This window comes from Bacillus sp. FSL R9-9410, assembly GCF_038050385.1.
GTDB lineage: Bacteria > Bacillota > Bacilli > Bacillales > Bacillaceae_G > Bacillus_A > Bacillus_A cereus_U.
Genome location: NZ_JBBOTV010000003.1, coordinates 1 through 57,671, shown reverse-complemented (window position 1 = coordinate 57,671; position 57,671 = coordinate 1). Strand labels below are relative to the sequence as shown.

Genomic DNA, 57,671 nt, shown 5'->3' with positions numbered 1-57,671 from the left:
GATTTCAAATCTTTTAAATGATACTTGTAATTATTGATTTTTTTCCACATATGTATCAGCTCCTTTTAGTATAGGTCACTTATAATATTACATTTAAATTAATGGATTCACAATAAAATACAAAGTAATTAGCGTGAGGCGGTGTAAGTGGAAGAAGAAAGTGTAAATGTTCCTACATGCTCTGTTTGTAATGAACCTTGCATGTGGACATTAAAAATGCCATTAACAATTACTCATTTTGATAAAACATATATTCGTGAAGCAAATACGGATAATGCTCATATATGCATTGAGTGTTTAGAGAAGGAAGTGCAAACAATTGGATAAGGGGGCAGGTGTTATGTAATTATGGCCAGACAACGAAGTCCAGACCGTAACAAAGCGTATGAAATATTTAAAGAACATAGCGGTGATATTACTAATCGTAAAATTGCTGAATTGCTGTCTACATCCGAGAAAGCTGTAAATGAAAAAACGGTTGGAGGATGGAAATCCAAAGATGAATGGATAGACAAATTTAATGGAGTACTCCATAAAACTGAACGGAGTACTCCAAAGAAAGATGCGGAGTACTCCAAAAAGAAACTAGGAGCACCCAAAGGAAATAAGAATGCTGTAAACAACCGTGGTGGAGCTAAAAAGGGCAATAAAAATGCTGCTGGTAATTCTGGTGGTTTTGCTCCGCTGCGTAATGGTAATGCTGCTACTCATGGTTTGTATAGAAAGTACTTACCACAAGAATTATATGATCTGAAAGAAGAATTAAAAGAAGCAGTTAACAATGATTCATTATCAATCATTTGGGATAGTATTATGTTGCAGTACACTCAAATCATTCATGCTCAACGTATCATGTTTGTTAGGGATAAAGAGGACATGACAAAGGAACTGCGAAAGAAAAAGCTGACCGAAAGCGGATTTGAGGAAGAATGGGAAATTCAATTCGCCTGGGATAAGCAAGCTAGTTTCTTAAATGCTCAATCGAAAGCAATGTCAACATTAGTAAATCTTATTGAAAAATACGATAGGTTAGCTAATACAGAAGAACAAAAACTACGAATTGAGAAACTCAAGAAAGAAATCGCTGCTATTAAAGTTGATGGTGAAACTAACCAGAATACAGAAGACTGGAAAGAGTCACTTATGAAGATAGCGGAGCGCAGACGTAAACAAAAGGAAGCTGAAGCTAATGACTAGTACTGCTTTTAGTGAATTCATGGAGATAATCGATGTTTATTGGGATGATCCAGTTGCGTTTGCTGAAGGTATGCTTGGTTTTTATCATTTTAGCCAAGAAGACTCCTTCCTCAAGGAACGCGAAGTGAGTAGGTGGGAGATGAATTGGCTTCGGACAAGGGATGGTAGGAAGCCATCTTACTTGTTGGACATACATAAACTGTTACTTCACTACCTATCGAATGTACGTTTGTTATATAATAGACACATATCGAAATGGGGGTGAAACGAATGATGATCAATAAAGCATATAAATTTCGTATCTATCCAAATAAAACACAAGCAACCCTAATTAATAAAATGATTGGCTGTTCTCGTTTTGTATTCAATCATTTCCTATCTCTATGGGATAACGCATACAAAGAGACAGGGAAAGGATTGACATATGGTACATGCTCTGCCAAACTTCCTGCCATGAAGAAAGAGTTTGTTTGGCTCAAAGAAGTGGATAGTATTGCGATTCAGTCGTCTGTTCGCAACCTTGCGGATGCTTATACACGCTTTTTCAAAAAACAAACTAGTGCCCCGCGTTTCAAATCTAAGAAAAACAACGTACAATCTTACACCACAAAACAAACAAATGAAAACATTGCCATTGTAGGAAAAAAGATAAAGTTGCCGAAACTAGGTCTTGTTCGATTTGCCAAGAGTCGCGAAGTAAAGGGACGTATTGTAAATGCTACAGTTAGACGGAACCCTTCTGGCAGATACTTTGTGTCATTGTTAGTTGAAACAGAAGTGCAAGAACTTCCAAAAACACAATCTTACATCGGAATGGATGTAGGATTAAAAGATTTCGCCATTTTGTCAGATGGAACAACCTATAAAAATCCGAAGTTTTTTCGGTCATTAGAAGAGAAGTTGGCGAAAGCGCAGCGTGTTCTTTCTAGAAGAATAAAAGGATCTTCTCGCTGGAATAAACAGCGAGTAAAAGTAGCTAGAATTCATGAATACATGACGAATGCTAGAAAAGATTACTTGGACAAAGTCTCAACTGAAATCATCAAAAACCACGATGTTATCGGTATAGAGGATTTGCAAGTATCGAATATGTTAAAGAATCATAAGTTAGCAAAAGCCATTAGTGAAGTATCATGGTCGCAATTTCGATCCATGTTAGAATACAAAGCAAAATGGTATGGCAAACAAGTCATTGTCGTATCGAAAACATTTGCTTCCAGCCAATTATGTTCTTGTTGTGGATATCAAAACAAAGACGTTAAAAATCTAAACCTACGTAAATGGGACTGCCCTTCTTGTCGTACACACCATGATAGGGATATTAACGCAAGTATTAATCTAAAGAATGAAGCGATAAGGCTTCTAACCACAAGGACTGTGGAGCTAGCCTAATCAATTAGAGTTCGTTAGAACTCTTTACTTAGGAATCCCTCACTTCTAAACGAAGTGAAAGTGGGGGTAGTTCAATCGATAGGATGATGTTATCTGCATTACTAATATTGATAGATGGTGACCCCTACTAGCAAGCTAAGGTTTTGAAGTACCCCCTAAATGAAAACTTTCTTTCTCTACAGGTAGATATTTTGAGAAAACAGCTCATTTTTTTGTTTTGGGGTATTTACTTGTCTTAAGTTGATGGGCATGGGGATAGTCCTTCTTGGCACAATCTCGTTTGTTAGTCTTTTTGGTACTCTTCAGCTAAGTGAGATGGATATGATGAAATAGGAGGACCAATTTTAAAATAGGATAAGCTGGTTTTTGAAATTGGTATACAGTTCTTTAACAGATACAGTTTTTGTAACATGTTTTTATCTATTGGGTGAAGCATGTGATCTGTCATAATGAAATAATTATGATGATAGATAAATACTTTCCCTTCAGGTAGAATCGTGTAATTAGATAAATTCGGATGAATAGGTGGTCCATCTGAAAATTCATCTAAACTACGTTGCGAAACTTTAATAATTTCTTGAACTGAGAATTTAAATTTGCGAAATGCTGTAGTGTTAATAAATGGACGTTTCTGATTATTCTCTATATAAAATAGTTCTCCTTTTTCATTTTTTACAACACGTAAATTTGGAATTAGTTCTGTAAGAGTTATAGGGGGACCTTCTGTGTATTTGTAAATAAATGGTTCGGGAATTAGAACGATTTGATTTTCATTATACTTGAAGTAAGAAAGCATTTCTTTTGATAGGGGCCTACGTTTATAATTATCAACTAAAAATACGTCACCTAGTGAACTTCTAAGCAATATACCATTTAAATCTTTAGATGGTATATTGGCATATAGATTTTGGAAGGAAAAAGGTGTTTTGAAAGTAATATCGAGCACTTTGTTAATAGGATAGAAAGGTTGGAATGTATTTAGACGTTTCCAAAACATAGCATCTCCGTTAAACCAATATAGTGGATCGGTCTCCCAATAATTACTGTATTTTTGATAAACCTTTAATAAGATTCTTCTTGTATGCATAACTGAACAGTGATCCACAACATTTGCAGCTGTATATAAAATTTCCGAGGCTTTCCTTACATATTCATGAGTAGGTTGTAGATTATAATCAACACATTTTACGTGCTGAGAAGAATACACCACATCTATTTCAGGACTTTTTTGTAAGAAAGATAACATTTCAGCTAATCTATTTGGAACGTACATAGTATCATCGGTTAAATAGCAAATATAATCTCCGCATGTTAATGGAAGCGCCTCATTAATGAGCGTTGCATATCTTGTGGTTTTATACCTTTCATTACTTTGTATAAAACTATTCTTATAATAAATTCGAGGGTCATCTAAATACTTTTTTATGATATTTATAGTATCTGGATAAGAGTTATCATCCATAATAAAAAGTTCCCATTCTTTAAAAGTTTGCATCTGAACACTTTCAATAACTTGATTAATTAAAGAAGGTTTATTATAGCTAGTGAGGATAATTGAAATCAGGGGTTTCAAAGTGGTCACCTCTTGTAAGAATTTTGAATAGCTTAATATTTTCAGGTGGATATTAATTGAATCTTTGGAGTTAGTTGTTTCTATCTATTGATATTTTATTTTTTGTACTTAAATAGTTTATTACTTGTTCATAGATAAGGTATAGACTATAGCGGATTATAAAAAAGATGTATGGACAAATAAAATAGCTACTTTATCATTTTATTACATATATAAATCTTTTTTTAAATTATCGGAACGGTTCGTCCTTTCTCTTTATATAATAACGTAACTGTTTTCTATTTAATGATAAGGAGGAGAGTAAAATTTGCCTAAAATTACAGTTATTATGACGAGTTATAATAAGCCCACATTTGTAGGGAAATCGATATTAAGTGTATTAAACCAAACTTTCCAAGATTTTGAACTTTTTATTATGGATGATGATTCTAACGAAATGACTCAGAAAGTGATTCAACCATTCATAAACAAGAAAAATGTACACTTTTATAAAAGTAATGTAGCCCATATTTCTGAACGAACAAAAAAAGTCAGATATGCTGCTTTAATTAACGAGGCACTTAAACATGCAAAAGGGGAGTATATTACTTATATTACAGATGATAATCAATACGAAAAAGAGCGACTTAAAATGATGTCTAGTTATCTTGATGAGAATAAAGATGTTCAAATTATTTATTCTGCATCAAAAACGATTCATCTAGATGAGTCAGATTTACCTATCAAAACTGTTGAAAGGCCTGCAAAAAAAGTTACTAATAATGCACCATGCGCAATTGATCATTGTTCTATAATGCATAGAGCATCTGTTTTGCCGATTCTTGAAAAAAGGTGGAGTTCTTACTGGGATGAAGATCCTCAGTTTTATCGTATTGGAGATGCACGCTTTTTTTGGAGATTAAATCATTATTGGGATTTTCATCCTTTAGATGAGGTTTTAGATATCAATTATATAACTTCACATTCAATCCATGCGCAGTTATTTGCGGAAGAAAAAAATGAATTTGTACAATTATTACCACCACAAAGAACATGTAAAGAATTAAGAGAAGACTTAAGAAAAAAAAGAGGGTGAAATGTTGAGTGACATCTATTTGAAAAATTATTGGTTATTAAATCTAGAATATATAAACATTTTTTCAGAATTAAAGCATTATAATGTTGCTTTACCATTACTGAGTAATTTCTATCAATATTTGGACGAAGATGTAAAAAATAAAATGAAAGAAAAAGATTTTTATAAACAACTGTCAATTGAACCTATAGAGGAAACACAGTTGCAGTTAGAGTTTGAAAAAAGAATGTCTTCATTTCAATCAAAGATAAAAAGAATAAATCAAAATGGAGTGATTCTCCTGAATTCAGATTATCTCCGTTTTTCAGTAAGTAATTTTACTCACTTTAATCCAAATCATACAAAGATATTAACTAGATCAAAAAAGACAGAACTTTATGGTCTTCCTACAATTTGTGCACCAGATTATATAAATAAAGCCCCTAATACTGCACATGTTTTCATCGAAAAGGCTAAAAAAATCTATTCAAAGTTTAATAAACATCCACTATTTTCAAACATGTTTTTTCAAAAAAAATTACTCAGCGACCTACCTATTATGATTGAGAAACTTAATATGGCATATTTCATTTTTAAAGAACAAGTTATTTCTGGTGTGATTGTTGGCACAACGGAGGATATAGCAAGCAGAGCTCTTACTTTTCTATCTAAAAGTGAAGGGATACCGAGTTATTGTCTTCAGCATGGTGCGATAATGGGTGAAGAAGCATACTTTCCAGTTTTCGCTACAAAACAGGTTGTATATGGAAGATATGAACGAGATTGGTACCTTCAAAAAGGGGTCAGTGAATCTCAAATTGAGATTATAGGGCATCCCAGATATGATGATATCTTCGATAGGTTATATATGGATAAAAAGAATCTTTTTAAACAATTAAAAATAGACCCCTCTACAAAAGTGGTTTTTATTGCAACCCAGCCATTTAAAACTTCATTTTATATCGAATTGACAGAAAAATTAGTGAAAGACAAAAATATCACAGTTATTATAAAGCCTCATCCTTGGGAAAAAGGGCGTAACCTAGTGGGAGAATATGTTCGGTTAAGTAACGTATATCCTAATGTTAAATATATAACAAATGAAGTGAACATGTACGATGTAATTTTGCATGCGAATCTAGTGGTTATTTCCAATTCAACAGTAGGGTTAGAGGCAATGTTATTAGATATACCTGTAGTTGTTTATAAATCGTTATTAGAGGATAGAGATTATAAATATTATGATAAATTAGATTGGCTTGTAAATCACTCTATTGAAGATATGATGAGCACAATTGAAAAAGTCCTAAACGATTCTTTGCAGTCTAGTCTAGCAAAAGAATTAAGACAACAATTTATTAGTGAAAATTATCCACAAGAAGTAAGCACCAAAAGGTTGCAAGGCTTAATTCAAAGCGCACAAGGATAAACAGTATTTTAAAAAGAGGAGGTATTCATATCTATGTTTTTTAAAAATAAAAACGTTTTAATTATTGGTGGAACAGGAACAATTGGAAAAAGCATTCTTTCTAATGTTTTAGAGGGAAAGCCAAAAGTTATAAGAATTTTTAGTAGAAGTGAATATAATCAATTTTTATTACAAGAAGAGTTTAGGGGTAAAAATCAAAATATTCGCTATTTAATTGGGGATATTCGAAATTATGATCGCCTATATAGCGCAATGGAAAATATTGATTATGTGTTCCATGTTGCGGCGATGAAGCATGTTTCATTTTGTGAATATAATCCGTTTGAAGCGGTATTGACCAACATTTTTGGAACACAAAATGTAATAAAAGCAGCAATTGCCCAGAAAGTAAAAAAGGTGATTTTCACAAGCTCTGATAAAGCAATTTCACCAACAAATAATTACGGTGCAACAAAACTAACAGCTGAAAGATTGATAACATCAGCGGAATATTCAAAAGGATCTAGTGAAACAATATTTGCAAGTGTACGTTTCGGAAATGTTATGGGATCGAGAGGTTCTGTTATTCCCTTATTTGAAAATCAAATTAAAGAAAATCACAAAATAACTGTAACTGATCTTAGTATGAGCAGATTTATGATGACACTGAAACAAGCAACGATGTTAACCATTGAAGCAATGAAAATAGCAAAGGGCGGTGAAACCTTCATATTGAAAATGCCAGTTATTTCATTAAAAGATTTAAGTGAAGTGATGATAGAAGAAGTTACAAAGTTGTATAGTTTGTCCAAGGATAGTATTAAGATTGAAGAAATTGGATTAAAACCTGGTGAAAAAATGTATGAAGAACTTATGACACATGATGAATCTTTACAGGCTTTTGAATTACCGGATATGTTTATCATACCAAGTCCACTAAAAAAGGGTGCTCAATATGAAAATGCCAATAGAGCGAAGCCAGGATTTTATCGCTCTGATCATCAAGATGCGATTTCAAAAGAAGAGCTTAGAAATTTGATTATAAACCAGCAACTACTAGCAGGAGGGGAGAAATTATGAAAATATTAGTAACTGGTGGTGCAGGATTTATTGGTAGGTGGGTTGTAAAGCGATTATTGCAAGATAAGCATGAAGTATGGATATTAGACAATTTAACGAATTCAACTACAGCAAATATTATCGAGTTCGTTCATGATTTAAACTTGAAGCAATGTATACAAGGAGATATTAAAGATAAAAAATTGGTGGACCAATTATTTAAAGATCATTCATTTGACCTTTGTTATCACTTAGCAGCAAGTATTAATGTTCAAGATAGTATAGATGATGCCAGAACGACTTTTGAAAACGATACAATAGGTACTTTTAATTTATTAGAACAATGTCATAAGCATAATGTCAAAATGGTCTTTATGAGTACTTGTATGGTATATGATAAAGCTACTAAAATACAAGGAATATCAGAATTGGACCCAATTAAACCAGCTTCTCCATATGCTGGATCAAAAATTTCTGCTGAAAACATGGTTTTATCTTACTATTATGCTTATAAACTACCAGTTGTGGTTATTCGTCCGTTTAATACGTACGGACCATTCCAGAAAACCGGAGGTGAAGGTGGGGTTGTTGCCATTTTTATAAATAATAAATTAGATAATGTACCACTAAATATTTATGGAGATGGGAAACAAACGAGAGACCTTTTATACGTTGAAGATTGTGCAGATTTCGTTGTGACAGCAGGATATTCTTCAAAAGCAAATGGTCATATTATTAACGCAGGAACAGGACAAGATATATCAATTAATAAATTAGCAGAATTGATTTCGAGAAATAAATTAAGTATTAAACATGTAACTCATATCCATCCACAAAGTGAAATTCAAAAGTTATTATGTAACTATGAAAAAGCAAAAACAATATTAAATTGGGAACCGAAAGTTTCTTTAGAAGAAGGAATTATTAAAACGGAAGAGTGGATTAAATCTTTAAAAATTAACCCTGAGGGGAAAGAATAATGATCAGGGGAATTCTAGGTATACATGGGGGAAAGCCTGTTAGAGAAATATATTTGCCATATGGTCAACAACAAATTGATGAACATGATATTCAGGCAGTTGTAGATATATTAAAAGGAGATTTTTTAACGACAGGACCAACGATTCAACGGTTTGAGGAGGCTATAGCAAAATATGTTGGGGCAAAATACGCTGTTTCTTTTTCAAATGGTACAGCTGCTTTGCATGCTGCCTGCTATGCAGCTGGCATAATTGAGGGAGATGAAGTAATTACAACTCCAATGACATTTGTAGCAAGTGCAAATTGTATTTTATACCAGGGTGGAAAGCCAATATTCGCTGATATAGACTATGAAACATATAACATCAGTACTAAATCTATAGAAGAAAAGATTACAAACAAAACAAAAGCCATCATTCCCGTACACTTTACTGGGCAGCCTGTAGAGTTAGATGTAATAAAAAAAATAGCAGAAGAAAATGATTTAATTATCATTGAAGATGCAGCCCACGCATTAGGAGCCACATATAAAAATAAAAAAATTGGTTCAATTGGTGATATGACAATGTTTAGCTTCCATCCGGTGAAACATATTACAACAGGAGAGGGCGGAGTAATTACTACAAATAATCCTCTGTTTTATGAAAAGCTTGTTCAATTTCGTACGCATGGAATTGAAAGAAATCCTCAAAAACTTCTTGAAAATCATGGGCCTTGGTATTATGAAATGCAATTCTTGGGCTACAACTACAGAATGACCGATATACAAGCTGCTCTTGGCTTATCACAGTTAAGTAAATTAGATTCTTTTATTAAGATTAGAAAGAAATATGTAGACATTTATAATAAAGAATTTAATAGTTTACCTGAAATCATCATACCAAAGCAATTGCCCCAAACCCACTCAAGTTGGCACCTTTATATCATTCGGTTAAATACTAAATTATTAAAGGGTAATCGAAAAGAAATTTATGAGGCATTACAAAAAGAAAATATTGGTGTGAATGTGCACTATATACCAGTACATTTACAACCGTTTTATCAAAATTTGGGTTATAGAAAAGGCCTTTGTCCACAAGCCGAAAATTTATATGAGGAAATTATTACACTTCCTCTATTTCCTAAAATGACAAAAGTTGATGTAGGGGATGTAATAAAAGCAGTAAGAAAAGTTCTTTCGTTTTATAGAGTTGCTAAACATTAAATGAAAGGGGTGTTATTAGAATTGCGAAACAAAAAGTTGTTAAGAGCAGTAACAAAAGTTGATATAAAAAAAGGAGAAATCATTACAGCTAATAAAGTTGATATGGAACTAGGTATCGTTGAAAATGCACTGAACCAGCTTCAGTTTGAGGAATTATTACCTCAAGTAGCTTTATATAATTTGCAAGCAGGAACTCCATTAACGAAAGAGGTTATTGAACCTCCTAAAGTAGTAATTATTGTACTTTGTCGATTAAAATCTACTAGGTTGCCTTTAAAAGCAATATTGCCAATACATGGAATCCCTTCTATTGAACGCTGTCTTATAAATGCATTAGCTATTCCTGGGGGACACCAAGTCATACTTGCTACTTCAGATGTAGCACAAGATGATCCTTTAGAAAAATTCGATCTAGGTGGGAAGGTTAAAATTTTCAGAGGTGATCCAGAAAATACCGCAGATCGCATACTCCAAGCTGCAAAACAAGAAAATGCAAACATTGTTATGCGGATTACAGGAGATTGCCCAGTTGTATCACCAGAAATCAATAATTATTTACTAGAGCAACATTTGAAAAGTGGAGCAGATTATACACAAGCACAGCTAAGTACGTTACCTGTCGGAACAGCAGGCGATATTTTCACATTAGAAGCAATCGAACGATTGCTACAAACCCCGAAAACCTTAACCTATACAGAATACCTTCCATTTTATTTTACAAATAACCCTCATTTATTCCGGGTCAATATAGTAAAACTCCCTCCTTCATTTTGTTATCCTTCTTGGAGGTTAACATTAGATGAACAACCAGATTTAGATTTGTTCAATGAACTTTATAAAAATCTTAATGTAAAAACCAAACCTATATATTTTCACCAAATAAAAGATTACATCCTTCGAAACCCTGAACTCATTCGAATCAATAGTCATGTGAAATTGAAATGGGCAAATCAACAATCATTAGTAGATGAGCTAAATAGAGAAACAAAATTATAAATCAATAAATTGTATTACTTTTAACGAGGAGGGAGTAACTTGGATGAGAAAAAAATTGTCTTTCGCGCTGATGCATCTATTGAAATAGGGACCGGCCATATTATGCGTTGTTTAACACTCGCTCAGGAGTTACAGAATAAAGGTGCGCAAATTTATTTCATTTGTCGTAAGCTACAAGGTGATCTTCAGCAATATATTTTAAGTAAGGGATTCCACGTATTTTTATTAGATACAAATGATGAAAATACTGAATACTCAAATGCAGTATATGGTAGTTATTTAAATTGGCTAAAACGTCATTGGTTTGTTGATGCACAACAAACCAATGACATTTTGTCTCAACTCCCCCAATTTGATTGGTTAATAGTTGATCATTATGGGTTAGATAAAAAGTGGGAGACTGTTTTTAAAAAAACTGTAAAAAAGATTATGGTAATTGACGATCTTGCAGATCGAGTACATGATTGTGAATTGTTATTAGATCAAAATCTATACGAAAGTCTTAATGAACGCTATAAAGAATTAATACCAGAGCACTCTTTAATAAAATTAGGACCTAAATATGCCATATTACGGCCAGAGTTCCATTCTGCTAAGAAATTTTTACGAAAAAGAACGGGTGCTGTTGAACATATTTTTATATTTTTTGGTGGACACGATGTAACAAATGAGACATTAAAAACGTTAAGGGCTATACAAAATATAAATAGTGGTACTTTAAAAATAGATGTGGTTGTAGGAAGCCAAAATCCTCATAAAAAAGATATTCAATCTTATTGCAGGAGCATTTCAAACGTTTCATTTTATTGTCAAATAGAGAATATGGAAGAGTTTATGATACGAGCGGATTTAGGGATAGGAGCTGGGGGCACAACAACATGGGAGCGCTGTTTTCTTGGATTACCTTCTATAACAATTACAACTGCACAAAATCAAATAGAAGTAACCAAAGCTGTGGCAGAGGCTGGAGCTACATGGAATATCGGTACAGCTGAAAGTGTTTCAGATGAAACCATCACGAAATGTCTAAACAAACTTTTAACAGATTCAGATAAAGTGAGAGAAATGTCTAATAAAGCTCTTGCCATAAAGTGTGCCAGTAATTCGGATGAAATAGCAAAAATTATTTTAGGAGGATAGTATGTTAAATATTGAAGATTTCCATTTGAAATGTATAGAAAAGAAAGATTTAAATCTTATTTTAAAGTGGAGGAATACAGAAGAAATTCGTTCTATTATGTACGAAAATCATAAAATAACAATAGACGAACACTTTAACTGGTTTGAAAGACTAAAGTTTGATGACACAAAGATTGCAAGAATATTGATATATAAAGAAAAACCTATTGGGTTTATTAATTTTACAAAGATAAATAAAATGAATCGAACTTGTTATTGGGGATTTTATATAGGTGACAAACAAAGCGTAAGGCGTGCTGGAACTGTATTAGGTATAGTAGCATTAGACTTTATTTTTGAAACAAATGGCATACAAAAGGTATGTGCAGAAATATTAGAATCAAATCGTATTAGTTTAAACTTTCATCAGAAACTCGGCTTCCAAGAAGATGGAAGATATGTGAACCATATTTTCAGGGATAATAAATATATCGACGTCATTACAATGACCCTGTTGCATGAACAATGGATGGAAAGGAAAGAAGCAATAAAAAAAGAACTTGAAGGTGAAAAATATGAGTAATATATATATTAGCGATAGAGAGATTGGCCATAACTCGCCGCCATTTATTATCGCAGAAATGTCGGGCAATCATAATCAATCATTAGATAGAGCACTACAAATTGTAGAGGCAGCTGCAGTGGCTGGAGCACAAGGATTCAAAATTCAAACATATACACCTGATACAATGACTTTAAATATAGAAACTGGTGACTTTTTAATTCAGGATACGAAAAGCTTATGGAAAGGTAAATCACTTTATCATTTATATAAAGAAGCATATACACCATGGGAGTGGCATAAACCAATTTTTGATCGCTGTACAGAATTAGGAATGATACCATTTAGTACGCCATTTGATGAAACTGCTGTAGATTTTCTAGAATCATTGAATGTTTCTTGTTATAAAATCGCATCTTTTGAAAATACTGATATTCCCCTCATACGTAAAGTAGCAGCGACAGGAAAACCAATAATCATTTCGACAGGTATGGCTTCGATTGCTGAATTAGATGAAACAGTAAGAGCTGCGAGAGAAGAGGGATGTAAAGAATTAATTCTATTAAAATGTACAAGTACGTATCCTGCATCTCCAAAATCTACAAATATAGCTACCATACCTCATATGAAGGAGTTATTTAAATGTGAAGTAGGTTTGTCTGATCATACACTTGGGGTAGGAGTATCTGTAGCAAGTGTTGCTTTGGGAGCAACAGTAATTGAGAAACATTTAACGCTTTCGAGGTCTGACGGAGGAGTTGACGCTGAATTTTCAATGGAACCTGCTGAATTTAAATTATTAGTAAGGGAAACTGAAAAAGCATGGGAATCTTTAGGGAATGTATATTATGGACCTACTGATTTAGAAAAAGATTCTTTGAAATTTAGAAGGTCATTATATGTTGTAGAAAACATAAAAGCGGGAGAAGTTTTCACGATTGAAAATATTAAAGCTATTAGACCAGGTAATGGCTTATTACCAAAACACCTATCCAAAATTATCGGAAAGAAAGCGAATAAGGATATTGAAAAAGGAACGCCTGTTTCGTGGGATCTTATTTGATAGAGTACAATTAGATACTACTAGGGATTCGTTGAATAAATTAAAATGCCTATTCAAGAAATTGAAAAGGCATTTTAATTTATTCAGAATGATTATAGAAGAAAAGATATTTTTAATTTAACCGCTCTTCCCGATAGAATTTTCCTTCCTCAAGCGTGTGCAAGGCGATAGCCCAACGGCAGGCGGGAGATGCATTTCGGTTGGCGTAAGCAACATATTTGCTATCATATACTTGTACAGATTGCTCTTTTAGAACTGAAGATATAAGGTTGTTGTAGGAAATTCGTCTACAACGTAAAGTCTTCAACGTTCTATCGTCCTACGCTACTGAAATATGCGAAAATCAAGCAGAGTAAGTAGCCTAGATGTGCCCAACGTACAGATACTATTTTTAAGGGGAGGGACTACCCTATTAGCTTGGTAAACATAAATGGCTAGTAAAAAGCACTTATTTCCCAAGAAGCTCCCACTTCAAGCGTCTGCTAAGTGGTGAGTAGTTCACTAACTTAATGAAGTTGTGATTGTAAAATAGCCGTTATAAAATTGATTCTCTCATGAAAAGTATGCTGTGTAATTACTTTTGTATGAATTTTTTCGACCATTAATCCCTTGAGAATCGTATCATTTAAATGAAAAGATATTTTATTTAAACAGTCATCAAAGCTGTTATAGGATATAATTTCATCTTTATTGAAGAAAGATGAAAGGTCAGATTTTTCTTCAATAATTTGAAAGCCTTGGCAAGCTGCGATATCAAACGTACGATTATTAATGGTATTACTTTTTACTCTATTTTTATTCTGTGGAAATAGATAACTACGATGAGGATTTAATATAAGACTAGCGTTATTATAATAGAATGCAACTTCTTGAGGTGGAATCCATTCTTCTATAATCTTAATTCTTCGGTGATTCCGCCATTTTTTAAATAACTTATTTCTCCAATGTTGACCAATTATTGTATAGTGATAAGGGGTTTTTTCCAATAGAAACTGTATCAATTTTACTCGGGTTGGATAAGGATATCCAATGAACAATACTTCGCTTTTATATGTTGAATTTTTTAGACCAGGTTTAAATATATCTATATTAGTTGCTAATGGTAAGTGATATACATTGGTATATCCTAAACTTGTATAATATTTAAGTGCTTCGCTATCAATAGTAAATATAAAATCAAAGTTATTTAATTGAAGAAGAGAAGTATCTATATAAAATGGGTCCTCAGTTAACCATACAGCTAATTTAATGTTCCTATTTTTTAAATATTGAATTGCTTTTTGTGGTATATGATTACCTAGTAAGGTGAAAACAATATCAGGATGAAACGTTGCCGTAATGAAATCCAATTTCTCTATCAATTCCCATGGCTGTACTGCTAACCATTCAAAATTTTGATCGATAAGTGTACTCTGTATGCTTTGATCAAGATAATGGTAAATTTTTGAGTAACCAGAAGTAATGTATAATAGTTTCATATTTCAATCCCTGCTTTAGGTTTAAAATATTTTATATGATAAACGTAACACTTTCTATTTCTTTACAACTGATTTTAGTGATACTTGTAGTAGGAGGAGTAACTGAATTTTCCTCTTCTAATGTGACTATACAATTATTAGGATCAAAATTTGTAAAAATAGCGGGTCCAATAATATTTCCAGATTTACCAGTCACAGTAACAACTTCACCAGGTGGTAAATATTTAAAAATATGACATGCTCCACCTGAACAACGAAATAAATTGCATAAGAACAAATTTATCCCTCCTTTGAACAATATACTATATCATATGAAAGTATGTAGAATGTTGTGTAGACAAGTAACCTTTAGAAGGAAAATAAAAAGTAAATTAAAGCCAGTTATTGGAATGATAGATACAATAGAATAATACTTTTGGGGGTATATTGATTAGATTTTTTCATGAAAAAAGACATTCATTAGAATGTCTTTACTATGGATCGAATGCGAATCATCTTAAGGGGTGGTTAAAGTAACACTTTCAATATCTTCACAACTTATGAATATAGTATTGGTAGAAGAGGGGGTTATCACATCTTCTTCAACTAATACAACCGCACAAATATTCGGGAAGAAAAGTGAAAAAGTGGCCGGTCCAATAATTTGTCCTGATTTAGTGGTAATTGTAACAACTGTTCCTAATGGCCACGAAGAGAATAAAAAACAAGCTAAACCTGTACATTCTGCCATATTAAACCTTCCTAACTGTAAGTTTTAATTTATATAAAATAGTCCAAACATTTTATAGTATATGTAGTAACAATATGGAATGTTTGGACTATTTTATAACGTAGAAGACACACCTACTCCAAAACTAGAAGAAGCATAGACATAATGGAGGAGAGCCTGGTGAAGGAATTTAAGTAATACTAATGTACAAGTTATAAATTTTGTGTAAGAAAAAAGACTTTGTGATTTACAAGGTCTTTTTATTTTTGTAAAAATACCCCTGTGATTTTTACCTATGTGAATGTATTAGTTGAGAAATTTTCGAGAAGATGCGCCGAAAACAATTAAATATTTCTTTTTGAAAGTACGATTTGCTATCCATACGATTATTAAGTACATGGTTTATCTAAAATAACTTGATAAATCATATCTATATGGAATGAGAAACAGGAATGTCCTTTATCAAAATAAGAATGTTTATATCATTTATAAGAAAGTACTAACCTAATAATCCTTCTCAATAATGACCAAAATAAAACGTTAATATATATAATTTAAAAGATATGAATCATTACATAAAATCTCCTGTTAAAAAGAATGTATGATGTTAGTGTAATACAAACATCAAGGGGGAACTTAAAATGAAGTTAAATAAATTAATAGTTAGTTGTGGAGTAATTTCAGCATTAACATTTGGCATGTTAGGGAATAGTGCATATGCTGAAGAAGTACAGAAATCAAATGATGCAATCAATGTCATTAAACATGTTCCTACAGACTTATTATTAACTCAAACACTGGATTATACTGGAGAGGCTGTAACCTCTTTTGTATATACGGGGAGTACAGATTTAAGCTTATTTATAAAAAATAATGGTCAAAATAAAATGGGATATAGCGTAAAAGGTCCAAATAAAGAACCAATCATTGGTGGTTATATAAAACCGGGAGAACAAAAAGTTAATGTTACAAATGTGCGGAATGCGTTATCTCCATTACCAGTGGGAACATATAAAATTTACGTTTCAAATGATGATGGATCTACAGGACAATTCCAAGTTGCGGTAAACTCTTTGAATTAGATTCTTAAAAGCTGTTTTATAAAATAAACTACATCCACCTCTAATTTTTAGGGCACATCTAACCGTTGGAGGTGGATTTAATCGTTTGATATTAAGTGGGTAAGCCTACTTTTTATTGAATAAAATACCAGTCTTCACATGAAAAGCGCACAAAAATATCGATAGTTAACAAAGTGAAGTTTATGCAGGAAATAGCGTAAAATCAACGATGTATAAAAGGTATTGTAAATGGAAGTATTCGAAAGTGCCGAAAGCGTTGATATGACGGTATATTTCCCAAAAACCTTGTTTACATAAGAAATCTTATCAGAAGTTGTAAAAATTAGAGGGATTCCGTCTCAAAATAAAAAGAACTCTTATCTTATTGAGACATATAAGAGAATTTCAAAGTTATATTTTCAATTCTGTATTAGAATTAAATTAGGCTCAACTTTTACATAAAATAAGAGCAATAAAGAACATTTTTGACGTAAAAAGCACTAAAAGAAACAATCTCTTTTGATATTACAAACAGCTTAGTTTTGAGTATAATACAGCCGAGTTAGCCCTAAAGGATTAACTTAGCTGTTTTGTCATAAATTTATCTTAATGTGTTTTTTATGCTGATCGTACTCTATTAGTAACCGCACAATCAAAAATGATATATAAAAGCAGATGGATCTGGGACTAAAAAATATTACTAACTGATGAAAAGTGAACAATGCATTCTGTTGGATTGAACATAAAAGAATTGAAAGAGGGGTGAAAAAGCATAAACTGCACAACTTCGCACGAAATACCAATTTTACGCACAATAATGCGATTATATAAAAATCAAATACAGTATCTAGGGATTTCAAGCTCAAATGCATGAATCCTAGTATATTGGTATGAGCCATATAATTTATATTTTATATAAGAATAATCAAATGCTGAATTACTCATAAACAATTTTTATAGTGAATTACATTTTAATTTATAAGAGCTTTTTTTGTGTTGATCTATCTAACTCCTGATTAACCTTGATTAAATTGACCAATTCACATTTTATAACGAATTTTAAACTGTGTTCATGTATTCATTTTGTTAGAATTTATATTTGAAAATCGTTTAATTTTATATACATATATAATTTTTATCGTCAAATATGAATTTATCACTTGGTTATCTATAACTTTTATTAGAATAACTACACTTTCCCATTCAATTTCGAGTGAATTTTAGTATTTCATAATTAAATTATGTAAATAAGTTCGTGTAAAAATTGAATTTAACGCGAACTTGTGTTCGTATCCTTTTTCTGTTATAGTATATATGAGGTGATTTTTATGGATTACAGCAAGCAACGTCAAAAATCCGTACATCGTAAAAAATTATACGAGAATCTAAATGAAATGCCCTTTTACATAGAAGAATTTGTGGAGTACAAAGAATTGCATGATGCCTCTCCCTCCACCCTACTGAATTATGTATATGATTTTAGAGTCTTCTTTAATTGGCTATTATCCGAACAAATTATTGATTTTAAGCCCATTAAAGACATATCCTTCTCTGATTTGGAGAATTTAAAGAAAAAAGATGTTGAGAACTTTATGAGGTTTCTAAAACTGCAACAAAACATGCAGAATTCCTCTGTTAACAGAAAAATTTCAGCCTTAAAGTCTTTATTTAAGTACCTTACCGCCCTATCAGAGAATGATGATGGAGAATGTTATTTCTATAGAAATGTAATGGCTAAGATTGAAATACATAAAGATAAAGAAACATTAAATGCTCGTGCAAAACGTATGAGATCTAAGATATTTCATAATGATGACGATCAAGAATTTTTGAATTACGTGAAGTACGAACATGAAAAATCTTTAACAAAACATCAGTTGTTCTATTTCCTAAGAGATAAAGATCGTGATGTAGCTATCCTTTCCCTTTTTCTTGGTAGTGGTATTCGTGTAAGTGAATTGGCCGATCTTCGTATGGACGATATAAACTTAAAAGAAAGATTAATTGATGTAATCCGAAAAGGAAACAAGGAAGATTCTGTATGGATTACACCAATTGCATTGAACGACCTTGAAAAGTATATGGAAATTAGAGATAACAAATATGCTCCAGGAAAAGAATTAAAAAATGTGTTTTTATCGAAGTATAAACATACTGCACAGTCTCTTTCGGTTAGAGCTATCCAAGATATAGTAGAAAAATATACTAAGGCCTATGGCAAAAAAATGTCTCCTCATAAATTAAGACACACATTGGCAAATAAATTATATATGGAAGAAAAAGACTCATTACAAGTCATGCAGCAGCTTGGGCATACCAGTCAAGATACAGCTTTGTTATACACTCAACTTGGGGAAACAACTATTAAAGATAGTTTAGGCAGAATAGGAAAGAATAAGGAATAAAAGTTCAGCAATGCAAAATTGCTGAACTTTTATTCTTTCCCTTAGTTTAGGTTAGGCATTTAAATACTATTTGTTGTTTGCTTTAAATCTGATTTTATTATGTAAAAAATACATAGTTTGAATTCTACTTTAATTGTATATAAAAACTCTCTCTTGATAGATATAAATAAAAATTTTTTTAATGTTCTATCTTTCCATATAATATATGTTCCAAGGTTATTTTACTTGTATTATGTGATATTGGTAATTAATAGAAATGAAAGATTATTGTATTGGACCTAATAATCCCATAATTTCTTCAGCTTTTGGATTTTTAATGCTGTAGTAAATTTCTAACCCCTGACGATTCCCCTTTAAAACCTTCCCTCTCATTTTAGATAAGTGTTGGGATACAGTTGATTGTGGAATGTTTAAAATTTCGGTCATTTGGGTTACATTTAGTGTTTTATGTTTAGAAAGCTCACTGATCAGTTTTAAACGCATTGGGTGTGCCATAACTTTTAAAAGCTCTACATCCTCTTCTAAAATCGTGTTATCTACGTTGTGATTTGCAAATCTCGTCATAGTATCTTCTCTCCCTTATTTGTTTTCTTCTAATGTAGTGTAACTTCCGTATTACATAATATTAGTATGTTTTAATGTTTACTATGAAAAATACTATTTAAATTATACAATTATAGTTTGTGCTAGTAGTGGAGTTAATGTGTGGTTTGTATGAAGTTTTTAATTACTATTAATCTAGTCTGTTTAAGTATGAATGCTCTATTGGAGAACTTTATTATTAAGGTGACAGCTTTTAAATTTAAAAATAATTAAAGTTAATTTCACCATTAATAATATTTTTGTAATAATCAATGTATAATAAAATTATAACTCATGTAAGAGTCTAAGCGTTTTTTGATCAACGATCGCTTAGGTAATGAGTTATACCCCTTGGAAAAGGTACCTTGCATCAGGGGTACCTTTTCTTTTATTTTTATTTATAAAATAGTTTAATTAGAAACTATGTAGTTAAAAAGTATGATGATTAAATTGTAATTGAAGTGAAGCATATATCCCATATGAATATTTTTAAATATTAGAAAGAAAATCATTTGAGCGATAGCTGGTAAACCGATGATAGTTAAACATTGCACCCAATTATAATTATATGTAGAAAGATGGAGTAGTCCAAATAAGCTTCCAGACAAAATTAAAGAGGTTGTAATTGAAGTAATAGGACTTATTATGAAGGAACGTATGATTTTGTGCCAAAAGAATAATATAGATACAAACATAATGTTCTCACCAATTAATTGAATTGCAATACCAGGCGTTTTAAGGAACATATTGGTCATCCCTTCATTTTCAATGGGGTTAGATGTTCCATTGAATGTTGTAAAAGATATTAGTACAGACAAAAACAACAACATTATAATGTAAATAATGAAAGCAGTGAAGAAAGATATTTTCAGCTGATGGAAAGTGATTTTTTTAGAAAATAAATATCTTTGATCCCACATTATAAGTAGAAATACAAACGTGATAGGAAATGAAAAATATAGTGCTTTAATTATGTATTGCAGCAGTATATCTATATTATTTATATACTTAAGCGTAAATGAAGGGAAAGGTAAATATACTGTAGCAATACAAAATAAGATTAGTAATAGGAGCTGTATATACGTTTTAGTTTGCACTAAGCAATCCATGTATGTATTTGCAGCACTAAACGCGTTTAAAGGCCTTTTACATTCCCTAAAAAGAAATTTCATAACACACCTCCATTTTCATTTTGGTAAATACATTTGATCCCAACTCTAACTACCCATTCTTCTCTACTATTACTAAATGTAAGCTCTTAACTGGGCATTTCATAAAACTTCACGTACCGAAATTATTAATTATATTTAAAATATAGTTAGTAAGGGATTTTCTATTCCCCCAACAAAAAAAAGCACCCCACTGGATGCTTTTTTTGTTCTCTCTATAATTCGCTTAGTAGTCTCTATTCCATTTCTAAAAGGTTTGCTTGCTGCACCTTATTAATTTCTTCTATAACTGGTACGTTGGTCCAAAAGGCAAAAGGCAGCAATCAAAATCATCATCTTGATTTTCCGCAATTGGGAGCGATTATTGAATAACTCTTAGAGTTAAACAGCTTTATTGTTATATTTTTAAGTATAGTGAAGTATTCTGCATCAAAAAAACAATTTTATTTTGACCCCATCCTAAAATCAGCATGGGGTTATGTATGTTTAAAGTTTTAAAATTAAATACCTATATAGTCACTCTACACCTGCCCTTTAGTTTAAGTGCAATCCTTCACAAATATTGAATTTTGCTTGGGATTCTTATTCCATTAAATGGTCCAATACAAAAGTAAGAGCACAATTCTTATTAGAGAATTGTGCCCAATTGTTGAAAATCAATTAATTCATTTTTTTTTTAACATCCCCTATTAAATTTCAATAAGTATAGGTACAATCATTGGTTTTTTCTTAGTATGTGTATATACATATTGTCGTATTGATTTTTTTATTTGTTTTTTCATTACATTCCATGAGTTTCTATTTGCTTCTTGTAGCTCGTTAACAGTTTTTATAGTAAGTCGATTAACGTCTCTTCGGAGTTCCGAGAAATCTCTATCCACAAATCCACGAGAAATGGTATCGGGGTCAGAAATCAACGTTCCTTCCGCTTTGCTCATAGTTAAAATAATCATGAGCATCCCATCCTCTGAAAGTTGTTTGCGGTCTCGTAACACAATTTCCCCAATATTATCGACATCCCCCCCGTCTATGTAGGTATTCCCCACCGGTATTTTCCGGGTCTGACGGGCAATGGTATGTTCAATATCGACGACATCCCCATTATTGATGATAAACGTGTTTCCTTGCTCTACTCCAACGGATTCCCCTAACAAACGGTGATGGTGCAGCATTCTAAATTCACCGTGAATGGGAATAAAATATTTTGGTTTCATTAATGTAAGCATTAGTTTTAAATCTTCTTGATAACCATGGCCAGAAACATGCATTCCGGATGTACTTCCTGATCCATAAATCACTTTGGCTCCAAGGGCAAATAAGTTGTCTACGATACTCGTGATATTTCGTTCATTCCCGGGTATTGGACCTGCTGCAAAGATAACCGTATCTTCAGGTAAAATGTCGACACCGCGAAAGTTTCCTGTGGACAGGCGAGCAAGAGCAGCCAATGGTTCTCCTTGACTCCCCGTGCATAAAATGGCCACCCTTTCAGGAGCCATTTCATTGATTTCATGTGGGTCAATTAACATTCCATCTGGAACTGTTAAATAACCACGTTCCATAGCAACCGCTATGACATTAACCATACTTCGTCCAAGCAACGCAATTTTTCGATTTGTTTTTTGTGCTGCATTCACGACTTGTTGAACGCGACTAATATTTGAAGCAAAGGTAGAAAGAATAACTTTGCGTTCGGCTTTCATGAAAGTTGCTTCCACATGTTCACCTACTATTTGTTCCGATGGGGTCAAACCAGGACGCTCTGCATTGGTACTCTCAGATAATAGAAGCAAGACCCCTTCTTTGCCGATTGCAGCCATTTTATGAATATCCGAATTCTCATTATTCGCAGGGGTTAAATCGAACTTGAAGTCCCCTGTATGTACAATATTACCCTCTGGTGTGTGAAAGACTATTCCCAAGCAATCAGGAATACTATGGGTCACTTTGAAAAAACTTACCCTTATTTCTCCAATTGTCAAGTTTGAGTTTGAGTTGATTTTAATAAGTTCACTTTCTCTTAGGAGTTTATGTTCTTTTAATTTGATTTCAATTAATCCTAGTGTGAAGCGTGTGGCATAAACGGGTACATTCAATTTTTTTAAGAAGAACGGGATCCCCCCGATATGATCTTCATGTCCATGTGTGACAATTAAAGCCCTGACTTTATCTTTATTTTCTACTAAATAAGCTATATCAGGGATAATCAAATCAATTCCTAATAAACTTTCATCTGGAAACTTATTGCCACAGTCGATAATCACGATATTGTTTGAATATTCAATTGCATACATATTTTTTCCGATTTCATTCAAGCCGCCTAAGGCGAAGATAGATAATGCATTCTCTATTGTACTCAAATTTATAACCTCCCATTTTAAATATAATCTTAGTATGCCCTTTAGGTTTCCCTTTATCAGTAGGTTGAATGCTCGAGATTCCTAGAAAAAAGGGAACTTTAGACTTGTTTTTACCTAAATATACTGACTACAACATTGATGTCTTCGTTTCACACATTGTTATCGAGGTCTTTCCTCCCATGGAGACAGCTGCTATTGAAATCACTCATGGTTTTCGATTCTTAATAAAGATGCAATTCTTTTTTAAGAAATGCGCCCGATAATGGAAGATCGTTATGCAGAAGTCATGCGGCACTTACATTGTAGAATAGCCCTCTAAAACAGAAGAAGCTCTCCTCATACTAATTGCATAGCTTAGGGTGAGAACAAATTCTTCTAAATCATATCTACGTGCATTGGAAAAAACGTTGTCTTCACCTTTAACACTGAATCCACATCTCATCAGAACCTTAAGGAATACTTCAAATTATTAGCTTGATGGACATGGGACGACACCCTAATATGCTTGGATTAAAATCATTACAAACAGCTAAAAAGGTGATTGCAAGAATAGAAGTTATGCATATAATCAAAAAAGGACAAACTCTCCAAGATGAAAAGTTTGTCCAAAACCATGATTTCTTTGGTTCAACAATATAAAATTCAGTTCCGCTAGGAATCTTTCGTTCTTTTTTCATATCTCACTATTTTTGCATCAGAACTAACAATAGTGAATTAGAATAATGACTTAATACTTGCTAGGACAGTAAGGATACCTATAATAATGACAAATACATTGCTCATTTTCCCTCTATATTTAGCTAGTACAGGCACTTTACGAATTGCATACATTGGTAATAAACATAAGATAGCAGCAACTAACGGTCCGCTAAGGGCATCAATGATTCCAAGAATACTTGGATTTGCATAAGCAACATACCAGCATGTTAATACAACAAAAGTAAGGATCATTGTCTTAACTGTTTTTTCTCCTATATCTTTCCCGCGTGTTTTACCGGACTTAATAATCATGTCACGCATTACTTCATATGCTCCTATATAATGGCCAAGGAAAGACTTTGTAATAGCCACAAAAGCAATGATAGGAGCTGCAATCGTGATTACAGGCGAATTAAGCTCATTAGCAAGATATGATAGGATTGACAAATTCTGTTCTTTTACCATCATAAGATCATTTGGAGTCAAACTCAAGGTACTGCTCCAAACAAAGAACATAACAACAGCGAATGTCATGATATAACAAACTTTTTGTATTTGAGCACATTTGGCATCAGTAGCTTCTATTCCATACGTAGCTCTCTGTTTCATAACAAATGACGAAATCATAGGAGAATGATTAAACGAGAATACTATGATTGGTAGTATCATCCATATCGTTCCCAAATATCCTGTTCCTGTTGAAGCAGTAGAAACACTTGAAAAACTAAGCATTGACGTATTCCACTGTGGAATCAAAGATATTGAAATAAAAAGTAGAGAAGCTATGAAAGGATATACTAGCATGCTCATTATCTTTACAGTGATATCTTGACCAAAATTTAGTATAGCGATAAGACCGAGTACTAATACAAGCGATAAAATGGCCCTTGGAGGCTCCTGCATGTGCAATTGATGCACGATAAAACTACTTGCAGTATTTGTAAGTGCAACCGAATACATTAGCACGATTGTATAAATTGAGACGAAATATACTATGTTAAAAATGATACTTGCCTTATTTCCAAAATACTCTCTTATTGTACCTGTAATCCCCTCTTCAGCAGAATTGGAAGCGTATATCATTTTAGCAAGCGCCCTATGTGAGTAATACATAACAGGATATGCAAGTATGGTAATTAACAGTAATGATAATAAACCACCTGAACCTGCATTAATAGGTAAGAAGAGTACTCCTGCTCCAATTGCTGTTCCAAAAAGGCCCAATGCCCAGGTAGTATCCTGTTTATGCCACTTTGTAGGATCTGGATATTTCTCATTTTTTACTGCAGTATTTTCAGCCTGAAGTTCTATTTTTTTTGCAGTATTCCCATTCATATAATAATTCCTCCTTGTGTCCTATTCTTCCGTCTCTTTTTAAGGCTTAGGAATATAGACTGTTCTTGAAAAATGAATTGCTTACAAAGTGCGCCACATCGTGTGTCCTTCTTCTAAGTTGATCAAAATCGAAAAATTCGCTAGTCATCAACCTGATGGGTTTGTTAGCTCTTACAAAACACTTTAATTATATAGTAGTATATTTTAGTGATAATGGCTCTCAATATACAGGCATCCCTAGGAGAACAATAGAGAATAGGATTGTTAACTATTTCACAATATTTCCGATAACTGTTTATTAATTTGATTGTTTCTCCCCAAAGATTTTATTTTTAATGGCAATCCCTGTAGGTGTGGCCGCAATTCCGCCTAAACCTGTCTCTCTTAATTCGCGAGGCATCTGTCTTCCAACTCTATACATCGCTTCAATAACTTCGTCTGCATTGATGATATTGTTTACGCCGGCTAATGCGATGTCTGCTGCTGCCAAAGCATTTGCCGTTCCAATGGCGTTTCTCTTTACACAAGGAATTTCTACCAAACCAGCGACCGGATCACAAACTAGACCGAGTAAATTTTGTAATGCGGTTGAGAAAGCTTCAGAAGATTGCTGTGGCGTTCCTCCGGCAGCTCCTACCGCTGCTGCAGCCGCCATTGCTGAGGCACTGCCTACTTCAGCTTGACATCCTCCGTACGCTCCTGAAATACAAGCGTTATTTGCGACTATCGTTCCAAATAGCGCTGAAGTGAATAGAAAACGGATCATATCTTCATGAGTTAACTGCAACGTATCTTTAATACTATATAGGACTCCCGGGATCGTCCCACTCGCACCTGCTGTTGGAGTTGCACAAATAGCCCCTAATGCAGCATTTACTTCATTAACACCGATAGCACTTTGAATCCCTAACACCATCAAATCTCCAGAAAGAGTTTTCCTATTTTCTCGATAGTTTTTAATTTTAACAGCATCACCTCCGGTTAAACCGGTTGGAGAAAATACCCCGTCGCCCTCGATACTTTTATTTATGGCATTTTCCATAGTCACTAAATTTCTTTCCATTTTACTCCAAACTTCTTCATAAGACGTTTTAGTTTGTTCGATTTCCTGTTCTATTGCTAATTCATAAATTGGCTTTTGGCTTTTATTAGCTGCATCCACAATTTCTTTTATGGTCATATACATATTTTTTCACCCCTTAATGTAACTAAAGAATAATGAGATTAGCTACATTGCTTAAATTTCCTAATTCCTTCTGAACATTACCAGGCAATAGCGAATCCAAAGCGAATCCATATAAATATTTTCCGTTTTCTTCTAAACTATGAAAGTTGTTAATTTCCACATCATATTGTTTAAAGATCCTGCGTAAGACAAATTCAAAGTCAGCTCTTTCGGAAATCGCAATAATAACTGGCAATGGCCCCTGTAGATCTAAGCTAAATCCGTCAATTTCAACATGTTTGACTTCAATTAATCCACCGCCGACCGAAATACCCATCGTTCTAATACTTCGGCTTTCATCCTCTAAATATACATCTGCCGTATTTGGATGACCAGCAGGACTATCACCCGCTTTTTCAATAAAGGTAATGTCAATTCCTTTAGATTCTGCTATTTTAATAGCATCTGGCACTTTGCTGTCATCGGCAGCAAATCCTAATATCCCAGCAATAATTGCAAAATCAGTTCCGTGTCCTTTATGGGTTTCAGCAAATGATTCATAATACCTTACCACGACTTTTTTTGGAAGACCTTGAAATAATTTATTGGCAACTGTTCCAATAGCCAAAGCACCTGCAGTATGTGAACTTGAAGGACCTATCATTACCGGCCCAATCACATCAAAACAACTTTTGTATTTAACAACCTTTTTTTCTTTAATAGATGCTACATTCATGTTCATATAAGTACCCCCATAATTTATTATTTTTAATTGCAGTTGAATCTAAGTTATTAGAATGACCAATTCAAAATAAGATCCAGTTGATAACGTTTTCATTTTTTATGTTAATAAATTTCCCTTCTGACCACACACCTTTCTTAGAGTAATCGTATCAGTATGTCCAATTTTAGAAGGTTACTTGCAAGGTCTTTAGAATTTTTGCACCAGAACTAGGCTTGATATTTTCTCTAGAGGTAATAGATTATCTCTAGACGCCCTCATTATAACTTGTATATTTATGAGTTTAATATTTTTTTATTTTTAGAAAGATTGAATAAACAGAATCTTGAATGGATAATAAATTACACTTGGCATGTAGCAATTGTGTCCATTGTTTGAAGCTGTATTAGTTAGTAGAAAAGCAAAAATAACACAGAGTTCCTTTTATTAACACATTGATTATATTGGAAAATCATTATAAAGATACTTATACTTTCCTTTGTTGAAACATCTTATTTTAGACGTGAAAACTGTTGCAATAAATGATTAATGTAGATGGAAAGGTATAAATTAATGAAATATAAAATCCCTTTCGGATATTAATGATACATTTTGCATTTATATACATTTTCAGAAAAAAGGAACTTCTTTTTTTAAAAAACCCCTGTAGAACTAAAAAGAACTGGGCATAAATTGTCCGGTTCTTTTTAGTTAGATTTCTCAATTTGGTTATCTTATTTTACATTTTCTTTTACATCTTTTTTAGAAGTTGCTGGTACTGCATCTTTAGGTGCATCATGGATTTGTGAGAAAGACGTTATTCCATCTGCACTTATTGTAATCGATTGATTTGGACTATTTTCATTTGATTTTAGGTTGTCCATTTTTACATCTTCTGCACCTACTGCACCACCCGCTAATAATCCTGTACTTAAAAGTGTTCCTGCTAATAATGTTTTAAACATTTTTCATTACCTCCTTGTTTGGGAATACATTTAGCATAAGACAAGAATCTATAGTTGATATGGACTGTTTCTGGAGATTATGTAAAGAAAAATAGATGGTCGGTTATATATCCTAATGGGGATTTAGACAGAATTGAAACTTTATCCTTCCTCAAGGAACGTGAAGGGCCACAGCCCAGTGAGTAGGTGGGAGATGAATTGGCTTCGAACAAGAGATGGCATGAAGCCATCTGAATTGTTCAACTTTTAGACAGACAAACAGGACATTTATTTTCGTTCGTTGTGTTCGTTTGTTTTGTTAGACCTTAAATTGAATTGCAACTACACTCTTCGTATTTAATAAGTATTAATTTAGAAAACCCATAAACAAAAAAAAGGGTTCTGGTGCGAAAATGTTAGTTAGAAACATAGAGTAGCAATTTCCTCTTCATTTCTATCTTATGAAGCTAAGCCAAACAATTTATGAATAAATTGTTTCTGGTTTTGGACAGACTTATCCGGTAAAACAAGTTGCCCTTTTTTCATCATATGCATGGCTTCAACACCACTCAATATAGAGATTGCTGTTTTAAACGACTTTAATCCTAACATAGAACGAACTCGCCTTTTAATAAACCGGTGGTCTTGTTCCACTATATTATTGAGATATTTAACTTGCCTTAATTGTATGCCTTCAGGCATATGTTTCTCTTCTTTTAACTCTTCAATCGCTACAGGATAGGCAGGGTTCTTATCTACTGTTATCACGCGAGGTTTAGAAACATACGAAAAAGCCAAGGCTTTTTTGAAAAAGCGCTTGGCTGCTTGTTTATCTCTTGATTTACTTAGATAAAAATCAATTGTATACCCTTCTGAATCGACTGCACGGTATAAGTACATCCATTGACCTTTTACTTTGATATATGTTTCATCGACTCTCCATGAGTCATTTGTTGATTTAAGATGATGTCGTACTTTCTCTTCTAATTGAGATCCATATTGATGAACCCAGCGCATAATCGTTGTGTGAGCAATTGATAATCCTCTTTCCTCCATCATTTCCACCAGGTTACGGAAGCTCAAATTGTACCGTAGGTACCACCTTACTGTTAATAAGATTAGTTCAGGCTGATAATGCTTCCATTTAAACAAATTTTCCTTTTCCATACTGATCACACACCTTTTTTAGAGTCATACTATCAGTATGTCCAAGATTAGGAGATTACTTGCAAGAGTCTTGGAATTTTTGCACCAGAACCCTAACCGCTCTTGTTTAATAGATTTACAACGATGAATTTGAAACCAAGATTTCCATATTTTAAATAACAGCTCAATTTGCCAATGCAGTGAATATAAATCATAGATTTTCTCTTTTGGTATCCATTCCGTAGGAATATTTGTCATATATACCGTAATTCCTTGTAAAAGTTTCGTACGCTCTGTATATGTAATCCCTTTTTTCTTTTCGCGAATAGCTCGATCACGTAGGCGTTTCTGTTTTTGCTCCTCCGTACATCTATAAACCACAATGCGAGTAGGTAGTTTGTCTTTGCTCCCTACATATACATCATGTAATTCATACACTTGGCCAGGTTGTAATTGGTTCATGATGTCTTCCAAATGAATTTGTATATATACTGGCCTCAGTTGAGCGGGTTTTGTTTTAAATACGACTGTTTCAAATTCTTTTCTATATATTTTAGTTGGTAACTTAAGACGTGATAAATAATATCCTTGCTTATCTTGAATAGACTTAAAGTCTTGTAAACGAAAATATCCTAAGTCACGAATATATAGTTCATTCTTTTGCGCCATACCTGTTCGAGTCGCACCATACGCCTGATCACTTCGTTTTCCTGGTTCAATTTTCACATCAGAAAATTCTCCACTCAACAAGTCATACTCTAGTTGAATTTTTACACCAGCTTTATGACTACATCCTCCGGCACCAGGATAAGTAGCTGCGAATCGATTTGGAACTTGAAAAGTTGTAGAATCAAGGATGCGAATACGCTCAAAGTAAGCAGAAAGAGAATGAGAAATCTTAGATAATCCTCCAATTTTAGCTTGTAGAAGTGTAGTAAATACATTTCGAAAGAAGGCTACAGAAGCCGAGTTAAATCGTCGATTAAGTCCCTCAGGACTTAATAAAATTCCTGTTGAAGTTTCTAATTGACTACAAAGTTGAGTAAGAGAGGTAGTAGTGATTTGTTGATTTAACCATACACACAAAGATAAAAAATGGTGCCCATGGCACTTACGTTTTCGTTTCATTCCGCCTGCTTCTATAGCTAATTGATTAAGTGTAGCGGGAGACATATGTCGATATAACTCTTCGGCAAATAAAGATAATTCTTGTTTTTGATGTATACTTATAAAAAGCACGTCACCCTTTCTCATTAACATAAGAGAATAATAACGCGCTTTTAATTTTAAGAATAGTTTAAATTCTTGAGTTGATGGATGTGTATAGTGACCCCTATTAAAGAAATTTCCCAAACTAAAATTAAAGGTACTTGCAATTTTATTACGAATCTCAGCTGTACTCATGTTACTTAATCGTTCCCATCCCACCAATTTTCACATTTACCTTGACGTTTACATCGCTCTTTGCTAATTCATTATTCCATTTATTTTGGACTTTTTTCCATTCTGGGTATGTGTAAGTTCTTGCATATCTCCCAAGCCCAATAGGGTCGATTTTGGCAACTTGTATTTTCTTTATTAATTGCTTGAAATCAGCTTCCATCTTGGTTTCAATAGCTTTTTGTAATTTTGCTGCATCCCTGCTTGTATTGAACGAAAAAAGCCGTTCTGTAATGCCGACCTTCATCTTTATATCTGTATTAAATATAAATTTATTATCATATCTTACCTTTGTCTTTACTTTAATACTATAGGGAGTAAAGCTTATCCAATCTTTATCCTGGCTATTCGACTTTAATTTAATTGGAATTGTAAATGAATACTCACCTGTAGTTCCTTGTTGCAAAATGCGTAATAATTTGTTTTCATCGGATTTTAGTGTTAATTTATACCTTCCTTTTTCATCTAACAAAGCTGTACCTGTCACAAATATTTTTTTCGTTTTTTTCATCTCAGTAATATTTACTGTTAACCCTTTATCTGCTATTTGTTCATGTAGTTCTTGAAGAGTTGTTTTTACTGTGATATTTCTTAAAGAGGCGGTATCAACTAGTTTTGTTAAATATAAAGGAAGCCGCGGCTTATCTTTTGGGTTATAAAAGATGACGTCTGAAACAGGTCCATCAACAGTAACAACCCTTGTGGTAACTGAATTTTTGGGATCTCGGTAAAATGGATCGAGATATTTCACCCAGTTTTTTCTTTTCAGTAGCCGTTTTCCAACTAAAATAACCTGTGTTTTACTTCTCGAGGTAAGCGCCATAACAGTAGCATCAAATTTGTCTCTAGAATTTCGAATCGTAACAGATTTCACACCCGTAACTTCTTCTTTTACCTTTGCTTCTTTATTAAAAACAGGACTTGACATGTACACCAATAAATTATTATTACGATCTAAATCGATACCAAGTACAAGAGTAAGGGAAACATCTTCAATATTTGTTTGATCAAAGCATCCAGTCATCATGAACACCGATAACAAAATACAACATAGTACTTTTCTTTTCAATGTATCTTCCCCCAATGAGACTTCTCATATAGCCAGCCATACATCCATAAAATAATAGGTAATACATAGGTTAACCCCATCCCAGCATTCGATAATACATGTAGCCCCGTTTCGGCTTGATTCCAACTAGGACTAATCCAGAATACGAAGCCGATAATGAGCAATAAGAGAACAACTACATGAGAGCTGTGATCTTGTTTCCCAAGTAATCGGCTTGAACAAAATACAGAACAGAATATGGCAGGAATCCAGCATGTAGAAACAACGGGCAAGTAAATAGCCAATAAAATCATGTCAAAACGTTCTAAAAAACGAAATTCAATTACTTTAAGTAAATTTAGTACCGGTTGGTTAAATTGCGTAATGCTATCAGGGCTAAAATAGGCAAAGCAAACAATAGTAGCGAATAAATAAAATACCATCGTTAAAGTGTTTGCAATAACCATTCCATGGACTGCATACTGTTTTTTTTGTAAAAAGGGATATAAAAAGAACGCAATATCAAATCCTAAATAAGCAAAAATAGTGGTTGGTACAGCCGTTAATATAGGTTTCCACCCCTCTTTTAAGAGCGGAAAGAACGGCATCCAACTTCCGTTCTCTTTAAGAGGTATCAAAAAAAATAACGGAATCCAAAGCAACATATAAAAAGTAAGTTCGGAATACCGCCCTATAACACGAGGGCCGTTACGTGCGACAAGAAAGGTAGGAATCGAAAACAAAAAGATAACGAGATAATCAGGCGTTTTTGGAAGAAGCCATCCCTTAAGATAAAGCATAGCGTTCACAAGAACAGTACAAGAATAAAAAGCGAAGTACATCATGTAAATAACAACAAGTGTTTTCCCTATTATTTTCCCGAAAAATCGTATAAGAATTTCGTAAAGTGTGTCCTCGGGATATTTTGCAGCTGTTTTCACAATAAAAACACCTGATATTGTGGAAAATATCCAGCCAATCAATATAGCTATCCATCCATCTGTTCCAGCTTTTTCTGCAAGCACACGTGGAAGAGATAGAACGCCAGTGCCGACCTGCATTCCATTGATTAAAACAATATACTGCATTAGCGTGATGTCATTATAGGCATATTTTTTCATAGTTTCACCTTTTATTTTGATTCTTTCCTTGTCGAATAGATTGAATAGCTCCTGTACCTTTAGGACGCCTTCTTATCGCCCATAAAGGAAAGCGTACAAAAGTATCTTTCATATCTGTAAAGCGAAACGGTGCTAACGGTGTTCCATAAGGAGTCCCTAGCGATTCAAGACTGATAAGATGTCCAATTAATATCATCCACCCGATAACCAGTCCTACAATTCCAAATAATGCAGCTAAGATCATCATGGGGAATCGTACAAGTCTAACTGCAGATCCCATATCATAGTTAGGGATAATAAAAGAAGAGATTGCTGTAACAGCAACAACAATAATCATAATGTTACTTACAATTCCGGCCTGAACAGCTGCTTGTCCAATAATAATACCTCCTACCATTCCAACTGTCTGACCAATCGGGGTAGGTAGGCGTAAGGCTCCTTCTCTCATCATTTCCAGAGTTATTTCCATAAGTAATGCTTCCATTACTGGAGCAAAAGGTACGCTTGTTCTTGACTCTGCAATAGATAAATAAAGCTCTACAGGAATAACTTCAAAATTAAAGGAAATAAACGCAACATAACTCGCAGGCAAAAATAGGGCAACCATAAAGGCGATAAAACGAAGGATACGAATAAAGGAAGCAACTAGCCATCTTGTACCGTAATCATCCACCCCTTGAAAAAAAGAGATGAAATTTGTTGGAGCAATTAATACATTTGGCGAATGATCCACTACGGTCACAAATCTGCCCTGTAGAATGTGCGAAACGGCTAAATCAGGTCTTTCTGTTAACATAAATTGTGGAAATGGTGAATACGGGTTATCTTCAATGAATTCAATAAGTTCACCAGTACTAGTAACAGCATCAACTGTTATGTTTTGAATCCGTGTTTCTAATTCCTTCAGCACCTCTTCAGAAGCTACATCTTTTAAATATAAAATAGAAATCTTTGTTTTGCTTCGTATACCAATTGTTATCTCTTTTATCATTAATTCGCGATGTGGAATATACCTTCGAATCATGGCAATATTTTGAGCTCCGGTTTCTACAAATCCTTGATGCCCACCTTTTAGAGATAATTCGTTACGAACATCTTCAATACTTCTTTTCGGCCATCCTTTCGTGTCCAATTGATATGCTGTAGTTCGACCATGAATTAATAAAACACTATCTCCTTCTAAAATAGCATTTTCAATCTGACTCCACGTATTAATAATTTTAATTTGTCCTAATGTAATTGGAAGTTCCACTTTAGGATCAAAAACACTATTCATTAAAGGGGTTAGAACGTGATTTTGAATCAATTGTTTATCTATTAATCCAGATAGATACACTAAAGCTGCTTCTAATCCATCTGTTTTCATTTGAAACTGGCGAATCACTAAATCCGGTGACTGACAAAATACAGCCTGAAGCTCAGCTATGTTTTTTAATAAATTCGCTTCTAATAGAGAGCCCTCTATATTTCCCTTCTGAAAATGAGTATTGTCTCGTATTAAAAATGATTTAGGACTGCCTCTATATTTTAACCGCTTCAGAAATTTAACCATGACTTCCTCACTTTCTATGTGCCTTCTATAGTATGTTTAGTATGCATATATTAAGAAAAAATATCCTAATAACTAGAGAGGTAACGCCAAAATTATTACTATAGAGTTTTTGGTGCATATTCATAAAAAGCACGTCACCCTTTCTCATTAACATAAGAGAATAGTAACGTGCTTTTTTACTTCAAGAATAGTCTAAATCCTTAAGTTGATGGATGTGGGGTAGCACCACATCGCTATCAACCTAATAAAACAAAATACCCCCAAAAACGAAAAAATACTATTCTTCCTGTATATTTCTACAAAAAGAATAATGTTTTTTTCGTTTTATAGATACAATTTCGTATGAATAAGGAGAATTCTTTCGGGAAGTGCGGTTAAATTCTTTAATACTAATTTCTCACTTCAATTTCTCTTAATAACCGCGTTACCGATTCCTTTTCACCAGATTGCCCATAGATTCCATCCCCTTTTACCAAAAAAGAGCTAAGATGTTTGCTCTTAGCTCCTTCTTGGTAAAATCGATTTATTTTTACAATTTTTCAATCATTATTTCACTTCATTAGCCACAAAAAAGTGTTCACATACATTTGATATACGTTGCAAGTCCACATTTCCACCGGATATAACTGCAACTACTTTTTTTCCTTTTATATATTTATCAACTTTTCCTGAAAGAAGCGCAGCGGTAGCTAATGCTCCAGCCCCTTCTACAACAGCTTTCCCGCGTTGTAATAAATCTTTCATCGCCACTTCTAGCTCTTCTTCCGAAACTGTTACAATATCATCTACTAGTTCCTTTACAACTTCGAAAGTTAAGCTGCCTGGTATTTTAACTGCACAACCATCCGCTATAGTCGGTGCATGATAATGCTCCACGATACTTCCATTATCATAAGAGGCTTTCATTCCATGAACATTGTCTGCTTGAACACCAATCACATTAATTGATGGATTAAAAGATTTTAATGCAACAGCAATTCCAGAAATAATTCCTCCTCCACCAATAGGTACAATGATTGTATCAACATCCCACAAATCATCAAGAATATCTAAACCAATTGTTCCTTGTCCAGCCATTACTTCTATATCATCATATGGATGTAAGTATGTCTCTCCTGTTTCTTGTATAATTTCCTCACACTTCGCTTTGGCGTCATCAAAAGTTTCACCATATAAAATAACTTCGGATCCATACCCTCTAGTTGCCTCTACTTTCGCTTGAGGTGCAGAAACTGGCATAACAATTTTACTCTTAATTCCAAGTAAATGAGCAGATAAGGCAACACCTTGTGCATGGTTTCCTGCCGAACAAGCAATAACACCTCGTTCTTGTTCTTGATCTGTCAAATGTGACATTTTATTAAAGGCACCACGGAATTTAAAAGAACCCGTTAATTGCATATTTTCTAGTTTCAAATAAATTTCTCCACCTGTTTTACTACTCAAATAGAAAGATTTAACTAATGGCGTTTTTCTAGCATTTTTATCAAGAACCTTTTGGGCTTTTTTGATGTCAACAATATCTAATGGCATTTTTTTGGTTATCATACTAACACTTCTTTCAATTGTTTATAATCTAACCCTAGCGTCATTCCTAAATTTTCGTAAGTAATGACCCCTTTATAGATATTTACCCCGGATGCTAATGATACTTTATGCTGCATAGCGGATTCTAATCCTTCTTTAGCAATTGCTAGTAAATATTCAATATTTCCATTCGCTAATGCGATTGTAGCGGTACGTGGGGTGGCACCAGGCATATTTGGCACTGCATAGTGTATTACGTCATGTTTAATGAATACAGGATCATCATGTGTTGTGTACTTATCAATGGTTTCAACTGTTCCACCTTGATCTATTGCGATATCTACAATAACACTTCCAGGTTTCATAGATTGAACCATGTACTCTTTCACGATTTTTGGTGGTCTAGATCCTGGAATTAAAATTGTTGAAATAAATAAATCGGCTTCCTGAATCATTCGCTCCAAGTTTTCAGTGTTTGATTCACTGATTTCAACATTTTCTTTCGCATATTTCTCTCTTAAATGAGAAACTCTTTCTTGATTTATTTCTAATATTGTAACTTTACAACCAATTCCAATTGCCATATCACAAGCGTTAATTGCAGCATTCCCTCCACCAAGAATCACAACATTTCCGGCAGGGATTCCCTCAATTCCAGATAATAAAATACCTTCTCCTTGATGTTGTTTTTCTAAGTAATAAGCACCCATAAATACTGCACGTCTACCAGCAATTGCGCTCATAGGTTTTAATAATGCTAGATTTCCATTCTCACTAATCGTCTCCCCTGCAATTGCAGTTGTGCCAGCATCTCTCATTGCCTCTACACACTCTTTAGAAGCGGCCAGATGTAAGAATCCCCATACAATAAGATCCTTTTTAAAGTAATGATATTCTGCAGGTAGTGGTTCTTTCACCTTGACTACCATATCAACATCCCATGCTTCTCCTTGCGTCACGATACTTGCACCAGCGTTTTCATATTCATCATTTGTATAACCAGATCCTAATCCGGCATCTTTTTGTACTAAAACTACATTTCCATCTGCAACTAATCTTTGAACATTTTCTGGAGTCATCCCTACACGAGCTTCTCCTTTTTTTATCTCTTTCACTACACCAATTTTCATAACAACACATCCTTTATTAGATTCAGATATAAATTATATTGTCTATGATTTGATAAACATTAAAGTAGCAAAAACCAATAAAAATGTTATGGCAATATAATTCGTTTTGCGTCTTGCTGTTGCACCTACAAGATAACACCACTCAAAATAATGAGTCAATCTATTTGTGAAAAAATTCACAAAGTAGACTTTTTTATTCAAAATTCTATTTTTATGTAACAAATAAAATTGAATCTAAGGTTCCCTTATGATATTCTTCATTTGTGAAATATATCACATATTATAATAGTAAATTTGTAAATAAGTATACATTCTTTCAACTAGGAGTGATTATAATGTCACAGCAACAACTAAAAAAGGATATTGGTTTCTTTGCAGCATTAACCACTGTTATTGGTACTGTTATAGGAGCCGGGGTATTTTTTAAACCTACTGCACTTTATGGGATAACTGGTACAGCCAGTTTAGGCTTACTTGCCTGGATCATTGGTGGGGTATTAACAGTATGTGCGGGTCTGACTGCTGCAGAACTATCTGCAGCCATCCCTGAAACAGGTGGAATGATGGCATATTTAAAGCGTACTTATGGAAACTTAACAGCTTTCCTACTTGGATGGGCACAAACTGTAATCTACTTTCCTGCTAATATCGCAGCACTTGCGATCATTTTTGGAACACAAACAGTTAGTTTATTTGGTTTAGACATTAGTGAACACAAAATGTTGATTATCGGCATTTCTGTAGCGACTGCAACATTTGTAACTCTTATGAATTTTTTAGGAGCAAAAGCTGCCGGTGGAATCCAAATGGCATCTACTATATGTAAGTTACTTCCACTAGCTCTTATTATCATTTTTGGATTACTACACAAAGGGGATGTTACTTTTCAGCTCTTTCCAATTGAAGCTGGACCAGACAAATCGTTTATATCTGCACTTGGATCTGGTTTACTTGCAACAATGTTTGCATATGATGGTTGGATTCATGTAGGAAATATCGCTGGAGAAATGAAAAACCCTAAAACAGACTTACCAAAAGCAATTGTATTAGGGTTATCAGCTGTTATGGTTATATACTTACTTATAAACATTGCGTTTCTTATGGTCATGTCCGCAACATCACTTGCATCGACTGATACTCCTGCTTCTGAGGTAGCAACAATTATTTTTGGCGCAATGGGTGGTAAATTAGTTACAATCGGTATTTTAATTTCTGTATTTGGAACAATCAATGGTTACATTATGACTGGAATGAGAATTCCATACGCTATGGCAGTTGAAAATAAATTACCATTTAGCAAATGGTTTGCTACATTAACTAAACATAGCAAAGTCCCTTATAACTCTGGTTTATTTATGTTATTTGTATCTATTATCATGATGGTCTTTGGTGGATTTAACACTCTAACAGATATGCTAGTCTTTGTAATATGGATATTCTACACAATGACATTCCTTGCTGTCTTTATTTTACGAAAAAGAGAGCCAGAACTTGTACGACCTTATAAAGTTCCACTATATCCGATAATACCAATAATCGCCATTATCGGTGGGCTATTCATTGTTATTAATACATTATTTACTCAAACACTTCTAGCACTGTCAGGAATAGGTTTAACCTTAATTGGTCTCCCTATTTATTTTACAATGCGGAAGAAGAGACCTTAAATCATAGATAATAACAGTAAACAGTAATCCTATAAAAAGATTTAAATTTTACCAATGCCATATATGAAGCCTTAATAAAAATTCAAAAGGAAAGAGCCTATTTTAACCATCAAAATAGGCTCTTTTACTTTAATGTACCTATATTACAGTAATAAGCTATATTTTCCCCCATAATATTCGACTTGGATACAGCTCATTTAGGTGATGACTTTTCCTAAAATAAATATTATGGTCAATTTCCCTTGAATATCGCTTATAGTGGTACCGCCCCATGCCCATCAATCTAATATTTTGGAATACCCACAAAACAAAAAAACAAGCTTTTTTGTTACAAGTTAGTACAAAATTTCGTTCTGAGGGTACTATAAATTTTTAGCTTGATAGCGATGTGGTCTATACCCCTATTAATAAAATTAAATTCATCAATAACTACATATCCATGTTAATATTTTAATTAATAAATATTAACATGGAGGATTAAACATGAACAATCTAAAAAACTTCTTAAAAGAGAACCCTTTTATTAAATATTCTTTATATATAATATTAGGAGCTGGAGTAATAAGAACAGGTTATGAATTTGGCTATTTCATTACAAACCTCACATTATAAAACAATAAGTGGTGTTAATTAACATAACACCACTTATCAGTAGTCCATGTATCTAGAAATCTCAAAAAGTCCCTTCAGATTTTCTGAAGAGACCTTTTATTCATAAAACTATTAGAAAAGTTACTTAAGAGATTTTTTTCCAATTTGAATAATAATAAATGAACTGAATTAATAAAGTTATTACTGCAATGCCAGTTAAGGTTACAAAATTAGTTAATCCCAAATCCAATAAATATATTACTATTAGCGAGATAACTACAAGAGGAATTGAAGCTAAAACATTATAAAAACGTTTTTTATAAAAAAGATGATCTTTTTCATTTATATAATTATCGACCATGAAAATCCTCCTCTTTCTTTTCTAAACTTCATGTATATTCACATTAATACAACACCTAAATTTTACCACATCATGAGGTATTATTAACATAATTCTCGATTGCGGAAGTTAAAATTACTAATTATTTATGAAATCTTTTCTTTTGTGCGAGTAATGTTTCTTCTCCGTAAAGTGAATATAATCAATTCCTATGCATGGACTGAGATCCCCATCCAAAATATTGGTACCACCAAAAGCTAAATGCTTTAATTGGTACAATTCCTTAACAAAACCAATGGAAGATATATCACCACAATTCCAAAGAATAAAAAACTCTAGTGCCTTTAAATTCCCAATCCTATATAAGTTTTCGATACTTTTACACGCCTCAATTTCTAATTTTTGTAAAGAATAATTTAAGCCTTCTAAATCTCCTAAATCATTTAATGTTCGTAAATAATTCAATTCTAATTTCCTTAAGCTTTTTAACTTTCCTATACCTGTGAGAGAACTTATTTTACATTGAGTAAGAACTAATTCTTCGAGCTGTTCTAAATTTGAAAATGCCCTTAGGTCAATTTCATTTTTTCCATCCAGAACAGTTGAATCAGTTAAACTAAGGGCTTTTAAATTTTTTATATGATATAAACCCGAAATATCCTTTAAATAATTGCTATCCAAGGATCTTTCTTTAACGGTAGGACATTCACTTAAAAAATTCACGTCTTCGCTTTTATAATAGCAGTCTATTATAGCTACCTGAGTAATCCGATGTTGGTTTATATACTCAATACATTCACCCAAATACTTATTTGATACTAAAACTTCTATCCCATCTGAGTCTTCTCTTACTCTGACATTACCGATCTTTTTTTCCATATGTACCTCCAGGATATATTTCTCTATTTATTAATATACCTTTAAACATCACTTATTTGTGAAGAAGAAACACAATTCAACTTATGTATAGTACATTCGTTTCTAGTTCACATAACGTCTCATTATCGGTAGTATCCAAAAAAGCTAACTTCTTAGCTTTTTTGGATAAGAAGTTAGCTTTTCGTTTTTGGAGTATCTCGTTTTCCTTAGCTTGATGGTGATGGGGTAGCACCAAATGCCCATCAACTTAATATTTTGAAGTATCCCCAAAACGATAAAAATGAACTTCCTTGCTATAAATGACACAAATTTTTTGTTTTGGGGGCATTATAAAATTTAAACTTGATGGCGATGCGGCAGGACCCCTACTATAAGGGGATCTTATTACTCCCTGTTTACTCATCTTTTATTTTAATAGATATTTTATATTAATAAGTTGTTAAGCTTTTTGATCCATATAAATTTAAATACTCTTGAATTTTAGAAAGATGAACATAGGTTTTACCATGCTCTTTTTCCATATAACTCATTACATCAGAGATTTTAGCTACTGCATATATTGCTACACCATAATTTTCGGATGCCTCTTCTAAGGCTGACAGTTGAGACTCTAACGCTTTTTCCTCTCTATCAAGAGCAACAAGAAATGCGGATAATTCTCCACCTTCTCTCTCGATAATTTCTTTTGTTTCTTTAATTGTTCTGCCCGATGTAATAACATCGTCTACTGCAAGTACTTTTCTTCCTTTTAAAGATGTCCCAACAATATTTCCACCTTCACCATGGTCTTTTGCCTCTTTACGATTAAACGCATAATTAACTCGTAAGCCATGTTTATAGAATAAAGCCATAGATGCAGATAGGGAGATTGGGATTCCTTTATATGCAGGGCCGAAAATAACATCAAATTCGATGTTATTTTCTATAATACTAGAGGCATAGGCTTCTCCTAATTTAGCTAATTTAACTGAATCATCAAATGAACCAAAATTGAAGAAATAGGGACTATTACGTCCTGATTTTAATTTAAAATTACCAAATTTAAGAATTTCCTCCTCGAAAATGAACTGTATAAATTGATTCTTATTAGTATTCATTTCACTATTTACCCCCTTTTATCAATAGAAGATACACTTATATATTTATGATAATTGGAATCTCGTTTCTGTTTCTTTTTATAATTTATATACCAAAGCAGCAAAATTAATATAGACTGCGAACTTGACATCTACACTTCCTAGACTAAAGTTACACTTTCTAAATTGTTTGGTTTCATAAACTTCTTAGCATCTATTCTTTGTTGAAGTTGTTCTTCTTCTAATAATATTATGCCTTTTTTCTCTAACCAAACATCATCATAAATCTGATCCAAATAATTTATTCCTGTATCTGGAATAATGGCCACAACTGCCTTTGCATTACTATTATTAAGCCATGCCAAAGCTGAGACGACTGATAATCCTCCAGAACCGCCTATCATGATTCCATACTTCTTAGCTAATATACGACAAGTTGAAATCGCTTCTTGATCACTTGCTATACAAACTTGATCTATAACTTCTAAATTTGTATTTTGTCCTCTCCAGCTCAACCCAACTCCGTTAATTAAATAGGGATTAAATTGATTTTGGAATACAGCAGAACCTTGTACATCACATGCAATAACATTAATTTCAGGATTAAATTGCTTAATAAATTTGCCAACTCCGCACAAATGTCCACCTGTACTTACTGCACCTACAACAGAATCAATAGGTAAATTGACTATTTCTTTACCGGTAGTCTCGGCATGAAAATTAGGATTATCAGGATTATCATATTGATTTGTCCAATATGCATTAGGATATTGCAATATGAGCTCTTTTACACGTTGAATTCTCGCTTTTTGGAAACCACCATTTTCATCTGGAGTTTTTACCATTTCAACCCTAGCACCATATGCGTTATACCATTTTAATAGGCTAGAACTAATCTTTGGATCCACTACAATGATTACCTGAAATCCATAAACGGCCCCCAACATAGCCAAAGATTTACCTAAATTTCCTGAAGTGGATTCTATTAAAATATCACCTTTTTGAATCTTCCCATTTTTCATAGCAGCTTTCACTAATCCAAGAGCCGTTCTATCTTTCACACTAAAATTGGGATTAAAGTAATCTAGTTTTAAATATAATTTTTTACCATAAGGTACCAAATCACTTTTAAAATCTACAACGGGTGTATTTCCTATGCATTCTGTAATATTGTCATAAATCATACATTTATCACTCCACGATTTTGATATGCCCTTTAGTACTAGTTAGAATTTTATTTCCACTAGAAGAAATTAAAACCGGATCCTCTACGTGCAATGCTCCTAATCCAAACTCATAATATGGTGTTTCTACAGATAAGACCATTCCATCTTCAATTACATCCTCATTATTTGGAGCAAGTATAGGCAGTTCATATGGTTCCAACCCTATACCATGCCCTACGTGATGTCTTCTGTATTCTTTGAAACCAGATTTATACACTGCATCCATCGTTAAGTCAAAAACATCTGATCCCTTCATGCCAGGTTGAATTTCTTGCATAGCTATACATTGTCCTTTATAAAGTGCATTAAATTTATCATACTCTGGTCTAATATACTTATACGATAAAACTCGCGCAATATCTGCCCAATATCCGTCACACACAATATCACAGTCAAACCAAATTAAGTCTCCTGGCATTAATTTAATATCCTTACTTTGCCTACGCTGACCACCAACAGCATGTCTTCCGACTTTAATCATTGGTAAAACAGGTAATGCTCCTTTTTTAGCAATAGAACAATTAAAAATATTGGCTATTTCATATTCACTTATACCTTCAAATAAATTAGTAGCTACATCTTCAATTGCATTCTCTATACATCTTGCTGAATTAGCCAATGCCTGAACTTCATGATTTGTTTTTACTGATCTAACATGCCTTAAAATATTAGATGCCGAAACTACATTACTTTTTTTGAAATTATTACTAATAGCATCGATATGATATGATTGCATTCCATCCTCATCTATACCTATGTTACAATGTTCAATGTCTATATCTTTTAAAAGGGCAATAAGCGCCTCTATCCCACTAGAATGGCTCGCATCGACATTGGATAATAGTTTCAGACGCTCTTCTTCTTCAGAAAGAAGAACATTATTTTGATGTTCTCTATAAAAAACCCCATAAGTATATATTTTTCCTATCTGCACTCGTGCATCTAATACTTGATCAATTTCCCCAATAGAATGTACAATATGGACAATTTCAGGATTATCTATTGTAATAACTGAATAACATTGTCCAAAATATGGATTTAATGTCTTTACAACCGGCTGAAATCCTGTAAAATAACGAATATTTTCTTTTGTAGAAGCAATAATTGCATCTAACCCATTTTGTTTCATCTTATTAACTAAACGTTCTATATTATAAATCAATGTAATTGTTCACCTCAATATCCATAGTCAATCCCAGTTCTTTATTAATTCTAACACGGCAGGAGCTAATAAATTTTTATCTTTATATTCAATCCAACTTACTTCACTAATCTCTGCCTTAGGTTGAATTTCCCCTTCCCAATCCGCGGAAAAACATACAAGATCAACTACTGCTTCTTCGTTATAAGCTGGTCCTGTGACCGTATATAAATATTGAATACTCTCTGGAATTAATTTAATATTTAACTCCTCAAGTAGCTCTCTTCTTAACGTTTCACTGGCCTTCTCGTCTTGTTCAATTTTTCCACCTGGTAGATACCAATGTTTATTATCTCGTACTCTTACTAATAATAATTTATTGTTTTTTTTTTAACGAGACATGCACACTTTATCAGTTTCACTTTTCAATATCCTTTCCACCATATTGTACATTTTGCCTTTTTCATATGATAAATAATGACCAGCAGCTATACGCATTGGGTCACCAGCATGATAGTACTCATATACTAATTGACGTTGTCCGAAAGCATCTCCTGAAGCATCCCATGCTAAGTTAAGTAGCATTGTTCTTTCTTTTGCATCGAATTCACCTGTTGAAAGAGCGGTCATTAAGTAATCTCCATTTTCATTGAAAAAGTCTTCATGATGGGGTGTCGCAAGCATAGAACCAGCAGCTAGCGATTGAATGCATTTCACCATTTTTTCATACATTTTTGGAAAATTATATCTAATTGCTTGGATTGCATTAATACTTGGTGTTATTACTCCCTCATTACTCACATATGCATCTTGTTCACTTAACACGATACTTGCCTTTAACAACTCTACATAGGATGTTAACTCTCCTAATTTTTCTTGAATGTTTATAAATTGATTCAGTTTTAGCATTTCAGCTAGCTTAATAGCAATGCCAGTTAAAAGCTCAGCTTTTGCCAGTCCTCTTACAATTCCTTGATGCCCTGTATGGTGCCTTGCAAAAGTCTTATCATAAAACTGATTAGATTTTTCTACATCTCTAAATATTAGAACTCTATCCCAAGGAATAAATACTTCATCTAATAATAAATAAGCATCTATTTCATCAAATTGATTTGTTAATGGATGATCAAACTTATCATAGCCTTCTTTGACCAAAGGTTTTCTGCATATTATTTTTAAACCTGGAGAATTCACAGGTAGAGTAAATGCTACAGCATAATCTTCATCTCCTGCCTTAAGGCCCGGCATATTAAAAATTAGGAGTTCATCTGCAATTGGAGCTAATGTAACAATCATTTTTGCACCTTTAACCACAATTCCTGATGCGTCATAACTCACCACATGTACACCTGCAAAATCATGTTCTTGTGCACCTAAAGCTTTTGAACGGTCAATCTGTGGATTAATTGATCCATGTGCTATAAATAAATTATTTGCTTTTACATGTTTATAATATTCTTCTGCATTTTGAGTATAATTTGCATTTTCATCTCTTCCAAAGAAGTTAGCATGAGCTGATAGTGTAGCTACTGCTGCATTAATAAAGTCTGGTGTTCTACCAAGCATCCCATAAGAGATATCAGCTATTTCTTTGTAAGCCTTTCTTTTTCGTTCTAAATCTTTTATGCTTCTCGGAATTAGCAAACTAATTGAGCATCGTTGACCATCCTTATCTACAAAACTATGCTCTTCTGGTTTTTCATTTTGCAAACTATAATACTCTTCCACACAATGAATTGCACCTGAAAACGCTGAATGTTTTGTTACATCTTTAACTAATTCACCATTTAAATATACTTTTCGATTATCATTAATTCTTTCTCTATACACCATTTTCTGTATACCTCCAAAATTAAGAATATTGAGTTTTTAAAAACTAATTAATACTTATTTAAATTTCACATAAATAGATTGGATCTGTATATAATCTAATGGACTCTCTCCATAGTTTTAGCATCTCTTGCCAATCTTCTTCTACATAATCCTCACGGATTATGAAGCTTAAAGGTACATTTAAATTTAAAAAACGTCCACAATTTATTGTAAACTTCGTAACACCAGCAGGAAGTAAAATACCTTCATCAACAACCTGAGCGATTTGTTTTAAACTTAAAGATGGGTAACGAATAACAATTCCATCTTCTTTTAACTCATTATTAGAAATACGTTGAAATTGATATTTATCTGTATATACATTTACAATTTGTTTCCATGTGTCTACCATTGAAAATAAATCTAATTGATTCATAAGCTTGGAATAAACATAATGATTATTCCCATCAATTGTAACGATTGCTAAATAATTATGTTCCTGAATAGGAACATCGCTCCAATATAAATTAGTATTTTTTTTAAAATCTGCAATGAAATTTCTGTCATTTGGAATATAGTGCGCCCACGAATCAATAGATATCAATTCTGATTTCACTACTTGAACAACCATTCTTTTGCAATTTAAGGATTGTAGAGACGATGTTCTATGTGCACCATCAAGTATTAAATACTTGTCCTTACTTATTTGAAAAGCAATAGGTGGATTCTTTAATTTTTGCTCATCTTTAATTTTTTTACAAATTGATTTTAATCTCTCTACTTCATATTCTTCATGTAAAAATATTTGTTCGATTGGCACTACCTTTAATGCAGATAACACAGATTTCCCTCCCTAATCTCTTATATATCCCACTGATAAAACCAAAAATGTATAACCTGTACTTTAGAAATGATGCAATTCGTCCATTCTATTACAATCAATTAACTTATAATATTAATCAGATTTTAATAGTCTGAGAATTTCCAAACTTCTAATGATTAATAATATATCAAACCAAAAATAATTATTCAATAATATATGGTAAAATTTATTATTTTTTTACAAAAAAGTAATTGTCTGACATCGCACTTCAGATTTCATACATTTCATTTCCGTTAATTCTTTAAAATCCCTAACACTATCATGAATACACATCTTTTCTTTATTAAAAGTATGGTTTGAATTTTAATAATATCTACTGGAGAACTTAAATAGTCTTATATTTGTAAACTATTATCACCAGAAAAAAACTTGATAAAATTTTATTAGAAAATTTTATCATTATCAAACTTTTCAGTTTCATCATCTTGTAGTTATTAAATACAGGAGATATCATATCCATATCCAATTTTTTTGTTTTAAGCAGAAAAAAAGAGGGAACTTATTATAAGATTCCCTCTCTATTTATTACAAATTATACTATTAATCTTTTTATTCAACCCATTTATTTACAATAACATGGTTATAATCTTTCATTTGTGCAAAAAGTTTCTCTATATTTGTTGAAGATAGAATTAGATTAAGATTTTCTGGTCTTGCAAATCCTCTATCAACTGTATGTTGTAACATATTAATTAAGGGATCAAAGAAACCGTCTACATTAAGTAACCCAACTGGTTTTTTATGTATACCAATTTGTCCCCAAGATAAAACTTCAAACATTTCTTCATAGGTTCCGTATCCACCAGGCAATACAATAAATCCATCAGCCATTTCATTCATCTTTTGTTTACGCGAATGCATAGAATCCACAACTATTAAATCAGTAAGTCCTTGATGTGCAATTTCTTTATCTCGTAAAAACTCAGGAATAATGCCTACTACATTTCCACCAGCTTGTAAGGCAGAATTTGCTACACTCCCCATTAATCCCACTTTACCTCCACCATAAATTAATGTGGTATTTTTTTCACCTAAAAATTCTCCTAATTTTTCAGCTGCTTTTTTATACTCTTCACTTTCTCCATAATTCGATCCACAAAATACACATATTGAATTCATGATTTCGACTCCTCATTTCCAAAATATATTTCTATGTCACTACCATTAATAATCATAACAAAAAAATTATATCAAATTTCTTTTTTATTTTTTTATAAAAATATTAAGAAAAAACTCTTATGTCTGAAAATACAACTTAAAAAACATTTGAATAACATTTACCTATGGAATATAATGGGTGAGGCGAGCTCGCTATATTCATAAAATACGATTAGTTTTTAAAATATTATTATATATATTTTTATTTTTAACAATTCTATATCAATGGGAGATATTTTATTATGTGGATTTTATTTTTAATATTTGCCTTTTTGGCTGGACTTGCTTTACCGATTCAATTCAGTATTAATGCACAACTTCGTACTGTTGTAGGTTCACCTCTTGTTGCTGCAACTATTTCTTTTATAGTTGGTGCAATCACTTTATTCACCGTTTCATTATTTAAAGCTGGTTTTAGTTTTAATAAAGGTATTGCATCTGCACCATGGTGGGTGTGGACTGGAGGCGTTTTAGGAGCTTTTTATGTACTAGCTACCATTATTCTTATTCCAAGAATTGGAGCGGGAACAACCGTAGCTTTGGTGCTCGCTGGTCAAATTGTTGCATCTGTATTAATAGATCATTTTGGTTTAATTAATGTTCCTATACATCTGTTATCCTTACCACGTATTCTTGGCGCTATTTTAGTAATTATAGGTGTTATACTCATCCAAAAATTCTAGTTATAAATTATTACCTAGAATACTTTACATTGTTCATTTTAGATAAGGAGTTTTTAGCATTCTTTTAACTTTAATAATTTGAAGGGAAGATTCTAACCATGTATGCAAATATCCGCAAGTTATTATTTAAGATGGACCCTGAAAAAGCTCATACACGAACTATTCAAGCTCTAAAGGTTATGCAATCATTTTCATTTGCTAGAGATTTATACAATACAAATATGAGCTTGAATGATTCTAGATTAGAATGTAAATTACTAGATATTAAATTTCCTAATCCCATTGGTTTAGCAGCTGGTTTTGATAAGTTTGCTGATGTATATCCAGCTCTTGCATCCCTTGGTTTTGGCTCAGTTGAAGTAGGTTCTATTACACCTAACCCTCAGCCTGGAAATCCTAAACCTCGCCTATATCGTTTACCCGAGGACACAGCACTTATTAACCGTATGGGGTTTAATAGTGAGGGATTAAATAAAGCAAAGCAAAACTTTATGACTTTACCACGTCCAGCTATACCTCTAGGAATTAATTTAGGAAAAAACAAAGATACTCCAAACCAAGACGCCAATTTGGACTATCAAAAAGGACTGGAAACACTCTATACTCATGGCGACTATTTTGTCATTAATATTAGCTCTCCAAACACTGAAGGATTAAGAGATTTACAATATGTCGATAATTTAAAGCCATTATTAACTTCTATTTTAACTAAACGTGATGAATTATGTAAAAAACATAGTCAATATCGTCCTATTGTTTTAAAGATTGCTCCCGACTTAACTCCAGAACAACTTGAAGGAGTTATTTCAATAATTTTAGAAGTAAAAGTTGATGCAGTTATTGCTGCAAATACAACTATTTCTCGTACTAATCTAACTTCTAAATATCAAGAACAAAGTGGTGGTTTAAGTGGTAAACCATTAAACTCACGTTCTACAGAAATTATTTCTAAAGTCTATCAACAAACTCAAGGGAAATTACCTATCATTGGATCCGGTGGTGTTTTTACTGGAGAAGATGCATATGAAAAAATTAAATTTGGTGCTTCGCTCGTACAGCTCTATACTAGTATGATTTATCGAGGCCCCTCTGTTGCAAAACAAATTAACCAAGAAATTTTAAATTTACTAGAAAAAGATGGACTTTCTAGTATTACTGACGCTATTGGCCTATATCACAAATGAGTTCTGCCCCGCTTCGAAAATTGAAGCGGGGCAGAACTCATTTGTGATAACTTTTTTCATGTTTCCTTTACATTTTTCATGAGTTAGTAACTATTTTATTGAAGCTTGAATTTCATTCCAAGTCATCGGTTCTTTATTTGTAGTTTCACAATTGCTCCATCAACAGGACAAATGAAAATAACCTAAATCTCGGATACATAAATCATTCGCTGTTACGGTTGGGGCACACAGGGAACCGTAGGTTCGATCATGTTGTTTACCTGGACCTGTATGAATATGAAGGAACTGTCCACTTAATAAATCATACTCAAGCTGAATCTTTACTCCCGCTGTATGGCTGCATCCTCCTGCACCTGGATAAACGAATGAAAAGGGATCTGGAAGTTGAAATGCAGTTGAATCTAAAATACGAATACGCTTGAAAATAGAAGTGTACGGAGAAGAGAGCAGCTTAGCTGAAGATAACTTTTGGTTGAGAAGTTTGGCTAATACTTGTTGTAGAAACTGCACGGCTGCAGCGTTAAATCGTTGATTTAGTCCTTCGGAACTGATGAGCACTTCTGTTGATGCTTCTAAATAACTACATAATTGGGTTAAGGGCGTTTTTGCTACACTTTGGCTTATCCATACACATAAAGCTATTAAATCTTGTGCTCGATACTTACTTGCTCGCTGTACAAACCCAACATCTCTAGCTAGATTCTGTAAGGTATTTGGGGATAAAAGACTCTGAATCTCCTGTGCGAATAGTTGTAGTTCGTCAGATACAGAAATAGACATACAAAAACGCCATCCTTTCTGTATATTTCTACAAAAAGAATAGCGCTTTTTTAATCATATAGATATAAATTTATTTCCGCTTAATAATGAAAAGATAATCCAATAAAATGTGAATTTGAAAATTTTACATTATTTAAGGTAATCGAATCTCAAATTGCATTAAAAATCCTAAATCTCCTTGGTAACTTAATTTTCCTTGTTGAATCAATTGATATACTCGAAAAGCTAAATATGTATCTCCTATACATGGATTACTTTCTCCCATGACTTCCCCAACGATACGAGATACTTTTTGATATTCCTTTGATGTATTTTCTAAAATAGATGCATCATAATAATCCTCAGGTACAGCTACTATTTTCCCATTTAATAATATTCTTAATACATCTTTCGTTTGAGACCATTTTTCCCAATCACTTATTAAACTTTCAATTGTTAGATGGGACATGTTTTTTTTCATTTGAAGAGCATCTAGAATCAGTTTTGGCGGCATTTCACCTAAACCCTTTATCACATATGGAATTTCTTTGTTTTGCAAATCACGCACCTTGTATTCTATATGATGACTGTACTCTGTAACATTCACTTCTTCGAATCGAATATTTTTATTTTGGAGTAAAAATGCTACAAATCTCAAACCGATTTCATCAGATGTGTTGTTACCGTGCCATAAGATTACTTTACTATCATTTGGAACGTCTGTTGCAATTGGTGAATTTTTTTTAAGAATTGTTTCAATCCAATCTAAATAATCTTTATCTGAGACTGGGCCTGGGCCTGTTTTGGTTAACATTTCTTTCAGCCATTGTTTTCTTTCTTGCATTCCTTCATTTGACTCTAATTTATAAATAGGGCCTATTGAAAAGTCCTCGTTCATACAAATGATTTGTTCGTTTTGGTGTTGATTACTTTTATGAAAAACGCTTTTTAAATTTCTATATGCAGAATCGCCAAAGCTAATATGTATAACATTCATATTTCATTATCTCCTTACTGACTAAATATAGCTATTTTTATATCGAAATAGCAAGTATTTGTTAAATTCCCTTTCTGATTTTATTATATATGATACAAAAAGGAATAACTATCGTACTTAATTAAGTATACATTACATTTTTGTAAGATAATTATCCCTTATGTCCGCCCAGTAAGGCAATTAAGTCTTTATTTTTATGACCGAGGTATAAATACCTCAGTCATAAAAATAACCCTCATAGAAAAAAAGCTTAATAACTGTAAAATAAATAACCGTTTCCTTAATGTACAGGGAACCGGTTATTTTGCGTCTAAACTTACAATTTTTACCAGCGCCGTTCGGTCCTAAAAACCCGTAGATCTCTCCTTTTTTCACATGCATATTAACCCCGGAAACAACCTCTCTTCCTTCGAACGATTTTGTAAGTTGATTTGTTTTTAATATATATGACATTTCGTTCTAAAAAATCTTCTTACAGCATTTATAGCCATTTCATTAAATCTCCATTTCTCCCATACACACTTTAATATCGCTTATCTTTCCTTAACAACAAATAAGACGCTAAACCAATCACAGTAGGCCTACGATAATCGCTATTACATGTTTATAACCACATTCAAGTGTCCAATTTTTTCAATAAAAAGAGAGCATCCATAGCAGGAGATGCTCTTAATGGGAAAAGAAGCGTTAACTGAGAATTAAATAGAACACGTTGATTGTCCTACATTTCAATATATGCTTGTCCTTATCAAAAGGTTCAATAAAATAGGCACCTTATTCAGGTGCCACATAAAGTGTAGGGGTACTAGTTGTATGTCAGAAAAGCCTTTCTGTATAATTATATGATGCTTGGCATTCATTATGCCTAAAGTAACCTCTAAATACGTCTATTGTGTAATTTCTATACAACAAAGAAAAAAGCAACCGTTTTGGATGCTTTACCTTTAAATATAAGTCCCAAACCAATATTTATGACTCTGTTGTAAAATTTTAAAGAGTAAGCTAAACATTTGCAACAGAACCCTTCGTGTTCAGTAAATGTTGACAAGTCCAATTTTTTTAAAGGTCATCCAACGGTATTGCATTAACAATTTTCTCACTCAAATCAAATATGTTAATTAAAATTCGTTTCTTTTCCTGATTCGTTACTATCTCCTCAACTGTAATATTACCATCTTCATTTAAATGAAAAAGTTTATTTCGACCTAGTGTAACAGCCTTTTTCCCAATGTTTTTACGAATAAATAAACTACTATTAAATGGGCTATAGTTTCGAGTATTTTCCCAACGCTCCTGTAAATATGAAAATTCGACATTATCAATCTCTAACCTACAGGTAATTTCTTTCTCACTGTGACCCGTTCGAAATACAATATCCCACAAATCATTAAAATTCGGATATACCTTGATTGTAAAAGGTATATGTCCTCCGATTGAAGGACGTTCTTGGGATAAAGGGACAATATCTTCAATCATTAAAATTCCGTCTACCAAATATTGTCGTTCTTCAATTGTAACAATGACCGTGCCATGACTTGGACCATTTTCCGGTGGAGTAAGCCCTACTATCGATCCTGCCGCAGCACGTACATCATATCCCAAAATTTTTATCAGACTATATAAACCTATTGAATGTCCCCAACATGTTCCTCCCGTTGAATGTTCTAAAAAATTCGAAAAGAATTCTGAAGGATTTCCAATTGGTAACGGACCTGACATTTGATTTCCAAAATAAATCCTTTTATGTACATTATCTTGTGGAACATTTCTGCACCATGACTGATACAGCATTCTCAGGTTATCTTCACTATTTTTAGGCCATTGTTGAAACCCCAATTTACTAATAACAGTTTCTATAAGCTCCAAACTTACACCAAATTCCAAGCATATTTCTTCGACCTTATTTATATCCTTTTTTAATAGATTCACTGTATCAACTCCATTATATATTTTGAACATTTTATGAAAATTTATAGTGTAGCTATCCTCTTTTAAATAGAAAATGACGCATTTATATAACATATTCATACTATTAGAGACTAATTCTCATTCTCTAGTATGAAAACATGTTCATTTTATGTAAATATTGTCACGTTAATAAGTAGTTTGTTTAATTTTGTATACAGCTATCATAATCGTATTTATATAAAAAATTAGTTTGGATCTATTTTTTTTACAGATGTTCCAATTTCTTTATTTACAGTGTTTTGAATGTATATCTTTGTTGTTGATTCTGAGGGTATCAGGGGATTTTAGATAAATTCAATATTTTATAAAAAAAAACGAAGTCTATAAAGAGACTTCGTATCGAAAAATAGATACTTAGGAGACTCGGAGAGTGTCTACACATCCATTGTAACCTATATATTTACAATTTTATTATTTAATTTAAAAATATGCATATTTTCATTTTTTAGATGTGAAATTTTATAAGTGTTTTAGGAGTCTCGCCACATGCCCATCAAGCTAATATTTTGAGTGTTCCCAAAACGAAAATTTTCTTTATTTTGGGGAACTATCAATTTCTTAAGTTGATAGCGATGTGGCAGTATCCCTATAAGTACCTATTTGTGCTAAGTTAACTTTTGTATTTAAAAATATGAAATATCCTAACGATTGAATTAGTTGTAACAAAATACTGTATCAAAAATAATTCGTAACATTAGGCGTACCGCCACATTTTAGCAACAATATACGCTAAGCAAAATCCGACATAAGAAAATGTTAATTTTACTACTTTAAGCGATATTACCAATCTCAAAAACGTAGATATTTGAGATAAGTGCACTTCAATGTAAAAGATGCTGAAAAGTGCTTAAATAGATTTTCAAAACTCATCTTTAAATCAAAATCTTAATTCAAATCGTATTATTGATTTTTAAGAATCCCTTAGCATATAAAAACGTTAAAATGTACGTACTACCTTATTTAAAATCGCATAAAATGTAGAAATTTTTATGGGAGTGATTTAAGCATACTCAAACTTTATAATAGAACTATATATATCGTTAATTACTTAATGATATATGTTTTATTTTTCAAATTAAATATTTCATCCACTGCCCTTTTATTTCCTCCAGGTTCTCGTAAACTTCGGCCAATAAATTTACTCGCCTCTTTATATGAAAAATTATTTAATAATGTATTTACAGCTTCTTTTAATTCGGCTACTGTAACACTTTTATGATTTAAAACTATACCAGCTTTTAATTCTTCTGCTCTTTTTGCTACAAAAGGTTGATCATTAGTAATTGGTAAAATAACAAGTGGTGTATCATGATATAATCCTTCACTTACACTATTCATACCTCCATGCGTAATGAATACATCTGCATATTTTAAGATTTCTAGTTGGGGCACATAAGGACGAATAATAAAATGAGAAGGTATGTTAGAAAATTCCATTATACCAATTTCTTTACCTATTGAAATTACAACAATCCCATTAAAATCTTTAAATGCCTGCAAGCACTTTTCATATAATTCAAATTGTTTATTCAACTCTGTTCCCATTGAAATATATATAACTGATTTTCCTTCTAACTTATATAACGGAAAATTCATTTCTTCATTTCGAGTAATTATAGAAGGTCCTATAAATTTTACATGATCATTAAAAGAATCCGAATGTGGTTGGAAATATTTTGAAGTGAAGACTAAAATCATATCACTTTCATAGTGAAAAAGTTGTTCTAATGAATGAATTTTTACGCTATACCGATTGCTTATTCTATTCATAATCGTACTACACTCTTTATACAAAGTAGAATTCACATCTATTTCTTTAAATTTTTCTTTCATACCTTCCAACATCTCTTTAGTCATTGCAAATGTTGTACAAGATGCAACTGTAGGTATAGTTAATATTTCAGCTAAAATCCTGCCTAAAATGAAATGCTGATCATAAATCATATAATCAAATTTTTCACGATTGACGCTCTCTAATAAAAAGGGAATTGCTTTCTCTGTTGTTCTTAAAAATCTATATATCATTTGTAACGGATTAAACATATCTTTCATTCTATTTTTAAAATTAATTTCTTCTAACATTCCCCCATAATTACGAAATTGAACATCTATATTTTGTAGTTTATATCGATATTCTTCTTCACAATAATAAATAACCTCTTCTCCTCTATTTACTAATTCTTTAACAACTCCAATTGTAGGATTAATGTGACCTTCAGCTGGAAAATTTATAACTAGCGCTTTTGACATAAAGAATCTCTCCATTTCAATATATTTTAATTAGAGTAGATTTCTAGTTATCATCTTAGATTGAAATTTATATTATTTTAAAGGCTGGTAATTAGACATAAATTGCTCAATTTCTTCAATAGCTTTTTTATACCCTCCAGCATCTCGAAGCGACTCTCCAACTTTACGACTCTTCTCCTTAAATGTTACATCATCCATTACTTTCTTTACAGCTTCACGTAACAACTCCGGCGTTAATTCTTTACGATTCAGTCTTATTCCAGCCCCTACTGCGGCTACTCGTTTTGCAACTAAAGGTTGATCCCCTGTCACTGGAACTACAACTAACGGAACACCATAATATAATGCTTCACTTGAGCTATTCATACCGCCATGTGTAACAAATACATCAGTATATTTCAATACTTCTAATTGCGGGACATAATTATACACTTTAAAATTATACGGAATATCCTCAAATTGATTTATATTTATTTTTTTTCCAACAACTAATATAACAGTCGCATCTATATCTTTAAAAGCTTCAAAACATTTCTCATATAACTCTGGTTGCTCATTAAAAACTGTTCCCATAGAAATGAAAACAACTTTTTCGTTCTTTAAATCTTCAATAGGAAAACTGCCTATCTCTTTACGAGTGGCAATTGATGGACCGACAAATTTATACGATTCATCAAATACATCCGAATACGGCTGATACTCTTTAGAAGTATATACAATCGTAATATCTCCGGGATGATTCATAATATCATATAGACTATTACATTCCATTCCATATCGCTCTTTCCATTGTTCCATTCCAGCTAAACACGATTGGTATAGTGGATCATTTTCATCTATTTGTCTCGATTCTTGTTCATCATTAAATATAATATACTGATTATAAGCAAAAGTTGTACAAGAAGAAATATTAGGTAATTTAAGGATATTCGCTATAATGCGTCCTACAGGAAAATGATTATCATAAATCATGTAATCGTACTTTTCTCCTTTTGTTTCTTCTATAATTTGATTAACAATACGTTCTGATGCTTCCATCATATGTGATAGCATCAGAACAGGACTACCTTCTTCATTTACTCGTTCCATAATATTAATTTGAGAAAGAAAATTCTCAAATGCTCGAAATTCCGCACCTGTTGCTTCAATCTTCTTTCTATAATCCTCAATACAATATGCAACAACTGTTTCTCCACGCTGAATTAACTCACTAACAATAGCTAACGTCGGATTAATATGACCTTCTCCAGGAAAATTTATTATGAGTACATTCGCCATTACACTCTCTCCTTTTCATTTAATATAGTTAAATTAATAATTAATTATATTAATCAATTAACACCTATTATAAACTAATCTATTCTATTCCTTCATATATTTCGCTTCATTTTATTATTGAGAAATATTTTCTACTGCTAATGTTATTACGAGCACAAGATCTTAATAACACCTAATAAATTCAACTTTTACTTTTCATATCCAGTAATATAGTTCTAACAATAATAGAGGTACCGCCACATCAATATCAAGCTAAGATTCTTAATTATCGCATAACTATCAACCTAATGAAATCAAATCCACCAAACGAGTACTTTATTTTTATACAGTTATTTATGAGAATTCAGCTCACAAAACGTTTATAAAGGTATACCCTTAAGGACATAACTTTAATCTTTATAAAATCAAAGTTTATCACGTTAATAAACATATCAAAAAGCATTTATAAACGTTTATTAAGTCTCGACAACCTTTATAAATTCCTTAGCGTACAATTTTCTTAAAATGATATGGTAACCCCTTATAGGGGTCGCTATATTTTATGAGACAATACTTTCAAAATTTTAAGAGAACAGGAGT

Annotated in this window: 48 protein-coding genes and 6 pseudogenes (1 of these 54 running past the window's edge); 20 read left to right on the top strand and 34 right to left on the bottom strand. The window is 32.7% G+C overall.

The annotated features are described in order from the left end of the window. Positions 1-50, bottom strand: the beginning of a protein-coding gene (locus tag MKX77_RS27080) for a hypothetical protein (RefSeq protein ID WP_227495985.1). Its footprint begins 172 nt before the window's first position; the window shows 50 of its 222 coding nt (coding positions 1-50); its start codon is at positions 48-50; its stop codon lies off the left edge, out of view. A 97-nt stretch (positions 51-147) separates the two neighbouring features. On the opposite strand from MKX77_RS27080, the gene MKX77_RS27075 reads away from it, so the two are divergent. The 4 genes from MKX77_RS27075 to tnpB are packed head-to-tail and all read left to right on the top strand — an operon-like array spanning position 148 to position 2,589. Continuing rightward, the gene (locus MKX77_RS27075) at positions 148-327 is read left to right on the top strand and encodes a hypothetical protein (RefSeq protein WP_341308295.1); all 180 of its coding nucleotides are present in this window, start codon (positions 148-150) and stop codon (positions 325-327) included. Positions 328-348: 21 nt separating this feature from the next. After that, a complete protein-coding gene (gene terS, locus MKX77_RS27070) occupies positions 349-1,197 on the top strand; it encodes a phage terminase small subunit (protein WP_341308294.1) in 849 nt (282 codons plus the stop codon). Next, positions 1,190-1,462 (top strand): hypothetical protein, encoded by a 273-nt coding sequence (locus MKX77_RS27065; protein WP_341308293.1) that lies wholly within the window; start codon positions 1,190-1,192, stop codon positions 1,460-1,462. Before terS ends, MKX77_RS27065 begins: the two co-directional genes overlap by 8 nt. Before the next feature lie 5 nt (positions 1,463-1,467). After that, the gene (gene tnpB, locus MKX77_RS27060; RefSeq protein ID WP_341308292.1) at positions 1,468-2,589 is read left to right on the top strand and encodes an IS200/IS605 family element RNA-guided endonuclease TnpB; all 1,122 of its coding nucleotides are present in this window, start codon (positions 1,468-1,470) and stop codon (positions 2,587-2,589) included. A gap of 283 nt (positions 2,590-2,872) precedes the next feature. On the opposite strand, the gene MKX77_RS27055 is transcribed toward tnpB, so the two are convergent. Next, positions 2,873-4,162 carry a glycosyltransferase family 2 protein gene (locus MKX77_RS27055; RefSeq protein ID WP_341308291.1) on the bottom strand — a complete coding sequence of 430 codons (1,290 nt, stop codon included), beginning with the start codon at positions 4,160-4,162 and terminating at the stop codon, positions 2,873-2,875. 307 nt (positions 4,163-4,469) lie between these two features. On the opposite strand from MKX77_RS27055, the gene MKX77_RS27050 reads away from it, so the two are divergent. The 9 genes from MKX77_RS27050 to pseI are packed head-to-tail and all read left to right on the top strand — an operon-like array spanning position 4,470 to position 13,608. Next, positions 4,470-5,237, top strand: a complete 768-nt coding sequence (locus MKX77_RS27050; protein WP_341308290.1) for a glycosyltransferase family 2 protein — start codon at positions 4,470-4,472, stop codon at positions 5,235-5,237. Between the two features lie 4 nt (positions 5,238-5,241). Beyond that, positions 5,242-6,645, top strand: a complete 1,404-nt coding sequence (locus tag MKX77_RS27045; RefSeq protein ID WP_341308561.1) for a CDP-glycerol glycerophosphotransferase family protein — start codon at positions 5,242-5,244, stop codon at positions 6,643-6,645. Positions 6,646-6,678: 33 nt separating this feature from the next. Then, positions 6,679-7,704, top strand: a complete 1,026-nt coding sequence (locus tag MKX77_RS27040) for an SDR family NAD(P)-dependent oxidoreductase (RefSeq protein WP_002191469.1) — start codon at positions 6,679-6,681, stop codon at positions 7,702-7,704. Then, entirely contained in the window at positions 7,701-8,663 is a 963-nt protein-coding gene (locus MKX77_RS27035) for a dTDP-glucose 4,6-dehydratase (protein ID WP_341308289.1), read from the top strand. Before MKX77_RS27040 ends, MKX77_RS27035 begins: the two co-directional genes overlap by 4 nt. After that, positions 8,663-9,868, top strand: coding sequence for a UDP-4-amino-4,6-dideoxy-N-acetyl-beta-L-altrosamine transaminase (gene pseC, locus MKX77_RS27030; protein WP_341308288.1), 1,206 nt, complete (start codon positions 8,663-8,665; stop codon positions 9,866-9,868). The genes MKX77_RS27035 and pseC overlap by 1 nt, the downstream gene beginning before the upstream one ends. Continuing rightward, the gene (locus MKX77_RS27025; protein WP_341308287.1) at positions 9,869-10,864 is read left to right on the top strand and encodes a cytidylyltransferase domain-containing protein; all 996 of its coding nucleotides are present in this window, start codon (positions 9,869-9,871) and stop codon (positions 10,862-10,864) included. A 39-nt stretch (positions 10,865-10,903) separates the two neighbouring features. Next, positions 10,904-12,004 carry a UDP-2,4-diacetamido-2,4,6-trideoxy-beta-L-altropyranose hydrolase gene (gene pseG, locus MKX77_RS27020; RefSeq protein ID WP_341308286.1) on the top strand — a complete coding sequence of 367 codons (1,101 nt, stop codon included), beginning with the start codon at positions 10,904-10,906 and terminating at the stop codon, positions 12,002-12,004. 1 nt (position 12,005) lies between these two features. After that, complete coding sequence (gene pseH / locus MKX77_RS27015) at positions 12,006-12,566, top strand: UDP-4-amino-4,6-dideoxy-N-acetyl-beta-L-altrosamine N-acetyltransferase (RefSeq protein ID WP_341308285.1); 561 nt, start codon at positions 12,006-12,008, stop codon at positions 12,564-12,566. Further along, positions 12,559-13,608, top strand: a complete 1,050-nt coding sequence (gene pseI, locus MKX77_RS27010; protein WP_341308284.1) for a pseudaminic acid synthase — start codon at positions 12,559-12,561, stop codon at positions 13,606-13,608. The genes pseH and pseI overlap by 8 nt, the downstream gene beginning before the upstream one ends. Before the next feature lie 506 nt (positions 13,609-14,114). Here pseI and MKX77_RS27005 read toward each other — a convergent pair. From MKX77_RS27005 to MKX77_RS26995, 3 genes are all read right to left on the bottom strand, one after another. Continuing rightward, positions 14,115-15,086 (bottom strand): CgeB family protein, encoded by a 972-nt coding sequence (locus MKX77_RS27005; protein WP_341308283.1) that lies wholly within the window; start codon positions 15,084-15,086, stop codon positions 14,115-14,117. Between the two features lie 31 nt (positions 15,087-15,117). After that, positions 15,118-15,363, bottom strand: a complete 246-nt coding sequence (locus tag MKX77_RS27000) for a CGEA protein (protein WP_341308282.1) — start codon at positions 15,361-15,363, stop codon at positions 15,118-15,120. 219 nt (positions 15,364-15,582) lie between these two features. Further along, a complete protein-coding gene (locus tag MKX77_RS26995; protein ID WP_113769904.1) occupies positions 15,583-15,816 on the bottom strand; it encodes a CGEA protein in 234 nt (77 codons plus the stop codon). A 620-nt stretch (positions 15,817-16,436) separates the two neighbouring features. Here MKX77_RS26995 and MKX77_RS26990 point away from each other — a divergent pair. Both MKX77_RS26990 and xerS read left to right on the top strand, forming a co-directional pair. Beyond that, the gene (locus MKX77_RS26990; protein WP_341308281.1) at positions 16,437-16,877 is read left to right on the top strand and encodes a hypothetical protein; all 441 of its coding nucleotides are present in this window, start codon (positions 16,437-16,439) and stop codon (positions 16,875-16,877) included. A gap of 1,307 nt (positions 16,878-18,184) precedes the next feature. After that, the gene (gene xerS / locus MKX77_RS26985) at positions 18,185-19,261 is read left to right on the top strand and encodes a tyrosine recombinase XerS (RefSeq protein ID WP_341308280.1); all 1,077 of its coding nucleotides are present in this window, start codon (positions 18,185-18,187) and stop codon (positions 19,259-19,261) included. A 264-nt stretch (positions 19,262-19,525) separates the two neighbouring features. On the opposite strand, the gene MKX77_RS26980 is transcribed toward xerS, so the two are convergent. The 3 genes from MKX77_RS26980 to MKX77_RS26970 form a co-directional block, all read right to left on the bottom strand. Next, on the bottom strand, positions 19,526-19,825 hold the full coding sequence (locus tag MKX77_RS26980) for an ArsR/SmtB family transcription factor (protein WP_002161875.1): 300 nt from the start codon (positions 19,823-19,825) through the stop codon (positions 19,526-19,528). A gap of 428 nt (positions 19,826-20,253) precedes the next feature. Next, positions 20,254-21,015: a hypothetical protein gene (locus MKX77_RS26975; protein ID WP_341308279.1), complete on the bottom strand. Its 762-nt coding sequence runs from the start codon at positions 21,013-21,015 to the stop codon at positions 20,254-20,256. Positions 21,016-21,701: 686 nt separating this feature from the next. Further along, positions 21,702-23,372, bottom strand: a complete 1,671-nt coding sequence (locus MKX77_RS26970; protein WP_341308278.1) for a ribonuclease J — start codon at positions 23,370-23,372, stop codon at positions 21,702-21,704. Between the two features lie 498 nt (positions 23,373-23,870). On the opposite strand from MKX77_RS26970, the pseudogene MKX77_RS26965 reads away from it, so the two are divergent. Further along, positions 23,871-24,011, top strand: a pseudogene (locus tag MKX77_RS26965) (IS6 family transposase); the annotation flags it as partial. A gap of 75 nt (positions 24,012-24,086) precedes the next feature. Here MKX77_RS26965 and MKX77_RS26960 read toward each other — a convergent pair. From MKX77_RS26960 to ald, 11 genes and pseudogenes are all read right to left on the bottom strand, one after another. Beyond that, a complete protein-coding gene (locus MKX77_RS26960; RefSeq protein WP_341308277.1) occupies positions 24,087-25,406 on the bottom strand; it encodes an aromatic amino acid transport family protein in 1,320 nt (439 codons plus the stop codon). Positions 25,407-25,704: 298 nt separating this feature from the next. Then, complete coding sequence (gene sdaAA, locus MKX77_RS26955) at positions 25,705-26,592, bottom strand: L-serine ammonia-lyase, iron-sulfur-dependent, subunit alpha (protein WP_341308276.1); 888 nt, start codon at positions 26,590-26,592, stop codon at positions 25,705-25,707. 22 nt (positions 26,593-26,614) lie between these two features. Continuing rightward, a complete protein-coding gene (sdaAB, locus tag MKX77_RS26950) occupies positions 26,615-27,313 on the bottom strand; it encodes an L-serine ammonia-lyase, iron-sulfur-dependent subunit beta (RefSeq protein ID WP_341308275.1) in 699 nt (232 codons plus the stop codon). Between the two features lie 728 nt (positions 27,314-28,041). After that, positions 28,042-28,257: pseudogene (locus MKX77_RS26945) on the bottom strand (hypothetical protein); the annotation flags it as partial. A gap of 438 nt (positions 28,258-28,695) precedes the next feature. Next, a complete protein-coding gene (locus tag MKX77_RS26940) occupies positions 28,696-29,403 on the bottom strand; it encodes an IS6 family transposase (protein ID WP_113769875.1) in 708 nt (235 codons plus the stop codon). 93 nt (positions 29,404-29,496) lie between these two features. Further along, positions 29,497-30,612, bottom strand: a pseudogene (locus tag MKX77_RS26935) (IS4 family transposase); the annotation flags it as partial. Between the two features lie 175 nt (positions 30,613-30,787). After that, entirely contained in the window at positions 30,788-31,891 is a 1,104-nt protein-coding gene (locus tag MKX77_RS26930) for a Ger(x)C family spore germination protein (protein ID WP_341308274.1), read from the bottom strand. Then, on the bottom strand, positions 31,888-32,991 hold the full coding sequence (locus MKX77_RS26925) for a GerAB/ArcD/ProY family transporter (RefSeq protein WP_341308273.1): 1,104 nt from the start codon (positions 32,989-32,991) through the stop codon (positions 31,888-31,890). The genes MKX77_RS26930 and MKX77_RS26925 overlap by 4 nt, the downstream gene beginning before the upstream one ends. Positions 32,992-32,995: 4 nt before the next feature. Next, positions 32,996-34,543 carry a spore germination protein gene (locus MKX77_RS26920; protein ID WP_341308272.1) on the bottom strand — a complete coding sequence of 516 codons (1,548 nt, stop codon included), beginning with the start codon at positions 34,541-34,543 and terminating at the stop codon, positions 32,996-32,998. A 546-nt stretch (positions 34,544-35,089) separates the two neighbouring features. After that, on the bottom strand, positions 35,090-36,091 hold the full coding sequence (tdcB, locus tag MKX77_RS26915) for a bifunctional threonine ammonia-lyase/L-serine ammonia-lyase TdcB (protein WP_341308271.1): 1,002 nt from the start codon (positions 36,089-36,091) through the stop codon (positions 35,090-35,092). Then, complete coding sequence (gene ald / locus MKX77_RS26910) at positions 36,088-37,200, bottom strand: alanine dehydrogenase (protein ID WP_341308270.1); 1,113 nt, start codon at positions 37,198-37,200, stop codon at positions 36,088-36,090. Before ald ends, tdcB begins: the two co-directional genes overlap by 4 nt. Positions 37,201-37,535: 335 nt before the next feature. On the opposite strand from ald, the gene MKX77_RS26905 reads away from it, so the two are divergent. Both MKX77_RS26905 and MKX77_RS26900 read left to right on the top strand, forming a co-directional pair. After that, complete coding sequence (locus MKX77_RS26905; RefSeq protein WP_340804907.1) at positions 37,536-38,867, top strand: APC family permease; 1,332 nt, start codon at positions 37,536-37,538, stop codon at positions 38,865-38,867. 483 nt (positions 38,868-39,350) lie between these two features. Then, complete coding sequence (locus tag MKX77_RS26900; RefSeq protein ID WP_001061243.1) at positions 39,351-39,479, top strand: hypothetical protein; 129 nt, start codon at positions 39,351-39,353, stop codon at positions 39,477-39,479. Positions 39,480-39,603: 124 nt separating this feature from the next. Here the strand turns inward: MKX77_RS26900 and MKX77_RS26895 are convergent, their stop codons facing one another. The 9 genes and pseudogenes from MKX77_RS26895 to MKX77_RS26855 form a co-directional block, all read right to left on the bottom strand. After that, positions 39,604-39,819, bottom strand: coding sequence for a hypothetical protein (locus tag MKX77_RS26895; RefSeq protein WP_341308269.1), 216 nt, complete (start codon positions 39,817-39,819; stop codon positions 39,604-39,606). A gap of 117 nt (positions 39,820-39,936) precedes the next feature. After that, on the bottom strand, positions 39,937-40,677 hold the full coding sequence (locus MKX77_RS26890; RefSeq protein WP_341308268.1) for a leucine-rich repeat domain-containing protein: 741 nt from the start codon (positions 40,675-40,677) through the stop codon (positions 39,937-39,939). A 428-nt stretch (positions 40,678-41,105) separates the two neighbouring features. Beyond that, positions 41,106-41,774, bottom strand: coding sequence for an orotate phosphoribosyltransferase (gene pyrE, locus MKX77_RS26885; protein WP_341308267.1), 669 nt, complete (start codon positions 41,772-41,774; stop codon positions 41,106-41,108). Positions 41,775-41,914: 140 nt separating this feature from the next. Further along, complete coding sequence (locus MKX77_RS26880) at positions 41,915-42,937, bottom strand: PLP-dependent cysteine synthase family protein (protein ID WP_016102864.1); 1,023 nt, start codon at positions 42,935-42,937, stop codon at positions 41,915-41,917. 7 nt (positions 42,938-42,944) lie between these two features. Then, positions 42,945-44,141: a M24 family metallopeptidase gene (locus MKX77_RS26875; protein WP_341308266.1), complete on the bottom strand. Its 1,197-nt coding sequence runs from the start codon at positions 44,139-44,141 to the stop codon at positions 42,945-42,947. 27 nt (positions 44,142-44,168) lie between these two features. Continuing rightward, a pseudogene (locus MKX77_RS26870) lies at positions 44,169-44,444 on the bottom strand (NUDIX hydrolase); the annotation flags it as partial. Positions 44,445-44,510: 66 nt separating this feature from the next. Continuing rightward, entirely contained in the window at positions 44,511-45,953 is a 1,443-nt protein-coding gene (locus tag MKX77_RS26865; protein ID WP_341308265.1) for a 4-hydroxyphenylacetate 3-hydroxylase family protein, read from the bottom strand. A 58-nt stretch (positions 45,954-46,011) separates the two neighbouring features. After that, positions 46,012-46,773 (bottom strand): hypothetical protein, encoded by a 762-nt coding sequence (locus tag MKX77_RS26860; RefSeq protein ID WP_341308264.1) that lies wholly within the window; start codon positions 46,771-46,773, stop codon positions 46,012-46,014. Between the two features lie 591 nt (positions 46,774-47,364). Beyond that, positions 47,365-47,934 carry an LOG family protein gene (locus MKX77_RS26855; RefSeq protein WP_341308263.1) on the bottom strand — a complete coding sequence of 190 codons (570 nt, stop codon included), beginning with the start codon at positions 47,932-47,934 and terminating at the stop codon, positions 47,365-47,367. A gap of 281 nt (positions 47,935-48,215) precedes the next feature. Here MKX77_RS26855 and MKX77_RS26850 point away from each other — a divergent pair, with 281 nt between their 5' ends. Together MKX77_RS26850 and MKX77_RS26845 are read left to right on the top strand one after the other, a co-directional pair. After that, positions 48,216-48,656: a DMT family transporter gene (locus tag MKX77_RS26850; RefSeq protein WP_000264902.1), complete on the top strand. Its 441-nt coding sequence runs from the start codon at positions 48,216-48,218 to the stop codon at positions 48,654-48,656. Between the two features lie 98 nt (positions 48,657-48,754). Beyond that, positions 48,755-49,840 (top strand): quinone-dependent dihydroorotate dehydrogenase, encoded by a 1,086-nt coding sequence (locus MKX77_RS26845; RefSeq protein WP_341308262.1) that lies wholly within the window; start codon positions 48,755-48,757, stop codon positions 49,838-49,840. Between the two features lie 168 nt (positions 49,841-50,008). On the opposite strand, the pseudogene MKX77_RS26840 reads toward MKX77_RS26845, so the two are convergent. The 6 genes and pseudogenes from MKX77_RS26840 to MKX77_RS26815 all read right to left on the bottom strand — a co-directional run. Next, positions 50,009-50,620: pseudogene (locus MKX77_RS26840) on the bottom strand (IS4 family transposase); the annotation flags it as partial. Positions 50,621-50,753: 133 nt separating this feature from the next. After that, a complete protein-coding gene (locus MKX77_RS26835) occupies positions 50,754-51,596 on the bottom strand; it encodes a DUF1835 domain-containing protein (protein ID WP_341308261.1) in 843 nt (280 codons plus the stop codon). Between the two features lie 324 nt (positions 51,597-51,920). Further along, a pseudogene (locus tag MKX77_RS26830) lies at positions 51,921-52,049 on the bottom strand (ABC transporter ATP-binding protein); the annotation flags it as partial. Positions 52,050-52,655: 606 nt separating this feature from the next. Further along, positions 52,656-53,525, bottom strand: a complete 870-nt coding sequence (locus MKX77_RS26825) for an arylamine N-acetyltransferase (protein ID WP_341308260.1) — start codon at positions 53,523-53,525, stop codon at positions 52,656-52,658. A gap of 1,083 nt (positions 53,526-54,608) precedes the next feature. Further along, positions 54,609-55,814 (bottom strand): macrolide family glycosyltransferase, encoded by a 1,206-nt coding sequence (locus MKX77_RS26820; protein WP_341308259.1) that lies wholly within the window; start codon positions 55,812-55,814, stop codon positions 54,609-54,611. A gap of 72 nt (positions 55,815-55,886) precedes the next feature. After that, complete coding sequence (locus MKX77_RS26815; RefSeq protein WP_341308258.1) at positions 55,887-57,092, bottom strand: macrolide family glycosyltransferase; 1,206 nt, start codon at positions 57,090-57,092, stop codon at positions 55,887-55,889. Positions 57,093-57,671: the final 579 nt, after the last annotated feature.

Coding starts and splice junctions, on each gene's coding strand:
- MKX77_RS26895 (WP_341308269.1), bottom strand. CDS start 39,819: ATGGTCGATAATTATATAAATGAAAAAGATCATCTTTTTTATAAAAAA.
- MKX77_RS26995 (WP_113769904.1), bottom strand. CDS start 15,816: ATGGCAGAATGTACAGGTTTAGCTTGTTTTTTATTCTCTTCGTGGCCA.
- MKX77_RS26980 (WP_002161875.1), bottom strand. CDS start 19,825: ATGACGAGATTTGCAAATCACAACGTAGATAACACGATTTTAGAAGAG.
- MKX77_RS27065 (WP_341308293.1), top strand. CDS start 1,190: ATGACTAGTACTGCTTTTAGTGAATTCATGGAGATAATCGATGTTTAT.
- pseH (WP_341308285.1), top strand. CDS start 12,006: ATGTTAAATATTGAAGATTTCCATTTGAAATGTATAGAAAAGAAAGAT.
- MKX77_RS26820 (WP_341308259.1), bottom strand. CDS start 55,814: ATGTCAAAAGCGCTAGTTATAAATTTTCCAGCTGAAGGTCACATTAAT.
- MKX77_RS26835 (WP_341308261.1), bottom strand. CDS start 51,596: ATGAATGTTATACATATTAGCTTTGGCGATTCTGCATATAGAAATTTA.
- MKX77_RS26990 (WP_341308281.1), top strand. CDS start 16,437: ATGAAGTTAAATAAATTAATAGTTAGTTGTGGAGTAATTTCAGCATTA.
- xerS (WP_341308280.1), top strand. CDS start 18,185: ATGGATTACAGCAAGCAACGTCAAAAATCCGTACATCGTAAAAAATTA.
- MKX77_RS26845 (WP_341308262.1), top strand. CDS start 48,755: ATGTATGCAAATATCCGCAAGTTATTATTTAAGATGGACCCTGAAAAA.
- MKX77_RS26975 (WP_341308279.1), bottom strand. CDS start 21,015: ATGAAATTTCTTTTTAGGGAATGTAAAAGGCCTTTAAACGCGTTTAGT.
- MKX77_RS27025 (WP_341308287.1), top strand. CDS start 9,869: ATGAAAGGGGTGTTATTAGAATTGCGAAACAAAAAGTTGTTAAGAGCA.
- MKX77_RS27040 (WP_002191469.1), top strand. CDS start 6,679: ATGTTTTTTAAAAATAAAAACGTTTTAATTATTGGTGGAACAGGAACA.
- MKX77_RS26815 (WP_341308258.1), bottom strand. CDS start 57,092: ATGGCGAATGTACTCATAATAAATTTTCCTGGAGAAGGTCATATTAAT.
- MKX77_RS27035 (WP_341308289.1), top strand. CDS start 7,701: ATGAAAATATTAGTAACTGGTGGTGCAGGATTTATTGGTAGGTGGGTT.
- tdcB (WP_341308271.1), bottom strand. CDS start 36,091: ATGATAACCAAAAAAATGCCATTAGATATTGTTGACATCAAAAAAGCC.
- MKX77_RS26905 (WP_340804907.1), top strand. CDS start 37,536: ATGTCACAGCAACAACTAAAAAAGGATATTGGTTTCTTTGCAGCATTA.
- MKX77_RS26880 (WP_016102864.1), bottom strand. CDS start 42,937: ATGATTTATGACAATATTACAGAATGCATAGGAAATACACCCGTTGTA.
- tnpB (WP_341308292.1), top strand. CDS start 1,468: ATGATGATCAATAAAGCATATAAATTTCGTATCTATCCAAATAAAACA.
- MKX77_RS26940 (WP_113769875.1), bottom strand. CDS start 29,403: ATGGAAAAGGAAAATTTGTTTAAATGGAAGCATTATCAGCCTGAACTA.
- MKX77_RS26920 (WP_341308272.1), bottom strand. CDS start 34,543: ATGGTTAAATTTCTGAAGCGGTTAAAATATAGAGGCAGTCCTAAATCA.
- MKX77_RS26855 (WP_341308263.1), bottom strand. CDS start 47,934: ATGAATTCAATATGTGTATTTTGTGGATCGAATTATGGAGAAAGTGAA.
- MKX77_RS26850 (WP_000264902.1), top strand. CDS start 48,216: ATGTGGATTTTATTTTTAATATTTGCCTTTTTGGCTGGACTTGCTTTA.
- MKX77_RS26890 (WP_341308268.1), bottom strand. CDS start 40,677: ATGGAAAAAAAGATCGGTAATGTCAGAGTAAGAGAAGACTCAGATGGG.
- MKX77_RS26865 (WP_341308265.1), bottom strand. CDS start 45,953: ATGGTGTATAGAGAAAGAATTAATGATAATCGAAAAGTATATTTAAAT.
- terS (WP_341308294.1), top strand. CDS start 349: ATGGCCAGACAACGAAGTCCAGACCGTAACAAAGCGTATGAAATATTT.
- sdaAB (WP_341308275.1), bottom strand. CDS start 27,313: ATGAACATGAATGTAGCATCTATTAAAGAAAAAAAGGTTGTTAAATAC.
- MKX77_RS26960 (WP_341308277.1), bottom strand. CDS start 25,406: ATGAATGGGAATACTGCAAAAAAAATAGAACTTCAGGCTGAAAATACT.
- MKX77_RS27005 (WP_341308283.1), bottom strand. CDS start 15,086: ATGAAACTATTATACATTACTTCTGGTTACTCAAAAATTTACCATTAT.
- sdaAA (WP_341308276.1), bottom strand. CDS start 26,592: ATGTATATGACCATAAAAGAAATTGTGGATGCAGCTAATAAAAGCCAA.
- pseC (WP_341308288.1), top strand. CDS start 8,663: ATGATCAGGGGAATTCTAGGTATACATGGGGGAAAGCCTGTTAGAGAA.
- MKX77_RS26925 (WP_341308273.1), bottom strand. CDS start 32,991: ATGAAAAAATATGCCTATAATGACATCACGCTAATGCAGTATATTGTT.
- pseI (WP_341308284.1), top strand. CDS start 12,559: ATGAGTAATATATATATTAGCGATAGAGAGATTGGCCATAACTCGCCG.
- ald (WP_341308270.1), bottom strand. CDS start 37,200: ATGAAAATTGGTGTAGTGAAAGAGATAAAAAAAGGAGAAGCTCGTGTA.
- pyrE (WP_341308267.1), bottom strand. CDS start 41,774: ATGAATACTAATAAGAATCAATTTATACAGTTCATTTTCGAGGAGGAA.
- MKX77_RS26900 (WP_001061243.1), top strand. CDS start 39,351: ATGAACAATCTAAAAAACTTCTTAAAAGAGAACCCTTTTATTAAATAT.